This is a genomic window from Bradyrhizobium sp. Ai1a-2 (genome assembly GCF_000426245.1).
Lineage (GTDB): Bacteria > Pseudomonadota > Alphaproteobacteria > Rhizobiales > Xanthobacteraceae > Bradyrhizobium.
Genome location: NZ_AUEZ01000044.1, coordinates 1 through 55,799 on the forward strand (window position 1 = coordinate 1; position 55,799 = coordinate 55,799).

Consider the following 55,799-nt stretch of genomic DNA (forward strand, 5'->3'; position numbering starts at 1 on the left):
CGGTTGAACCTGTGGTCCTACCCCCGTGCTTTTTGTTGCACGGGACCCACGGGTGCAACCAGCACCCGGCTTTCCCTGCGCCCTCTGTTCAATGAGAGGGTGAAACGAGACGCAAAGCTCGGGCAATCCACGCCGCGAGAATACAGACTCATACCCGCTGTTTGAATCAGACGTAGGATGGGTAGAGCGAAGCGAAACCCATCATTCGCGCAGCCTGCTCCATCGCGATGGGTTTCGCTGCGCTCTACCCATCCTACGGGACCATAACGCGGCATCGTATTGACTCCGCCCGCGATCGTTATAAGATATAACTATTCTGGGAAGGAAACAATAAGACCATGGGAAACGCCGCCTCCGCCGCGACCGAGGATCGCGCGGCGCTGCTGACAATCGAACACAACGGCGCGGTCCTGACCGTGGGTCTCAACCGGCCGGCCAAGCGCAATGCGCTGAACGACGGCATCATGCTGGCGATCCAGGATTGCTTTTCCGACATCCCCGATGGCGTCGGCGCCATCGTCATCCACGGCATCGGCGACCATTTCTCCTCCGGCCTCGATCTCTCCGAACTCTCCGAGCGTGACGCGACCGAAGGCCTGCAGCATTCGCAGATGTGGCACCGGGTGTTCGACCGCATCCAGTACAGCCGCGTGCCCGTGATCGTCGCGCTGAAGGGCGCCGTGATCGGCGGCGGGCTGGAGCTTGCCTGCGCCGCGCATATCCGTGTCGCCGAGCCTTCGGCCTATTTCGCGCTGCCCGAGGGACAGCGCGGCATCTTCGTCGGCGGCGGTGGCTCGGTGCGGCTGCCGCGCCTGATCGGCGTACCCCGCATGATCGACATGATGCTGACGGGCAGAGTCTATTCCGCGACCGAAGGCGCGGCCTATGGCTTCGCACAATACCTGACCGACGCGGGCGGCGCGCTGCCGAAAGCGGTCGAGCTCGCCGAGCGCATCGCAGGGAATGCGCCGCTGACCAATTTTGCCGTGCTGCAGGCGCTGCCGATGATCGCCGAAGCCAATCCGCAGACCGGGCTGTTGATGGAATCACTGATGGCGACGGTGGCGCAGAGCGACAAGGAAGCGAAACGTCGAATCCGCGAATTCCTTGAGCACAAGACCGCGAAAGTGAAGCCGACCTGAGATGAGCGCCAGACCCGACATGTCAGCGCCAGTCAAAGATGCCACCCCGCGTCCGCTGCGCGCGATATCGTTCGGCAATCCCGAAGTCACTATCGAACGGCGCGACGATGGCACGATCTATCTTCGCCCACGCAGCAAGCTCCTCGACTATCCGCAGCGCATCACCGATCGGCTGCATCATTGGGCCGAGGTCGCCCCCCACCGCGTGTTCATGGCCGAGCGAGCGGCCGGCGGCGCGTGGCGCGAGCTCACCTACGCTGGGCTGCTCGATGCTGCCAGGCACATCGCCTCCGCACTGATCGCCCGCGGCCTGTCGGCGGAAAAGCCGCTCGTGATCCTCTCCGGCAATTCGATTGATCACGCGCTGCTCGCGTTCGGCGCGCTGTATGCCGGCGTGCCGTTCTGCCCGGTCTCGCCGGCCTATTCGCTGATATCGCGCGATTTCGGCAAGCTCGGCTTTGTGATGAAGCTCCTGACGCCCGGCCTGGTCTTTGCCGACGACGCCGACAAGTTCGCCGACGCCCTGTCTGCGAACGTTGCGCCAGAGATCGAGATCGTCGCCACGCGCGGCGACCTTCCCGGCCGCGTCGTGACGAGACTTTCCGACCTGCTGGCAACGCCCGAGCATCCGCTTCTCGACGCCACGCACGAAGCGGTTGCACCGGATACGATCGCGAAATTCCTATTAACCTCCGGCTCGACCGGCAATCCGAAGGCCGTGATCAACACCCAGCGCATGCTCTGCGCCAACCAGGTGATGCTGCGCGAGACGCTGGCGTTCCTCAAGGACGAGCCACCGGTGATTGTCGACTGGCTGCCCTGGAATCACACCTTTGGTGGCAACCACAATATCGGGCTGACGCTGTTCAACGGCGGCTCGATGTATCTCGACGAAGGCAAGCCGATGCCCGGCGGCATCGAGGCCACCGTGAGTAACCTTCGCGAGATTTCGCCGACGGTCTATTTCAACGTACCCAAGGGCTATGAATCGCTGCTGCCCTATCTGCGCGACGATGCCGGCCTGCGCGCGAAATTCTTCGGCCGCCTGCACGCGATGTTCTTCTCCGGCGCGGCGCTGTCGCCCTATGTCTGGAACAGCCTCGACGAGCTTGCGGTGCGCGAGACCGGCTTTCGCGTGCCGATGCTGACCGGGCTCGGCGCCACCGAGACTGCGCCGTTCTTCATGTCGGTACGGCCCGACACCAGCCGCTCCGGCCATGTCGGCCTTCCCGTATCAGGCAACGAAGCCAAGCTGCTGCCGAACAACGGCAAGCTGGAAGTGCGCGCCAGGGGACCGAACGTCACCCCTGGCTATTGGCGCCAGCCCGAATTGACCGCCGCGGCCTTCGACGAAGAAGGCTTCTACAAGTTCGGCGATGCGCTGAAGCCGGTCAAAGCGGATGATTTCGATGCCGGCTTCGATTTCGATGGCCGCATCGCCGAGGATTTCAAGCTCGCCAGTGGCACCTGGGTCAGTGTCGGCCCGCTCCGCGCGCGCTTTATCGCTGCCTGCGCACCGCTGGTGCGCGACGTCGTCATCGCCGGCATCAACCGCGATGAAATTGCCGCGATCGTGATCCTGGATCTCGACGGGTGCCGTATCATCAACCCGGTGCTGTCGACCAACGACATCGCGGCCGCCGCGGCCGATCCGCTGGTCCGCGCCGCTTTCCGGGAGCGCTTCGCCCGCTTCCTCACGAGCGCCACCGGATCGTCGACCCGGATCACCCGCGCGATCCTGCTCGATGCGCCACTCTCGATCGATCGCGGCGAGGTCACCGACAAGGGCTCGATCAACCAGCGCGCTGTGCTGGAGCATCGCGCAGCGCTGATCGAGGCGCTTTATGCCGACGTTCCGCCGGCACACGTCATCACATTGAGCTGAGTTCTATAAAGGAGAGGACCATGCAGTTGAAGGATCAGGCCGCCATCGTCACCGGCGGCGCATCGGGACTGGGCGCCGCGACCGCGCGCCGGCTCGCCGCGCAGGGCGCCAAGGTCGCTGTATGCGACCTCAACGCAAAGCTGGCCGAGAGCGTTGCGGCCGAGATCGGCGGCGTCGCCGTGATCTGCGACGTGTCGGACGCGGCCTCCGCCGAAGCCGCCGTCGCCGATGCCGCCAAGGCGCACGGCCCGGCGCGCATCCTGGTCAACTGCGCTGGCATCGGCGTGGCGAAGCGCGTAATCGGACGCGATGGCCCGATGCCGCTCGGCGATTTCGACAAGGTGATCAAGGTCAACCTGCTCGGCTCCTTCAACATGCTGCGGCTTGCGACTGCGGCGATGGTGAAGCTCGAGCCGCTGTCGACTGGCGAGCGCGGCGTGGTGATCTCGACCGCGTCGATTGCCGCCTATGACGGCCAGATCGGCCAGGCCGCCTATTCGGCTTCCAAGGGCGGCATCGTCGGCATGACATTGCCGATCGCGCGCGAGCTCGCGCAGTTCGGCATTCGTGTACTGGCGATCGCACCCGGCCTGTTCCTGACGCCGCTGCTCGCGGGTTTGCCGCAGGAGGCGCAAGACTCGCTGGCCGCCTCGATCCCGTTCCCGCACCGGCTCGGCGACGCTAACGAGTTCGCCTCGCTGGCGCTGCACATGATCGACAATCCCTACCTCAACGGCGAGGTGGTGCGGCTCGATGCCGCGCTTCGCATGGCGCCGCGCTGAGGCTTTGTAATGTTCGTGCACCGGCGCGATGTGCAAATCCAGTGGGGCGACTGCGACCCCGCCAACATCGTCTATTACCCGCGCTATTTCGCTATGTTCGACGATTCGACCTCCATCATGTTCGAAGCGGCCTGCTTCTCGAAACAGGACATCATCAACAACTACGGACTGGTCGGCATTCCCATGGTCGACACGCGGGCGAAATTCTACATCCCGTCGACGCATGGCGACTGGATTACGATTGAAACCCGGGTGGAAAGCATCAAGCGCTCGAGCTTCGAAGTGACACACAAGGTGTTCAAGGGCGAGGCGCTGGCGATCGAAGCTTTCGAGACCCGCGTCCTCGTCGGCCGCGATCCGAACGATCCCTCAAAATTGAAGTCGGCGCCGTTTCCGCAGGAGATCATCGACCGTTTCATGAAAGGCTGATTTGAGTGCGCTGTCCCATTGACCTAAAGAAGGGGCTGGATTGGCCTCGTTAGTTGCTTACACCGACAAGAATAATTCCAAGGGAGGACTGAATGAAGAAAGCTTATCTCGCCGCGGCTGCGCTGGCTGCGGCGCTGGCGCTGCCGGGCTCGTCGGCATCCGCGCAGAGTAACGAGATCGTCATCGGCATCTCGATCTCGACCACGGGGCCTGCGGCAGCGCTCGGCATTCCCGAACGCAATTCGCTCGATTTCGTGCCGAAGGAGATCGGCGGCGTACCGCTCAAGGTGATCGTGCTCGATGACGGCGGCGACCCGACCGCCGCCACCACCAACGCGCGGCGCTTCGTCACGGAATCGAAGGCCGACATCATCATGGGCTCCTCCACCACCCCACCCTCGATCGCAGTCTCCACCGTCGCCAACGAGGCCAGCATCCCGCATTTCGGGCTGGCGCCATTTCCGATCAACGAAGCGCGCGCGAAATGGTCGGTCGACATGCCGCAGTCGATCCCGATCATGGGCAAGGTGCTGTACGAGCACATGAAGGCGCATGGCATCAAGACCGTCGGCTATATCGGCTATTCCGATTCCTACGGCGATCTCTGGGTCAACGACTTCAAGGCGCAGGCGGTGCCGATGGGCCTGCAGATGATCGACGAAGAGCGCTTTGCCCGGCCCGACACTTCGGTCGCGGGCCAGGTGTTGAAGCTCGTCGCCGCCAATCCCGACGCGATCCTGGTCGGTGCCTCCGGCACCGCGGCGGCCCTGCCGCAGAGCGCATTGCGCGAGCGCGGCTACAAGGGCTTGATCTACCAGACCCATGGCGCTGCCAGCATGGATTTCATCCGCATCGCCGGCGCCGCGGCGGAGGGCGTCATCATGGCGTCGGGCCCAGTGATGTCGCCGGAGAGCCAGCCGGACAGCGCACTGACCAAGAAGCCGGGGCTCACGCTCAACACCGCCTACGAAGCCAAATATGGCGCCAACAGCCGCAGCCAGTTCGCCGGCCACTCCTACGACGCCTTCGAAGTGCTGAAGCGCGTGATCCCAGTCGCGCTGAAGGCCGGCAAGCCCGGCACGCCGGAGTTCCGCGAAGGCATCCGCCAGGCGCTGATGAGCGAGAAGGAAATTGTCGCCACGCAAGGCGTCTATAACTGGACTGAAAAGGATCGCTACGGCCTCGACGATCGCTCGCGGATCCTGCTGACGGTGAAGGACGGCAAATACGTCCCGGCGATGTGACGATGCGTGGCGGGAGCGCGGATCAAACCGCGCTCTCGCCTTCATGCTGGAAGCCGAGATAGCTCGCGGCGACGCGCTGGTTCCTCGCGATGTCCCTGGCCGCTCCGCTGAGCACGAATTCGCCGAGCTCCATCACATAGGCGCGGTCGGCGATCTGCAGCGCGGCCTGGGCGTTCTGCTCCACCAGCAGCACCGATACGCCGGCGGCGCGAAGCTCGCCGATGGTGCGGAAGATGTCGGCGACGATGATCGGCGCAAGTCCGAGGCTCGGCTCGTCCAGCATCAGGAGCTTCGGCGCCCCCATCAGCGCGCGCCCCATCGCCAGCATCTGCTGCTCGCCGCCGGACAGCGTGCCGGCGAGCTGTTTGCGCCGCTCCTGCAGCCGCGGAAACAGGCTGTAGACGCGCTCGAACGACCGTGCCGCAGTCGCCTTGGCGATCCGGAATGCGCCGAGCTGCAGATTGTCCTCGACATTCATGGTCGCAAACAATTCGCGGTGCTCGGGCACGAGGCTCAGGCCCGCCGCGACGCGGTCCTCGATGTCGAGCGTGGCCATGTCCTTGCCTGCGAACATCGTGCGGCCCTTGAGCGGCAGGATGCCCATGACGGCGTTGAGCAGCGTGGTCTTGCCGGCCCCGTTGGCGCCGATGATGGTGACGATCTCGTTCTCGCCAACTTCGAGCGAGACGCCGCGTACGGCTTCGACCTTGCCATAGGCGATATGCACGTCGGAGACCGACAACAATGCGCTCATGCCGCCGCTCCGAGATAGGCCTTGATGACCTCGGGATTCTTCTTGATCGCCTCCGGCGTACCTTCCGCGATCTTGGTGCCGAAATCGAGCACGACGATGCGGTCGGCGAGGTCCATCACAAAACCCATGTCGTGTTCGACCAGGAGCACCGACATGCCGCCGTCGCGGAGTTGCCGGAGCAGCGCCGCAAGCCGCTGCTTCTCCATATGCCGCAGCCCCGCGGCGGGCTCGTCGAGCAGAAGCAGCATCGGGTCGACGCAGAGTGCGCGGGCGATCTCGACGATGCGCTGCTGGCCGAGCGAGAGCGAGCCTGCGAGCTGGTCGATCTGGTCGGTGAGCCCGACGCGCTCGATCTGCCGCGCGGCTTCCGCGAGCAGCCTTGCTTCATCCGCGCGGTCGAGCCGGAACATGCTGGCGACAGCGCCAGAGGCCCCGCGCAGATGAGCGCCGATCGCGACATTCTCCAGCACGGTCATGTCTGGCACCAGCTTGACGTGCTGAAAGGTGCGGGCAACGCCGAGCTTCACCACTTCCTGCGGCGGCGCGTTCTCGACCTTCCTGCCAAGCACGGAGATGGCGCCGCTTGTTGCAGTCAAGACGCCCGTGATCAGGTTGAAGGTCGTGCTCTTGCCGGCGCCGTTGGGACCGATCAGCGCCACGATCTCGCGGGCCTTGACGTCGAAGCTGACGTCGTTGACCGCGGTGACGCCGCCGAATTGCTTGCGCGCCTTGTCGAGCTGCAGGAGCACTGCAGACGTCGTCGGTGCACGCTCGCGGGCAGGCAGCGTCAACGAGGTGTCCGGCGTCTTGCGGGCCGCCTTGAGCGGCAGCCGCGCCATCAGCCATGGCCAGACGCCGGATGGCGCGAGCTGCAGCAGCATCACCAGGAGGATGCCGAATACGATGGTCTCGAGCTGGCTCTGGCCGCCGAAGATGTAAGGCAAATAACTCTGCAGCACTTCCTTCAAGATCACGACGATGCCGGCGCCAAGCACCGCGCCCCAGACATAGCCGGCGCCGCCGACGACGGCGATGAAGAGATATTCGATGCCGGCCTGCGGACCGAACGGGGTGGGGTTCGCCGCACGCTGGAAATGCGCATAGAGCCAGCCGGAGAGGCCCGCCAGCACCGCGGCGTAGATGAACACCAGAAGCTTGGCGCGCGGCGTCTGCACGCCGAAGGCTTCGGCCGCGATATGACCGCGCCGCAGCGCGCGGATGGCGCGGCCGGTGCGCGAGTCCAGGAGGTTCAACGTCAGCACCGCCGATATCAAGACCGCGATCCAGATCGCATAGTAGATCGCGCCGGGGCTCAGCATCTTGAAGGAGCCGATCGCAAGCGGCGGGATACCGGAGATACCGTCATTGCGCCCGAGGAATTCGAGCTTGCTGAAGAGATAAAACAGCGCGATGCCCCAGGCGATGGTGCCGAGCGGCAGATAGTGACCGGACAGTCGCACCGTGACGATGCCGAGCAGCACCGCGGCGATGCCGCTGACCAGGAGCGAGAGCGGCAGCGTCAGCCAGGGCGAGACGCCATAAGCAGTCGTCAGCACTGCCGTCGTGTAGGCGCCGAAACCGCAGAACGCCGCCTGCCCGAACGAGGTGAGCCCGCCGACGCCGGTGAGCAGCACCAATCCCATCGCCACCAATGCGGCGAGACCGATATTGTCGAGCAGCACGATCCAGAATGGCGGGATGCCCGGCACCAGCGGGATCAGCGCCATCACGAGAGCGAAGATGATGAGAGGCAATCGCTGCGTCATCACCGCTCAATCCTTCTCTTCTTCCACCGCAGGAGCCGCGAGCGAACGCAGCACCAGGACGGGCAGGATCAGCGTGAAGACGATGACTTCCTTGAAGTTGCTGGCATAGAACGAGGAGAACGCCTCGACGACGCCGACGAGAATGGCAGCGACGGCCGTCAAGGGATAGCTGACCAGACCGCCGATGATCGCCGCGATGAAACCTTTCAGGCCGATCAGGAAGCCGGTGTCGTAATAGAGCGTCGTGATCGGCACGATCAGGATCCCCGAGATCGCGCCGATCAGCGACGCCAGCAGGAACGCGATCTGGCCGGACAATGTGGTGCGGATGCCGACAAGTCGGGCCCCGAGGCGATTGACGGCGGTGGCGCGCAGCGCCTTGCCGGTCAGCGAGTAGCCGAAGAACAGCCAGAGCGCGATGATGAAGGCGACGGTGAGGCCGTAGACCGCGAGGCTCTGGCCGGTGAAGCGGAGCGAGCCCGCCGCCAGCGCGACGTTGGAGAGCGCCGGTCCGCGCAGGCCCTCGGCGCCGAAAAAAACGAGGCCAAGGCCCTGCAGCGCGAGGTGGCAGCCGACGGAGGCGATCAACAGCACCAGCACCGACGTGTGCGCGATCGGCTGGAACGCGATGCGGTAGAGGAACAGCCCGATCGCCGCCACGATCAGAAGCGCAAGCGCGATGTTGACGGCGATCGGCGTCTTCGGCCCCGCCAGCGCATAGGTCAGCAGGCAGACGGCCAGCGGAAAGACGATGTCGACGGCGACAGCGCGCGCGACCAGGCGCGCATGCAGCGACTTCCGCGCAAAGAACAGGTCGAGGCCGAACGCCACCAGGCCCATCGCGACCGCGAGCTTCGCGGTGCCCGGCACCTGGCCGGTCGCAAGCATCGCATAGCTCAGCGCGCCATAGGTGACGAACTCGCCCTGCGGGATCAGGATCACGCGCGTGACCGCGAACACCAGGACCAGAGCCAGCCCCAGCAAGGCGTAGATGGCGCCGTTGGTGATGCCGTCCTGCAGCAGGAACAGCATGATCGTCGTGTTCAAAGCCGAGCGCTCCCCCCTCACGCGGCGGGCCGGTCGACGCTTCGCAGCGTTCGATCGTCCGGTGTCGGCTGTTGAAAGCTGCCGACGTTTGATATATCGGATAACAATTATCGAGTATAATCTCAAGAGGCCGACCTTCGGCCACACCTTTCTATCGGGATTGCGAGCCTCGAGCGATGACCGTTTCCAAGACCGCCGCCGATGCCGCCAAGGTATCCCGCCCCGTGGCCGGGCAGGATCTTGACGCTTCGAGCGACGATGGCCTGCTGCAGCTTGGGGAACTGTCGGGGCTGCTCGGCTATTCGCTGAAACGCGCGCAGCTCAGGGTGTTCGAGGATTTTCTGCGCTGCGTCGCGCCCTTGCAACTCACGCCGGCACAATTCTCGGTGCTGCTGCTGCTTGACCAGAATCCCGGCCGCAATCAGACCGAGATCGCCAATACGCTCGGCATCCTGCGGCCGAATTTCGTGGCGATGCTCGACGCCCTGGAGAGCCGCGAACTCTGCGCGCGCATGCGCTCCGCAAGCGACCGTCGCTCCCACATTCTCGTGTTGACCGACAAGGGCCGCGCGGTGCTGGCGCGCGCCAAGAAGCTGGTCGCCAACAAGCATGAGGCGCGGCTGATCGAATTGCTGGGACCCGAGAGCCACGCGGCGCTGCTCGAGATGCTGGCGAAGATCGCGCGCGAGTTTTGAGGGTGGAGCTACGTAGGATGGGAAGAGCGAAGCGAAACATCAGCTTCGCGACAACCTGCCCGAATGATGGGTTTCGCTTCGCTCTACCCATCCTACGATGTCGTCCCGGCTCAAGGCCGGGACGACGACGGACTTACGGCGAGAATGACGGCTGCGAGCGTCAGTCCACCAAAATGACGCGGACGTCGTTGACGTTGGTCAGCGTCGGGCCGGTCAGGAGCAGATCACCAGTCTTTTCGAAGAAGCCGCTGGCGTCGTTGTTCTGGAGATAGGCCCTGGGATCGAGGCCCTGCGATTTCATCTTGGCGAACGTGCTGTGATCGATGACGGCGCCGGCTGGGTCGCTGGCGCTGCCGGCGCCGCCGTCGGCGCCGTCCGTGTCTGCTGCCAGCGCCGAGATATCGGTCATGCCCTTGAGCAGGTCGGCGAGCGCGAGCGCGTATTCCTGATTGGGGCCGCCGCGGCCATTGCCGCGCACGGTGACAGTGAGTTCGCCGCCGGACAGGATGGCGACGCGCCTGCCCTCGCTGCGGGCCGCCAGCGCGAGCTGCGCATGCGCGGCGGCAACGTCGCGCGCTTCGCCTTCGAGATCGGCGCCGAGTTCGATGGTCGCATAGCCCGCCTCGCGCGCGACCTTGACCGCGGCCTCGATCGAGGCCTTCGGCTTCGCGATCAATTCGAACGTCGCGCGCGCAAAAGCGGGATCGCCCGGTTTGCAGCTTTCATTGCCGAGATCGTCGAGCGCACGGCGAACGGCGTCGTCGACGGCAAGGTTGTATTTGGCAACGATGGCACGTGCATCCGCAAGCGTGGTCGGATCGGGCACCGTGGGGCCGGACGCGATCGCGGAAGGATCGTCATGCGGCACGTCGGAAATCGCGAGCGTCACGATCTCGGCCAGCTTGCCTGCCCGTGCCAGGCGGCCGCCCTTGATCCGCGACAGGTGTTTCCGCACGACATTCATTTCGCCGATCGGCGCGCCCGAACGGAGCAGCGCGCGGTTCACCTGCTGCTTCTGCGCAAAGCTGACGCCGTCGACCGGCGCGATCCAGTTGGCGGAGCCGCCGCCGGACAGCAACACCAGCAAAAGATCATCAGCGGTCGCCGTCGCCGCAAGGCGCAGCGTATCGTCGGCGGCCTTCAGCCCGGCCTCGTCTGGTACCGGATGGCCAGCCTCGACCACCGTGATCCGGCGGGTCGGCACGCCATGGCCGTGGCGGGTGGTCGCGATCCCCGTCAAGAGCGCCGGATCGAGTTCCAGCGCGTCGAGATAGTGCCGCTCGGCTGCCGCCGCCATGGCGGCGGCGCCCTTGCCCGCGGCAAGCACAATCACCCTCCCCTTCGGCACCGGACGCAAATGCGGTGCCAACACGACATCAGGATGGGCGGCAGCTACCGCCGCATCGAAAATCGCGCGCAGGAGAGGGCGTCGGTCTGTCATCAGTTACCAGAGATCTCGCCGCTGATGACTTCGCCGAACAGCTGCCAGCGTTCACCCTTGAACTGCATCAATTGCAACTGCTCGATCGGCATGTAATCAGTCGCGCTCGTGGTCAGCGTCACGCCCGGTAACAGTCCGCCCTGCGCGAATTGCTTCAGGCTTTGCGCCTGCTTCATGACATTCTCCCGGGTCAGGTTGTCGCCGCAGCGACGGAGCACCTCTACCATGGTAGTCGCAAGGTTGTAACCGGTCATCGCAGAAGAGTCGATGCGGTTCATCTCGGGAAGATATTTCGCGAGCAGATCGTCGAACGCCTTGATGCCGGGATCGCTGGCCCACTGGGGATCGCTGACGTCCTTGGCATAAGCCGCCGAAATCACGCCCTGCGAGTTCTCAACCCCCGCCGGCTTCATCACGGCCGCGGTCGAGGCGCTGACGTTGGAGATGATCGTGACCGGCTTCCAGTTCATCTCGCCGAGCTTCTTGATCGCCTGCGCGCCGAACTTCGGCGTGGTGTAAAGCACCAGAACGTCGGGATTGACCGATTTCATCTTCACAACGTGCGAATCGACAGTCGGCTCCGAGACCTCGTAGCTCTCCTCCGCGACGATCCGCGAGGCGTCTGCGCCGAACCCGTCCTTCAGGCCCTTCAGATAATCTTTGCCCATATCGTCGTTCTGATAGAGCACGGCCACTTTCGCGCCAGGCTTCTCCTTGCTCAGGTATTTCGCGTAGATGCGCGCTTCGCTCTGGTAGCTCGGCAGCCAGCCCATGGTCCAGGGGAAGGTCTTCGGCTCGTTCCACTTGGTCGCGCCGGTGGCGACGAAGAGCTGCGGCACCTTCTTGCTGTTGAGATATTTCTGGATCGCGGTGTTGGGCGCGGTGCCCAGCGTGCCGACCAGCAGCAGAACCTCGTCGCTTTCCACCAGCTTGCGTGCCTGCTCCACCGTCTTCGGCGGGCTATAGGCATCGTCATAGGAGATGAAGTTGATCTTGCGGCCGTTGATGCCGCCCTCGTCGTTGACCTTCTTGAACACCGCAGCGATTGCCTTGCCGACGCTACCGTAAGCGGAAGCCGGCCCGCTATAGGGCACGATGTTGCCGATCTTGATCTCGGTGTCCGTCGCACCGGTGTCATATTGCTTCTGCGCAAGCGCGGCAGAGGCAGTCGTAGCGGCTACGGCAAGGCCGAGGAATGCGGTCGCAAGGCGGCGTCGGGTCAACATGGGTATAGGACTCCTTCGGAGCAGAAGCTCCCCGTTCTGGTGCACTGCATTCATAGCGCGGAAAAGAATGTTCGCAACAAAAAGCCCCTGCGATCCTGTCGCAGGGGCTTTGCGTGCTTAACTTCGGGTAACTGCTGGAAGAATCTAGCCGCCGACGTCAGCGCTGATGACGTCGCCGAACAATTCCCACTTATCGCCTTTGAACTTCATGAGCTGAAGCGAGCTGATCGGAGCAAAGTCATTTGATCCGGTGTTGATCTTGATGCCGGGCAGCAGGACTTCGGTACGGAAATCCTTCAGGCTCGCCGCCTGCTTCATGACGTTCTCGCGCGTCAGGTTGTCGCCACACTGCTTCAACACCTGAACCAGCGTCTGCGCCACGCCGTAGCCGACCACGGTACCGCCGTCGAGCTTGTCGCCTTCCGGAAAATCCTTAGCCATGAAGGCATAGAATTCCTTCATGCCGGGATCGTTGTCCCACTGCTTGTCGGAGGCGTCCTTGAGGTAGGCGGCGGAGACGATGTCCTGGGCGTTCTCGAAGCCGGCGGGCTTGAGCACGCTGCCCACGGAAGCCGAGACGTTATTGAGGAAATGCAGCGGCTTCCAGCCGATCTCGGCGTTCTTCTTGATCGCCTGCGCGGCAAACTTCGGCGTCGTGATATTGATGAAGATGTCGGCGCCGGTCGACTTGAGCTTGACCATATGGGAATCGATGGTCGGCTCGGAGGTCTCGTAGCTTTCCTCGGCAACGATCATGCTGGAGGCCTTGGGGCCGAGCCCGTCCTTCAGGCCTTTCAGATAGTCCTTGCCGTAGTCGTCGTTCTGATAGAGCACCGCGATCTTGGCGTTCGGGTAGTTCTTCAGAATGTATTTGGCGTAGATCTGGGTTTCGCTCTGGTAGCTCGGCTGCCAGCCCATGGTCCATGGGAAGTTCTGCGGATCGTTCCACTTGGTGGCCCCGGTGGCGACGAACAGCTGCGGCACCTTCTTCGAGTTCATGTATTTCTGGATCGCGGTATTCGGCGGCGTGCCGAGCGAATTGAAGATGAACAGCACCTCATCGCTTTCGACCAGCTTGCGCGCCTGCTCCACCGTCTTCGGCGGAGAATAGGCGTCGTCGTAGGAGACGAAATTGATCTTGCGGCCATTGATGCCGCCGGCGTCGTTGATCTTCTTGAAGTAGGCGGCCTCGGTGCGACCGATCACGCCATAGGCGGAGGCCGGCCCGCTGTAGGGCATGATATTGCCGATCTTGATCTCGGTATCCGTTGCGCCTGAATCGTATTTCTTCTGTGCCAAGGCACCGCCGGCGGACGAAGCAAGCAGGCCGAACGCAGCCGAAAGAATCGCGAGTTTTTTGATAACGGACATTCCGTCTCTCTCCCTTTTGGATGACATTGATGCTGTGTCATGGCTTTCTTGATCCGAAAGCTCTTGGTGTTAGCGGTAGTGCTTACCACCTTGCCGACATTGCCTCAACAAAAAGCCCCTGCGGCAAAGCCGCAGGGGCTGCATCTTTAGTAGTCATGTACTCGCAAGCCGCCGCGGCGCGATGAGCTCGGGTCGAATTGCGTCCGCGACGAACACTGCGCCCTCTCCCGCCTGCGGGAGAGGGGTTGGGGTGAGGGTGTCTCCGCGATGGGACTCTTCGTGGGGAGAGAGCCCCCACCCGCTGCGCAAGGGCGCAGCGACCTCCCCCGCAAGCGGGAGAGGTGAACAAGCTCGCGTATAGACTGATTCAACCAAATGACATCAGGATCAGCCGCCGACGTCGCCGCTCAGGATGTCGCCGAAGCGCTCCCAGGTGTCACCCTTGAATCTCATGAGCTGCAGTTGTGCGAGCGGCGCGAAGTCGGTCGGCGACGTATTCACCTTGATGCCGGGCAACAGCCCGCCGAGCTCGAGGTCGCGGATGCTGGCGGCCTGCTTCATGATGTTCTCGTGGGTCAGGTTGTCGCCGCAGGCCTTCAGCACATGCACCATGCCCTGCGCCACCGTGTAGCCGTACATGACCGCGGCGTCGGAGCGGTTGGCCTCGGGATAGTATTTATCGAGGAATTCGTTCCAGGCGATCATGCCGGGATCGTTCTTCCACTGCGGATCGGTCGGATCCTTCAGGTAGTTCGACGAGATGATGTCCTGCGCATTCTCAAGGCCGGCCGGCTTGAGCACGCTGCCTACGGAGGACGAGACGTTGTTGAGGAAGTGCAGCGGCTTCCAGCCGATCTCGGCGTTCTTCTTGATCGCCTGCGCCGCAAATTTCGGCGTAGTGATGTTGAAGAAGACGTCGGCACCCGACGACCAGAGCTTCACAATGTGGGAGTCGATGGAGGGTTCGGAGACTTCGTAGCTTTCCTCGATCATGATCATCGAGGCCGCCTTGCTGCCGAGGCCGTCCTTGAAGCCCTTCAGGTAATCCTTGCCGTAATCATCGTTCTGGTAGAGCACCGCGATCCTGGCGTTCGGATGGTTCTTCAGGATGTACCTTGCGTAGATGATCGACTCGCTCTGGTAGTTAGGCTGCCAGCCCATGGTCCAGGGGAAATCTTTCGGGTCGTTCCACTTGGTGGCGCCGGTGGCGACGAAGAGCTGCGGCACCTTCTTCTGGTTCATGTATTTCTGGATCGCCGTGTTCGGCGGCGTGCCCAGCGAATTGAAGATGAGGAGCACCTCGTCGCTCTCGACCAGCTTGCGCGCCTGCTCCACAGTCTTCGGCGGAGAGTAGGCGTCGTCATAGGAGATGAAGTTGATCTTGCGGCCGTTGATGCCGCCCTCGGCATTGATCTTGTTGAAGTAGGCCGCCTCCGTCTTGCCGATCACACCATAGGCGGAAGCCGGTCCGCTGTAGGGCATGATGTTGCCGATCTTGATCTCGGTGTCGGTGGCGCCGACGTCATATCTCTTCTGGGCGAGCGCGTGGCCGCTGCTCACGGCCAGCAATGCGACGGCGGCCGCAAGGGCCCCCAGCCGCAAATGGATGGCAGACATTGGGATCTCCTTGGGATCATGGTGGATGTGTCATGTTTTTTGGATTGGGAGCACTTTCCGGCTCCTGCCGGCATTGAATACCTTTCACCTGGTCCCGGCAACAAAAAGCCCCCGCGATGCGCGGGGGCTGCGAGCGGCGGATGCCGCCGCGACACCATCAATGACCGAGGGCGCCGCTCATGATGCCGCCGAACAACTCCCACTTGTCTTTCTTAAACCGCATCATCTGGAGTTGCTTGATCGGCGCGAAGTCGGTCGGCGATGTGTTGATGGTGATGCCGGGCAGCAGCGTATCGGGCGCAAACTCCTTCAGGCTCGCGGCCTGCTTCATGATGTTGGCGCGGGTGAGATCGTCGCCGCACATCTGCAGCACCTTCACCATCGTTTGCGCCGCGCCGTAGCCATAGACCACCGCGTCGTCGCGACGATCGGCTTCCGGATAATATTTGTCCAGGAAGGCAAAGAGCCGCTTCATGCCGGGATCGTTGTCCCATTGCGGGTCGGCGCCATCCTTGGCATAGGCCGCCGACAGGACGCCCTGCACATTCTCGAAGCCGGCGGGCTTCATGGCACCGCCGACGGAAGCGGAGACGTTGGATACGATCTGCAGCGGCTTCCAGTTGAGCTCCGCGACATTCTTCATCGCCTGAGCCGCGAATTTCGGCATGGCGATGTTGATGAAGACGTCGGCGCCCGCCGCCTTCAGCTTGGCGATGTGGCCTTCCATCGACGGCTCGGACGTCTCGTAGCTTTCTTCGGCAACGATCATCGCCGCCCTCTCGCCGAATCCGTCCCTCAGGCCTCTCAGGTAATCCTTGCCGAAATCGTCGTTCTGATAGAGCACGCCGACCTTGGCATTTGGCTTCTCCTTCAGGATGTACTTGGCATAGATGCGCGCCTCGCTCTGGTAGCTCGGCTGCCAGCCCATGGTCCACGGAAACTCTTTTGGCTGGTCCCACTTGCTGGCGCCGGAGGCGACGAAGACCTGCGGCACTCCCTTGCCGTTCATGTATTTCCGGATCGCGAGGTTGGTGACCGTGCCGAGCGAGTTGAAGATCAGGAGCACTTCATCGCTCTCCACGAGCTTGCGCGCCTGCTCCACCGTCTTCGACGGGTTGTAGCCGTCGTCATAGCTGATGAATTTGATCTTGCGACCGTTGATGCCGCCCTCGGCGTTGATCTTGTTGAAATAAGCCGCCTGGGTCTTGCCGATCACGGCATAGCCGGAAGCCGGTCCGCTATAGGGCATGATGTTGCCTATTCTGATCTCGGTGTCGCTGGCGCCGCTATCGTACTTCTTCTGAGCAAGCGCATCGCCGGTGGTGGCGGTGATCAGGGCGAGCACGGCTGAAAGGGCAGTCAATCGCAAGCGCACGGCAGTCATTCGTTTCATTCAGCCTCGAGTGGATGCGTTTCTTGGAACTCCCATGGAGGGCATTCAATGCGGTTGTCGCATCGTCAGTCAACAAAAAGCCTCGCGGCTTGCGCCACGAGGCTCGTTATGCGTCTCTTGCACTGCAACCTTAGAGCATGATCCGGAAAAGTGGATACCGGTTTTCCCTCGCGACAAACGCGAAGCGTTTGCGCGGAGATCACGCTCTAGTCGGTGGGGATGTCGCCGCTGATGATCTCGCCGAACAGTTCCCACTTCTGTCCCTTGAACCGCATCATCTGAAGCTGGCTGACCGGGGCGAAGTCGGTGACAGAGGTGTTGATCTTGACACCCGGCAGCAACGTGTCGGGCACAAAATCCTTCAGGCTCGCGGCCTGCTTCATCACGTTGGCGCGGGTCAGATCGTCGCCGCACGTCTGCAACACTTTCGCCAGGGTTTGTGCAGCGCCGTAGCCGTAGACCAGGGCGCTATCGGTCTTGTCGGCGCCCGGCATGTATTTGTCGAGGAACTCGTTCCACTTTTTCATGCCGGGATCGTTGGCCCATTGCGGGTCTGAGCCGTCCTTGGCGTAGGCCGCCGACAGCACGCCCTGGCCGTTCTCAAATCCTGCCGGCTGCATCACGCTGCCGACCGAGATCGAGACGTTGGTGACGATCTGCAGCGGCTTCCAGCCGAGTTCGGCGGTCTTCTTGATGGTTTGCGCTGCGAATTTCGGCGTGGCGTAGATCAACAGCACGTCCGGATTGGCGGCCTTGATCTTGACGATGTGCCCGTCGATCGACGGCTCGGAGACCTCGTAGCTCTCTTCCAGGGTGATCATCGAGGACGCCTTGGCGCCAAGGCCATCCTTGGTGCCCTTGAGATAGTCCTTACCGAAATCGTCGTTCTGGTAGAGGATCGCGACCTTGGCGTCCGGCTTCTCCTTCATCAGCCATTTCGCGTAGATATGCGCTTCGCTCTGGTAGCTCGGCTGCCAGCCCATGGTCCACGGGAAGTTCTTCGGGTCGTTCCACTTGGTCGCGCCGGTGGCCACGAACAATTGCGGGATCTTCTTGGAGTTCAGGTATTTCTGGATCGCGGTGTTCGAGGGCGTGCCGAGCGGGTTGAAGACAACAAGGACTTCGTCGCTCTCGACCAGCTTGCGCACCTGCTCGACCGCCTTCGGCGGCGAATAGGCGTCGTCATAGGTGATGAAATTGATCTTGCGGCCGTTGATGCCGCCCTGATCGTTGATCATCCGGAAATAGGCTTCCTCGGTCTTGCCGATCGCGCCATAGGCGGACGCAGGTCCACTATAGGGGATGATGTTGCCGATCTTGATCTCGGTGTCGGAGGCGCCGGTATCGTATTTTTTCTGGGCGAAGGCGCTGCCGGAAGTGGCAGCAAAAGCGATGACCGCCGCCGAAAGCACGGCGGTCCGTAGTTTGAAGGGCATTGTCTCTCCTAAAGTCTCTCTTCTTGGTTCTTCAGTTCTTCTTGAGTTTCGCCGCCAGTTGCTGGGCAATGAGGGCGACCTGCCGGGCGCCATGCGGCACCAGGAAGATGACGAGGAACAGGAGCACGCCGAACACGGCGCCGGAGAGACCCTTGGAAATGCCTTCAGCAATATTCGGCACGAAGATGATGAAGGCGGAACCGACGATCGAACCCGGCAGCCAGCCGACGCCGCCGACCACCATGCCGAGGAACAGCGAGATCGCGAGCGTGATGGTGTAGCCGTCCGGCGCCACGAACTGCACCGCGATGGCGCCTAAGCCGCCGGCGACGCCGGTGATGCCGGCGCTGACGCCGAAGGCCAGCGTCTTGTACAGCGAGACGTCGACGCCCATGGCGGAGGCCGCGATCTCGTTGTCCCGGATCGCCATGAAGGCGCGGCCCGAGCGCGAGCGCAGCAGATTGACCGAGGCGATGTAGATCCCGATCGTGATCGCCAGCGTGAAGTAGTAGAGCCACATGTCCTGCGACAGCGGCAGGCCGAACGGCGCATCCGGCTTGGTCACCACCAGGCCCTGCACGCCGCCGGTCCAGTGCTCGAAGAAGCCGAGCTTCAGGAGCTGCGGCATTGCCGTCGCCAGGGCAAACGTGGCCAGCGCGAGATAGACGCCGGAAAGCCGCAGCGCCGGCTGGCCGAACAGGAAGCCTGCCGCGAAGCAGATCACGCCCGCGACCGGCAGGGTCAGCGCGTAGTTGACGTTGAAGTGCTCCATCAGGATCGCCGTGGTGTAGGCGCCGATGGCGTAGAACGCGCTCTGGCCGAGCGAGAACTGCCCACTGCCGCCGGTCAGGATGTTCAGCGCCAGCACCGCGAGCCCGTAGATCAGGAGCATCGTCATCTGGAAGATGATGAAGTTCTTGACGAACAGGGGCGTCAGGATCAGGGCCGCCAGCACCACCAGCGAGGTGCCGTAGCCGAGTGTCATCGCACGCTTCGGAACCGCCTCGACGGCCGGGGCTTCGGTTACAACTTCTTCAGCCGCGCTCATGATCAGACTCGCTTCACGATGGGCCGGCCAAACAGCCCAGCCGGTTTGACGACCAAGACGGTGATGATCAGCGCAAGGGCGATCGGGAGCTTGAGCTCGTTGCCGACCCCGGGAATGTAGGTGCCGGCGAGGTTCTCGAAGATGCCGACCAGGAAGCCGCCGATCACGGCACCGAGCGGCGAGCTCAATCCGCCGAGCACCGCGGAAGCGAAACCGTAGATCAGGACGCCGCCCATCATGTTCGGCTCCAGGAACACCACCGGCGCGATCAGCATGCCTGCGATGGCGCCGATCGCCGAGGCCATGCCCCAGCCGAGCGCGATCATCCAGCTCGTGTTGATGCCGACCAGCCGCGCCGATTCAGGCAGCGAGGCGGCCGCTCGCATCGCAAGGCCGATGCGGGTGAACTGGAAGAAGAAATAGAGGGCGGCCAGGAGCAGCAGGGTGACGCCGATCATGCCGGCCTGGTGGGTCGAGATAAGCTGGCTGCCGAGGAAGGGCGAGGAGCCGAACGGCGTCGGATATTGCTTGATGGTGAAATCCCAGATCAGGCCGGCGACCGAGTTGACGATCGCAAACAGCGCGATGAAGCCGGCGACGTTGGTGAGCACCGGCGCCTTCGCCAAGGGCTTGAACAGCAGTCGCTCGATCAGGATGCCACCGGCGAAGGAAAGGATGACGGTGAGGATGAACGCCCACCAATAGGGCACGCCCCATTGCATCATCTGCCAGGACATGAAGGTGGAGAACATCGCCATTTCGCCTTGGGCGAAATTGAGATGGTCGATCGCCTGGTAGATCATCACGACGGCGAGCGCCATGCAGGCGTAGATCGCGCCCGTGGCGATGCCGGCCAGGACTTGGTTGGCAAAAAGCTCCATGGTCCTCGCTCCCGTTAGTAACCCAGATAGGATTTACGGACGTCTTCGTTGTTGGCGACGTCCTTGGCGTTGCCGGACATCACGATGCGCCCGGTTTCGATCACATAGGCATGGTCGGCAAGCTCAAGCGCGAGCTGCGCGTTCTGCTCGACCACGAGGATGGTGACCTTGTCCTCGCGGTTGATCTTGCTGAAAATGCGGAACAGGTCGCGCACCACCAGTGGCGCAAGGCCGAACGACGGCTCGTCCAGGAGCATCAGCCGCGGCCGCAGCATCAGCGCACGCGCGACCGCGAGCATCTGCTGCTCGCCGCCCGACAGCGTCCCGGCCTGCTGGGTATAGCGCTGCTTGAGCACCGGGAAGTGGTCGTACATGCGCTCGATATCGGCGACGATGTTCTTCTTGTCGCCGCGCGTGATGGCGCCAAGCTGCAGATTCTCCTCCACCGTCATGTTGGTGAAGGTGCCGCGGCCCTGCGGCACATGGGCAATGCCGAGGCGGACGACATTTTCAGTCGAACGGCTGCCGATCGGCTTGCCCTGGAACTCGATCACGCCGGTTGAGCGCACCATGTTGCAGATCGCCCGCAGCGTCGTGGTCTTGCCGGCGCCGTTGGCCCCGAGCAGCGTAGTGAGCGAACCTTCGTTCAGGGAGAAGCTGAGGCCGTGAAGCGCCTGGACCTGGCCGTAATAGGCGCGCAGGTCCTTGACGTTGAGCATCGTCGTCATTGGTCCTTGCTCCCGAGATAGGCCTTGATGACGTCGGGATCGGCCTGGACCTGGGCCGGCGTCCCTTCGGCGAGCTTGCGGCCGAAATTGAGCGCGACGACGTGGTCGGCTGTCGACATCACCATGCCCATGTGGTGCTCGACCAGGAGCACGGTGATCCTGCGCTCGTCGCGGATCTTGCGGACGAGATCGCCGAGCACATAGACCTCTTCATGGTTGAGGCCGCCGGCCGGCTCGTCGAGCAGGAGGATCTTCGGATCGGCCGCAAGTGCGCGGGCCAATTCGACGCGCTTCTGGGTGCCGAAGGGCAGGCCCGAAACGATGCTGTGGGCGACATCCTCGAGATCGAGATAGGCCAGGATATCGTGGACCTTCTTGTTGACCGAAGCCTCGGTGCGCCTGATCCAGGCGAGCTTGAGGGAGTCGCTGATGATGTCGCTGGAGGTGCGCGCATGGGTGCCGACGCGCACATTGTCCATCACCGAGAGATTGGGAAACAGCGCGACGTTCTGGAAGGTGCGGCCGATGCCGATCTCGGCGATCTTGTGCGGCGGGCGGCTCAGGATGCTGACGCCTTCCATCAGGATGTCGCCGGAGCTCGGCTGATAGAGCCGGGAGAGGCAATTGAAGAGCGTCGTCTTGCCGGCGCCGTTCGGCCCGATCAGCCCCAGGATCTGGCCCTGATGCATGTCGAACGAGACGCCGTTCAACGCGACGATGCCGCCGAACACGACGCTGACGTCGCGAACCGCGAGCAGTGGCGCATGACCCTGCGCGAGTTGTGCCTGCGTCATCTCGTCTCGCCCGCCCGCTTGAGAGGGCGAAGAGCGCCGCGCGAGCGAACGCGTCGGCGATGAAGAAGGCTGTCAGATGCCCTCGGCCACACGTGCAACTTTCCCTCCTGATCTCGACTTTTTGCTTTCAGCTTTTCTGGATTGCGGCGCCACCCCACCGAGCGCCTGCTCGATGTTCCTTACCATCGCGACAAGGCGAGGTCCAATATCGTTGAGCAACCGGTCTTCCGTAAAGCGGAATGCCGGTGCGCCACAATTGAAGGCATACGGACCGGTTCCGTCATTCAGCTGTAATGCCACGCCGACGGCATGAACATCGTCCTGCCATTCGCCAGCAGAAATTGTAAAACCACGCTTCGCCACCAATTCGCCCGAGCGTTCGATGCCGTCGCGCATCTTCGGCCAGCGGCTGCCGTAATGGTCGCGAAGCTCGCGCAGCAAGGCAGTGCGCTCGTCGTCCGGCAACGCCCAGATATAGGCGCGCCCCATCGCAGTGGTCGCTATTGGTATTCGCGAACCGACATCGAGCTGAACGCCGAGCGTAAGGCCGTTCCGGCACTGTCCGAAATAAATCATGCTGAGCCGGTCGCGACCGCCAACCGCGACCGCGCCACCCGTCGCGCGCATCACTTCCTCACGATACGGCTCGGACAAATGCCGGACGCCGAGATTGGCAAGCGCGGCATAACCCAGCGCCATGGCTGAGGGCGCAAGCTGGTACTTCTCGAAACGCGGGACGGGTGTAAGGTAGCCGAGTTTGGTCAACGTGTAGGTCAACCGTGAAATGGTTGGCTTCGGCAAATTGGTGCGGGCCGCAATCTCCTGATTGCCAAGAAGCCCGTCATTGGGACGGAATGCGCGCAGGACTTCCAATCCACGGGAAAGCGCGACCACAAAATTGCGATCGGTCGCCGCCTTCTTTCCTGAACGCTTCATTCCCTGTCACTTTGTCGATCTCGTTGACAAGGGACGTGCTTCAAAATAACCCTCCCTGTCAAGATGTGGAATTTAATTTCGCAGTGCGAAATTAGCCACTAAACGCAAGAACCGCAACAACGCCTTGCAAAAGAACACACCGCAAAAGAACACAGCATCCAAGGAGAGTCTCGTGAGCGAAGTCGTAAAACTCGAGCGGCATGACATCATTGGCATCGTCACGGTTAACAATCCTCCGGTCAATGCGCTCAGTGCCGCGGTGCGCGGCGGCATCCTGGAATGCATCAAGAGTGCGATCGCCGATGCCGAAGTGAAGGCGATCGTGCTGACCTGCGCCGGCCGAACTTTCATCGCCGGCGCCGACATCACCGAATTCGGCAAGCCGCCGAAGCCGCCCGGCCTCAACGAGGTGCTGGAGGTGATGGAGAATTCACCAAAGCCGATCGTTGCCGCGATTCACGGCACCGCGCTCGGCGGCGGACTCGAAGTCGCTCTGGCATGCCACTATCGGGTGGCGACCAAGGATGCGCGGCTCGGCCTGCCCGAGGTCAAGCTCGGCCTGTTGCCAGGCGCCGGCGGCACGCAGCGGCTGCCGCGCGCGGTCGGACCCGAGCTTGCGGTCAAGATGATCGTCGGCGGCGATCCGATCGGAGCCCCGGAAGCGCTCAAGAGCGGCTTGATCGAAGAGATCGTCGAGGGACCGGCCGCCGGCGGCGAAGCTTTCGCGCGCAAGGTGCTGGCGGAGAAGCGCCCATTGCGCAAGTTGCGCGATGACGACTCCAAGCTCGCCGCAGCCAAGGCCGATCGCTCGATCTTCACCAATGCAGTCGCCGCACTGACCAAGCGCGCACGCGGCCTGGAAGCGCCGTTTGCCGCCGCCGACGCAGTCGGCGCCGCGATCGACCTGCCGTTCGATGAAGGTCTGAAGAAGGAGCGCGAGACCTTCCTGAAGTTGGTCGCGAGCGACCAGTCCAAGGCGCAGCGCTACGCCTTCTTCGCGGAACGCGAGGCCGCGAAGATCGCTGGTGTACCAGATGGCACGAAGTCGCGGCCGGTCGAGCGTGTCGCGATCATCGGCGCCGGCACCATGGGCGGCGGCATTGCGATGTCCTTTGCCAATGCTGGCATCCCAGTCACCCTCGTCGAGACCGGCGAGGAGCAGCTCAAGCGCGGCCTGGGCGTGATGCAGAAGAACTACGAGGCGACAGCCGCCCGCGGTGGTATCCCAGCAGATGCGCCCGCCAAGCGGATGGCGCTGATATCGGGCGTCGTCGGCCTGGAAAACGTCAAGGATGCCGACCTCGTCATCGAGGCGGTGTTCGAGACCATGGCGGTGAAGAAGGAAGTATTCGGCAAGCTCGATCAATATGCCAAGCCGGGCGCCGTGCTGGCCTCCAATACCTCCTACCTGAACATCGACGAGATCGCGAAGGAGACGAAGCGGCCGCAGGACGTGCTTGGCATGCACTTCTTCTCGCCGGCCAACGTCATGAAACTGTGCGAGATCGTGCGTGCGGACAAGACCGCGCCCGATGCGCTGGTGACGGCGGTATCGATCGCGCGCAAGATCGCCAAGGTGCCGGCGGTGGTCGGCGTCTGCGATGGCTTCGTCGGCAATCGCATGCTGGCGCAGCGTGGCAAGCAGTCTGAAAAGCTGCTGTTCGAAGGCGCCCTGCCGCAGCAGGTCGACGCTGTCGTTACAAAATTCGGCATGCCCATGGGTCCGTTTGCGATGGGCGACCTCGCCGGCCTCGACATCGGCTGGCGTTCGCGCAAGGACCGCGGCATCAAGTCGGAGATCGCTGACGCTCTGTGCGAAGCCGGCCGCTTTGGCCAGAAGACCGGCAAGGGCTATTACAAGTACGAGGCCGGCTCTCGCGCGGCACTGCCCGATCCGGAAGTCGAGAAGCTGATCGACGAGACGCTCGCGCGCCTCGGCCGCAAGAAGCGCGTCGTCAGCGATGACGAGATCCTCGAGCGCATGATGTACCCGATGATCAACGAGGGTGCACGCATCCTGGAGGAGGGCATCGCGGCGCGGCCTTCCGACATCGACGTGGTCTGGCTCTATGGCTATGGCTGGCCGATCTACCGCGGCGGCCCGATGTTCTGGGCCGACACGGTGGGCCTGAAGCACATCGCCGATCGCCTCTCCTTCTATGCCAAGGAGACCAACGATCCCTCGCTCGAGCCGGCGCCGCTGCTCAAGCGCCTCGCCGACGAAGGCAAGACCTTCGCCTCGCTCGCCACGCCGTCGAAGGCGGCTTGATGGGCTCGACACGAACTCGGTCTCTCCGTTCCCTCCCCCCTTGCGGGGGAGGGGCAGGGAGGGGGGTAGCCCCGAGCGCCGGCGTTCGTGGCTACCCCCTTCCCCCAACCCTCCCCACAAGGGGGAGGGGTGTCCGGGCAGCACCGCTCACCTCACATCAGTTCGAACCTAGATGACCCATCCCGGCGAACAGTTTTATCCGAAGGGCGTGCATTGGGACGACCCGATCGCGCGCGGCACATTGCCTGATTTGCTGTCGACGGCGGCCGCTGACTACGGCCCGCGGACGGTGATCGAATTCCGCGACCGACCGATCAGCTATGCGGAGCTGGAAGCACTGGTCGAAACCGCGGCTTCCGCGTTCCTGCGGGCCGGCTACGGCAAGAACACGTCGGTGGCGCTGTTCCTTGGCAACACGCCCGACCATCCTATCAACTTCTTCGGCGCATTGAAGGCGGGTGCCCGCGTCGTGCACCTCTCGCCGCTCGACGGTGAGATCGCGCTCTCGCACAAGCTCTCCGATTCCGGCGCGCGTATCCTCATCACCAGCAACCTCTCGGCGCTGTTGCCGACCGCGCTGAAATTCCTCGACAAGGGGCTGCTCGACCGGCTGATCGTCTGCGAGGACGATCATTGGGGCAAGATGGGCACGCCGCAAACAGCCCTCCCCGACAATCCCGCCATCATCACCTATCGCCGGTTCGTCGACGGCGCGACCAAGCCCGCCAAATGGCCTGAGGGCAGCGCCGACGATGTCGCGCTGCTGCAGTATACCGGCGGCACCACGGGATTGCCGAAGGGCGCGATGTTGAGCCACGGCAATTTGACCGCGGCGGTATCGATCTATGAGGTCTGGGGCAAGGCCGCCCGCGCGGAGCGCGATGCCGTCGAGCGCGTGATCTGCGTGCTGCCGCTGTTCCACATCTATGCGCTGACGGTCGTCCTGCTGTCCTCGATCCGGCACGGCCATCTGATCTCGCTGCACCAGCGCTTCGACGTCCAGGCGGTGATGCGCGATATCGAGATCAAGCGCGCCACCGTCTTCCCGGGCGTGCCCACGATGTGGATCGCGATCGCCGCCCTGCCCGATCTCGACAAGCGCGACCTGTCTTCGCTCGTGAGCTGCGGCTCCGGCGGCGCGCCGCTGCCGGTGGAAGTCGCCAAGATCTTCGAGCGCCGGGTCGGCATGAAGCTGCGCAGCGGCTGGGGCATGACCGAGACCTGCTCGCCCGGCACCGGCCACGTCAAGGAAGGGCCGGACAAGCCCGGCTCGATCGGGCTGATGCTGCCGGGCATCGAGCTCGATGTGGTCTCGCTGGATGATCCGAAGCAGGTCCTGCCCGTCGGCGAAGTCGGCGAGATCCGGATTCGCGGGCCGAACGTCACGAAAGGCTACTGGAACCGGCCGAACGAAACCGCGGAGGCTTTTGTCGGCGACCGCTTCCTCACCGGCGACATCGGCTACATGGATGCGGACGGCTATTTCTATCTGGTCGACCGCAAGAAGGACATGATCATCTCCGGTGGCTTCAACGTCTATCCGCAGATGATCGAGCAGGCGATCTATACGCATCCGTCGGTTCAGGAAGTGATCGTGATCGGCATCCCCGACGACTACCGGGGCGAAGCCGCAAAGGCCTTCATCAAGCTGCGCGACGGCGCCACGCCGTTCACGATCGACGATCTGCGCGCCTTCCTCACCGGCAAGCTCGGCAAGCATGAATTGCCGGCCGCGCTCGAATTCGTCGAGGAATTGCCGCGCACGCCGGTCGGAAAACTCTCGCGCCACGAATTGCGCCAGCAGCAACCAAAGGCCTCGGAGACCAAGCCGCAAGTTATGACGGGAGGCGGTTCATGATCGGCGCTTTGCCGACCACGAAAGCCGGTGGTTATGGGTCCCAGCTTTCGCAGGGACGACGGGTCGGATTTGTGTCACGACGATCAAAATAGAAGTTCATTCGCTCACAGGGAGGATCCGATGGATCTCGCTTTCACCAAGGAAGAAGTGGCGTTTCGCGAGGAAGTGCGAGCTTTCTTCAAGGACAATGTGCCGCCGGACACGCGGCGGAAGATGCAGGAGGGCCGCCATCTCTCCAAGGACGAGATGGTCACCTGGTGGCGCATCCTGAACAAGAAGGGCTGGGGCGTATCGCACTGGCCGAAGGAATATGGCGGCACCGGCTGGACCTCCGTACAGCACTACATCTTCAATGAGGAGCTGCAGGCCTATCCAGCGCCGCAGCCGCTCGCCTTCGGCGTCAGCATGGTCGGCCCGGTCATCTACACCTTCGGCAACGAGGCGCAGAAGAAGCAGTATCTGCCGCGCATCGCCAATGTCGACGACTGGTGGTGCCAAGGCTTCTCTGAGCCCGGCTCGGGTTCGGACCTCGCCTCGCTCCGGACCAAGGCCGAGCGCAAGGGCGACAAGTGGATCATCAACGGCCAGAAGACCTGGACCACGCTGGCACAGCATGCCGACATGATCTTCTGCCTGTGCCGCACCGATCCCAGCGCCAAGAAGCAGATGGGCATCTCCTTCATCGTCTTCAGCATGAAGTCGAAGGGCGTCACGGTGCGTCCGATCCAGACCATCGATGGCGGCCATGAGGTCAACGAAGTCTTCTTCGACAATGTCGAGGTCCCGATCGAGAACCTGATCGGCGAGGAGAACAAGGGCTGGGATTACGCGAAATTCCTGCTCGGCAACGAGCGCACCGGCATTGCGCGGGTCGGCGTCTCCAAGGAACGGCTGCGCCGCATCAAGGAGCTAGCTTCCAAGGTCGAGTCCGGTGGCCGGCCGGTGATCCAGGACCCCACCTTCCGCGAGAAGCTCTCGGCCTGCGAGATCGAGCTGAAGGCGCTGGAATTGACCCAGCTTCGCGTCGTCGCCGATGAAGGCAAGCATGGCAAGGGCAAGCCCAACCCGGCATCGTCCGTGCTCAAGATCAAGGGCTCGGAGATTCAGCAGACCACCACCGAACTCCTGATGGAAGTGATCGGCCCGTTCGCCGCGCCCTACGACGTGCATGGCGACGACGGTTCGAACGAGGCGATGGATTGGACCGCCCAGATCGCGCCGAGCTACTTCAACAACCGCAAGGTCTCGATCTACGGCGGCTCCAACGAGATCCAGCGCAACATCATCGCCAAGGCGGTGCTGGGGCTTTGAGGCCGCAAACTCAACTGTCGTCCCCCGCGCAGGCGGGGGACCCAGTACGCCGCGGCAATCGTGGTTCGCGATGACCGCCGGTGGGTACTGGATCCCCGCCTTCGCGGGGATGACGACGGGAGATCAGGGCAGGAATGTGCCCGCGTGATTTTGGAGAAACGGGAACATGGATTTTGATTTGTCCGAGGAGCAGCGGCTTCTCAAGGAAAGCATCGACGGCCTGCTGACGGATTCCTACGATTTCGAGCAGCGCAAGAAATACATGCAGGAGAAGGGCGGCTGGAGCAAAGCCGTCTGGAGCAAGCTCGCCGAGCAGGGCCTGCTCGGCCTGCCCTTCACTGAGGCCGACGGCGGGTTCGGCGCGGGCGGCGTCGAGACCATGATCGTGATGGAAGCGCTCGGCAAGGCGCTCGTGCTCGAGCCCTATCTCGCAACAGTCGTGATCGGCGGCGGCTTTCTGCGTCATGGCGGCTCGGCCGAGCAGAAGGCCGCGCACATTCCCGGCATCATCGACGGCAGCAAGACGCTTGCATTCGCGCAGCTCGAGAAGAACTCGCGCTACGACCTGTTCGACGTCACCACGACCGCCAAGAAGAAGGGCGCCGGCTGGGTCATCGACGGCGAGAAGTTCGTCGTCCTCAACGGCGAGAACGCCGACACGCTAATCGTGACCGCGCGCACCAAGGGCGAGCGGCGCGACCGAAACGGCATCGGCGTGTTCCTGGTGCCGGCCAATGCCAAAGGCATCAGCAAGAAGGGCTATCCGACCCAGGACGGCCTGCATGCCGCCGACATCAGCTTCACCAGCGTGGAAGTCGGCAGCGATGCAGCGATCGGCAACCCGGAGGATGCGCTTCCGCTGATCGAGCGCGTGGTCGACGAAGCCCGCGTCGCGCTGTGCGCGGAGGCGGTCGGCGCGATGGATGAATCGCTCAAGGAAACCGTCGAGTACATCAAGACGCGCAAGCAGTTCGGCGTGGCCATCGGCTCGTTCCAGAGCCTGCAACACCGGGCCTCCGACATGTTCGTCGCGGCCGAGCAGGCGCGCTCGATGTCGATGTTCGCGACCATGGCTGGTGACTTCGAGGATGCCAAGGAGCGCGCGAGCGCGATCGCGGCGGCGAAGGTGCAGATCGGCAAGTCGCTGAAGTTCGTCGGCCAACAGTCGATCCAGCTCCATGGCGGCATCGGCATGACGATGGAGGCCAAGATCGGCCACTACTTCAAGCGCCTGACCATGATCGAGAACACCTTCGGCGACACCGAGTATCACCTGCGCCGCGTCGCTGACGCGGGCGGGTTGATCTGATCCACGACGTCTGGTCATTCCCCGCGAAAGCGGGGAATCCAGTGCGCCGCGGCCCCTCGGGCACAAACACTGCTGCCTGTCGAATACTGGATCGCCCGGTCAAGCCGGGCGATGACGACTGAACAAGTGGAAAGAGGGAGAAAACAACAATGAAGAACACCCCGTTCGATCTCACCGGAAAGGTCGCCGTCGTCACCGGCTCGAGCCGCGGCATCGGCCGTGCCTCCGCCGAATTGCTGGCAAAGCTCGGCGCCAAGGTGGTGATCTCCTCGCGCAAGGCAGACGCCTGCAAGGAAGTGGCCGACGGTATCAACAGTAACGGCGGCGACGCGCATGTGATCCCCTGCAACATCTCGCGACGCGAAGAGGTCGAAGCGCTGATCTCGGGCGCGACCAAACATTACGGCAAGATCGACATCCTGGTCTGCAACGCCGCGGTGAATCCCTATTACGGCCCGTTGCTCGACATTAAGGACGAGGCGTTCGACAAGATCATGGGCTCCAACGTCAAGAGCAATATCTGGCTCTGCGCGCTGGCGATCCGGCAGATGGCCGAGCGCGGCAATGGCTCGGTCGTGATCATCTCCTCGATCGGCGGATTGCGCGGCTCGACCGTGATCGGCGCCTACGGCATCTCGAAGGCCGCCGACTTCGCACTTTGCCGCAGCCTTGCCGGCGAATGGGGACCGAAGGGCGTGCGCGTCAATTGCGTCGCGCCGGGACTGGTCAAGACCGATTTCGCCCGCGCGCTCTGGGAGGACGCGGAGCTCCTGAAGCGGCGCACAGCAACCACACCCCTTCGCCGCATCGGCGAGCCCGACGAGATCGCCGGCGCAGTCGCCTATCTCGCCTCCGACGCCTCCACCTTCATGACAGGCCAGACCATCGTCATCGACGGTGGCGTCACGACGGCAGCGGTGTAGCCTTGTCTGAACAACGACCGTAGCCCGGGTGGAGCGCAGCGCAACCCGGGTCCGCTCAGAGATGTTCATTCAGAAGTCCCGGGTTACGCTACGCTCCACCCGGGCTACGAAGCTGAACGCGGAGCCGGAGAGGATATTGACCTTCCCCGCTCAATCCGCTCCCTTGGCGCAGCAAGCAATCACGTCCGGGAAGGAGCGCCATGTCCTTTGTGCTGGCCATCGATCAGGGCACCACGTCCTCACGCGCCATCGTGTTCCGCAGCGATATCTCCATCGCGGCGGTGGCGCAGCAGGAGTTCCCGCAGCATTTCCCGGCCTCCGGCTGGGTCGAGCATGAGCCGGAGGACATCTGGACCTCGACCATTAGCACCTGCCGCAGCGCGCTGGAGAAGGCGGGTCTGAAAGCGAAAGACATCGCCGCGATCGGCATCACCAACCAGCGCGAGACCACGGTGGTGTGGGATCGCGCCACGGGCAACGCGGTGCATCGCGCCATCGTCTGGCAGGATCGCCGCACCGCCGATTTCTGCGCCAGACTGAAAGCCGAAGGCCATGAGCCCGTGATCTCGGCCAAGACCGGCTTGATCATCGATCCCTATTTCTCGGGGACAAAGGTCGCCTGGATCCTCGACGGCGTGCCCGGCGCGCGCGAGCGCGCCGAGCGCGGCGAACTCCTGTTCGGCACCGTCGATTGCTATCTGCTGTGGCGGCTCACCGGCGGCAAGGTGCACGCGACCGACGCCACCAACGCTTCCCGCACCCTGCTGTTCAACATCCACACCGGCGAGTGGGATGACGAGCTGTTGAATATCCTCGGCGTACCGCGCTCGATGCTTCCCGAGGTGAAGGACTCCTCGGCGAAATTCGGCGACAGCATCCCCGACCTGTTCGGCGGCACTATCGCCATCTCAGGCATCGCCGGCGACCAGCAGGCCGCGACTATCGGCCAGGCCTGTTTCGAGCCCGGCATGATCAAATCGACCTATGGCACCGGCTGCTTTGCGCTGCTCAACACCGGCACCACGCCGGTGAAGTCAAAGAACAAGTTGCTGACCACGATCGCCTACCAGTTCGGCGGAAAGCGCACCTACGCGCTCGAAGGCTCGATCTTCGTCGCCGGAAGCGCGGTGCAATGGCTGCGCGACGGGCTCGGCATCATCAAGCAGGCCGCCGAGACTGGTCCGCTCGCCGACAAATCCGACTCGATGCAGAGCGTCTACCTGGTGCCGGCCTTCGTCGGCATGGGCGCGCCCTACTGGAATCCACGTGTGCGTGGCGCGCTGTTCGGCCTCACCCGCAACACCGGCCCGGCCGAGCTCGCGCATGCTGCGCTGGAAAGCGTCTGCTACCAGACCTACGACCTCTGGGCTGCGATGCGTGCCGACTGGCCTGACGCAACCGCGGCCAACATCGTGCTCCGCGTCGACGGCGGCATGACTGCTTCCGACTGGACCATGCAACGATTGGCCGATCTGCTCGACGCCCCGGTCGACCGCCCGATGATCCAGGAGACCACGGCGTTAGGAGCCGCCTATCTCGCCGGCCTGCAGGCGGGCGTCTATCCCGAACCGACAAAATTCGCCGACAACTGGCGATTGGAGCACCGCTTCAAGCCCGCGATGAGCGAGGCCACGCGCGAGCGCAAGCTCGCGGGCTGGGCACGCGCGGTAAAGGGCGTGCTGGCGAGTGATGAGGGGGAGTAGGCGGTTCTCATCGACCGGCGACCGTTGGGCGGAGCTTGCTCCTGCGTAAATCTTTGGCAAGCTGCGGCAGGGCTACCAACTGCGAGCACCGGAATTGCCATGATCCTGATCGGCCAATACGACTCCCCGTTCGTCCGCCGCACCGCGATCGCGCTGCGGCTTTATGGCCTGCCGTTCGAGCATCGGCCATGGTCGACGTTTGGCGATGGCGACAAGATCGCGGCCTATAATCCACTCCGACGGGTGCCGACGCTGGTGCTCGACGACGGCGAGGCGCTCATCGAGAGCGCGGCGATCCTCGACTATCTTGACGAACTGGTCGGGCCGGAAAAGGCGATGATGCCAGCGAACGGGATCGAGCGGCGTAGGCATTTGCATATCTGCGCGCTTGCCACCGGGCTTGGCGACAAGGCGGTGAGCCTGGTCTACGAGCGCGTGCTGCGCAAGGATCAGCTCAAGCTCTGGGTCGAGCGCTGCGAGGCGCAGATCGGCGGCGTACTCGATGTGTTGGAAAAGGAACGCGCCGCCGTCCGTTCGCCCTGGTGGTTCGGCGAGCGCATCGCGCATGCCGATATCGCGGTCGCCTGCGTGCTGCGCTTTACCGGCGAGGCGCACCCTGCCCTGTTCAGCGAGCGCTATCCGGCGCTGAAGGCGCATGCGGCCGCCTGCGAGGCGCTGCCGCCATTTCAGGAGATCGTGCAGCCGCTGGCGCCGCCGAGCGGTTAGGCGTTCGCTTACAGCACCTGATGCACGTCGATCACCACGCGGTCGGTGTGGCGGGCGGCGGAGGCCACGAAGATGTGCTCCATCAGCCAACGGTATTTCTTGGCACCGGTTTCGAACTTCGGCGCCGTCCGGAAATAGATCAGCTTGGGATCGACCGGCTCGCCGCGCTTGAGCTTCTGCAGGAGCTCGACTGGCCCGAAGCGGATGCCGCGGTTTTCGACATAGACCACCGCGCCATCGTCGGTCTCGAAGGCATATTTGGCCTCCAGCTCAATCAGCTCGTTCGGGCGGATGATCTGGAAATCGGCGCCGAACGGCAGAACCTTGCCATTGACGCCCTCTCCCCTCACCTCGCCGCCGATGATCGGGATGATGCGGCGCACACCGGTGCCGATGTCGCCGGCCGAGGTTACCTCGCCGATGCGGGCGGTGATGGTGAAGACATATCTGGTTTCGATCACGGGCGGCATCAATTCGCCATCATGCGTTGCGGCAGCCAGGTGGCGAGCAGTGGGAAGGCGATCAGGATCACGAGCCGGATCAGGTCGGTGACGACGAAGGGGATCACGCCCTTGAAGATCGTGGAGAAGGAGACGTCCTTCACCACGCTCTTGATCACGAACACGTTCATGCCGACCGGCGGATGGATCAGGCCGAGTTCGACCGTCATCACGATGATGACGCCGAACCAGATCGGATCAAAACCAAGATGCATGATGACCGGGAAGATGATCGGCACGGTCAGGATGATCATCGCCATGGCGTCCATCAGGCAGCCGAGCACGAGATACATCACCATGATGACGGCAAGGATGCCGTAGCTGCCGAGCCCGAGGCTGGTGAGGAACTCCGTGACCTTTTGCGGGGTCTGCGTCACCGTCAGGAAATAGCCGAAGATCAATGCGCCGATCAGTACCGTGAACACCGCAGCCGCGGTGCGCGTCGCCTGCAACAGCGAATTGAGGATCTTCTCCTTGTCCAGCCGCCCGGTGAGAATGCCGATCAGGAACGCGCCGGTGGCCCCGACGCCGCCGGCTTCCGTCGGGGTGAAGCGCGGCAGGAACGGCAGGCCGTAAAGGCCACCGATCACGAAGATAAAGAGCAGCACCGGCGCCCAGATGTCGCGCAGGCCGGCGAAGCGCTCGCGCCAGGGAATCCGTTTGCCCATCGGCAGGAAGCCGGGCCTGAAATAGCCGATCAGCGTGATGGTGATCATGTACATGGTCATCGCCAGCAGGCCCGGGATGATGCCGGCGATGAAGAGTTTGCCGATGTCCTGCTCGGTGATGATGCCGTAGACCGCAAGCACGGTCGACGGCGGCAGCATCGCGCCCAGCGTGCCGCCTGCCGCGATCACGCCGGTGGCAAAGGATTGCGGATAGCCGAAGCGGCGCATCTCCGGATACGCCACGGCCGAGAACGTCGCGGCGGTCGCGACCGAGGAGCCGGAGATCGCGGCGAAGCCGCCGCAGGCGGCGACGGTGGCGATCCCGAGCCCGCCGCGAAGATGGCCGACAAAGCCATTGGCGGCGCGGAATAATTCGCGGCTCATGCCGGAATTGCTGACGAAGGTCCCCATCAACAGGAACATCGGGATCACGCCGAAAGTGTAATCGGTCACCGTGCGCATCGAGGTCTGGCCGACCAGTTTCAGCGCCGGCGTGGCGCCGACCAGATAGCTGAAGCCGCAGACGCCGACGAGGCCCATCGCCATGCCGACCGGCACGCGGAGCAGCATCAGCGCGAACAGCGCGACAAAGCCGATGATGGCGACGGCATCGGTGCTCATCGGCGCTTACTCCGTCGCCTTGATCTTGGGATCGTGCATCTCCTCCGGGTGGAAGATCAGCCGGTAAGTCCGGATCGCGATCAAGATCACCGCGGAGACGTCGCCGATCCAGGCGAGCGCGAAGAACGGCCAGGTCGGCATGTGCAGGTCAAACGTCAGGACATTGTCGTTATAGGTACCGCGCACCTTGTCGAACAACGTCCAGGTCTGCACGGTGACCACGAACAGCAGCACCAGCGTCGCGAACACGTCGATGAGGCGCTGATATCTCGGCCCGACATTGGCCCAGACCAGGTCGACGGTGATGTGGGTGCCGCGATATGACGTCGCGGCGATGCCCCAGAAGATCAGGATGCCGAGCAACATCCGCCCGATATCGAAGGAATCGGGAATCGAGTAGTTCAGCGTGTTCCGCAGGAGCACCGCAAGGAAGATGTTGGCGGCGACGATGCCGACGAATCCGGCCGCGATCCATTCGATCGTGTCGATGAAACGATCCATGTAAGCGCGTTTCATATGCGGGGCGTCCTGTGGCTTGATATCGATTGGCTATCCGCGAGCTCGGTTCACCTCTCCCGCTTGCGGGAGAGGTCGGCGTTAACGCCGGGTGAGGGTTCTCTACACACAGACGGTCCCATCGCGGAGGCAGCCTCACCCCGACTCTCTCCCGCAAGCGGGAGAGGGAGAACTACTGCGCGAGCGCGTTGTACTTCGTGAGCGAGGCCTTCAGGTCGGCCATCGCGGCATCCGCATCGACGCCGGTCTTCTTGACGCCGTCGGACCAGGTCTTGACCAGCGGCTCGGCCGCCTTCTTCCACAGCGCGGTCTGCTCCGGTGTCAGCTTGTAGACCTCGTGGCCGGACTCGGCTTTTATCTTGTCGATGCCGGCATCCTCGAACTTGCCCCAGTGTTCGCCTACGACGCCCGCCATTTCGGTCGAGCAGTTCTTGTCGATGGCGGCCTTCTGGCGGTCGGACATCGCGTTGTATTTGTCCTTGTTGATCACGAAGACGAAGGTCGTGACATAGAGCGGCGCCTCCATGTCGTATTTCGTCACCTTGTCGATGCCGAACAGCACCAGCGAGCCCCAGGGGAAAGTGACGCCGTCGGCAACGCCGCGCTCGATGATATCGCGCACTTCGGGCGCGGAGGACTGCACATTGGTGCCGCCGAGCGAGGTGACGAAATTGGCCATGGTGGCATGCGCGGGGCGGATCTTCAGGCCCTTGACGTCCTCAGGGACGACGATCTTCTTGGTGCGCGAATGGAACGAAGACGGCGAATGGACGAACGCCAGGCAGTATTTGACGTCCTTCATCTCCTTCTCGGCATATTTGCGGTACCAGGCATCCAGTCCCATCGAGCCGCCCTTGGCATCCGAGATCAGGAACGGTAGCTCGCCGGCGCCGACGATCGGGAAGCGGCCGGGCTGATAGCCCGGATTGACGTAGGTGACGTCGGCGATGCCGTCGCGCGCCATGTCGTAATGGTCGAAGGCCTTGCCGAGTTGCTGCGCCGGGAACACCTTGCCCTTGATGGTGCCGCCGGAATCCTTTTCCACGGCCGCGGCCCAATCTTCCAGGGATTTCTGCAGCGGATGGGACGCGGGCACCCAATGCGAGATCTTCAGGTCGAAAGTCTTCTCCTGCCCAAACGCAGGCGTCACGCTGGCGGCCAAAAGCAACGCCAGAACCGTCTTCCTCATCGGTATTCTCTCCCTCTTGCAGGCCTTTGGTGGCCCTTTGCGATTATTGTTATATGATATAATTACCATTGCAAGCTGACGACAGCGGCCGGCCCGCCGGTATAAGCTGCAGCCTACAATATCGGGAGGAGCAAGTATTGCGGTCAAAGGTAGCAATCATAGGCGCAGGTCCGGCAGGATTGTTGCTTGGGCAACTACTTCACGCTTACGGGATCGACAACGTCATCCTGGAACGGCAGACGGCGGACTACGTGCTGGCGCGGATCCGCGCCGGTCTCCTGGAAGAGGGCACGGTCAGCCTGCTCGACGAAGTCGGCGCAGGGATGCGCGCCCATCACGAGGGGCTGGTCCATCACGGGTTGGAACTCGCGTTCGGCGGAGCTCGCCATCGCATCGACATGCACGCAGCGACCGGCAAGACGGTCATGATCTACGGCCAGACCGAGGTGACGCTCGACCTGATGAACGCGCGGCAGAAGGCCGGGCTCACCACCATCTACCGGGCCGCCGACGTCCAGCCGCATGATTTCGACACCGACCATCCGCGCGTCTCCTACGTGAAGGACGGCAAAGCAGGCGAGATCGCCTGCGACTTCATTGCAGGCTGCGACGGTTTCCACGGAATCAGCCGCGCCAGTGTGCCGGCTTCCGCGATCAAGACGTATGAGCGGGTGTACCCGTTCGGCTGGCTCGGCATCCTCTCGGATACCCCTCCGGTCTCACCCGAGCTGATCTACAACAACCATGAGCGCGGCTTTGCGCTGTGCACGATGCGTTCGATGCACCGCAGCCGCTATTACGTGCAGTGTCCGCTCGACGATCACATCGACCAATGGCCCGATGAGCGTTTCTGGGACGAGCTGAAGCGCCGCGTCGACCAGAAGGCGGCGGACGAGCTCGTCACCGGTCCCTCGATCGAGAAGAGCATCGCGCCGCTGCGCAGCTTCGTCGCCGAGCCGATGCGCTTCGGCAGGATGTTCCTCGCCGGCGACGCCTCGCATATCGTGCCACCGACCGGCGCCAAGGGACTGAACCTCGCCGCCAGCGACGTGCATTACCTGTCGCAGGCGCTGCGTGAATATTACGACGAGAAATCCTCCGCCGGCATCGACGGCTATTCCGCCAGGGCGCTGGCGCGGGTCTGGAAGGCGGTGCGCTTCTCCTGGTGGATGACCTCGATGCTGCACAAATTCCCCGACCAAGGCGAATTCGGTGCAAGGATCCAGCTCGCGGAGCTGGACTATCTCGTCAGTTCCAGGGCGGCATCGACGTCGTTGTCGGAGAATTACGTCGGCCTGCCGTTGTAGAATCGTAGGGTGGGTAGAGCGAAGCGAAACCCACCACCCTCGAGACATTGGCTGCGATTTGATGGGTTTCGCTTCGCTCTACCCATCCTACGGGCCACATCGTCATTGCAGGGAGCGAAGCGACGAAGCAATCCATGACGCCACGCGGGAAGGAATGGATTGCTTCGCTTCGCTCGCAATGACGGCGGAGCGCGTTTCAAACATCCGCGCAGATGCCGTTTAAAACTTTGTATGCGGTGAAACTGTCATCGACATCGCGTTCAATGGTGCCGAGATCACCAGACATACGGGCCGACCATGAACAGCGATACTTCCGTCATTGCCGACATTCCCGAAGGCTTTGAGCCTCACTTCCGCAAGAGCCCGCTCACCGATCCCTGGGAGCCGCTTTATTCGAAGCGCACCGACAGCGCTGTGATCATGGGACTCAGGCTCGCAAAGGCGCATACCAACGCGCGCGGTCTGATCCATGGCGGATTGATCGCGGCGCTCTCCGACAACGCGATGGGCTATAGCTGCGCCCATGTGATGGGCTGGACATCGTCGCTGGTGACGGTTTCGCTTGCGGTCGATTTCATCGGCACCGCGGAGATCGGACAATGGCTCGCGGTCGAGACCGAGGTGATCAAGACCGGCAGCACGATCTGCTTCGCCCAGAGCCTGGTGAAGGCCGACGACGTCGTGATCGCGCGGGCGAATGGGACGTTTCGCGTGGTGCCCAAAAGGGAATGACGGCGATAGAGCGTTTTCGAGCGAAGTGGACACCGGTTCGCGTGAAGAAAACGCGTCAAAAACAAGAATCTAGAGCTTCCGTTCTGATTCAATCAGAACCGAAGCTCTAGGTAAACTTCCAGTCCGCGGTCTCGGTGACGAGATCGATGAAGCTGCGCACCTTGGCCGAAAGCAGGCGCGAGGTCGGATAGACGATGTGGATCGGCAGCGACGGTTGCTCGAATTTCGCCAACACGATCCTGAGCCGCCCTGCCTTCAGCGAGGCTGCCGCCTGGTAGGCGAGCACCCGCGTCAAGCCGCCGCCGGCTTCGGCATATTGGATCGCGGCGTCGGCGCTGTTGGATGAGAAGCGCGGGCTCGGAGAAACTCGAACCTCGTGCCCGTCGTCGACGAAGCGCCAGTCCGGCGCCGCCGACATGGCGCCGAACTGAATGGTGTCGTGCGCTGATATATCCGAGGGCCGCTTCGGCTCGCCGCGGGCGTTCAGATACTCCTTCGACGCCACCACGACGCGCCGCATCTCGCCGACATGGCGTGCAACGAGTGTCGAGTCCGGCAGGTGCCCGATCCTGACGGCAAGGTCGACGCCCTCCTCCACCAGGTTGATCATGCGGTCTGAGAGCCTGAGGTCCGCGCCGACGTCGGAATAGCGCTTCAGGTAGGCGGTCACCATCGGACTGACATGCAGGCGGCCGAAACCGACCGGCGCCGAGATCACCAATCGCCCGGCCGGGCGCGTGCGTTCGCCCTCGACCGCCTCCTCGGCCTCTTCGAGATCGGCAAGAATGCGCCTGATACGCTCGAGATAGCGCGAGCCGGCATCGGTCAGGGTCACCGATCGCGTGGTCCGCTGCAACAGCCGTGCGCCGAGCCGTTCCTCCAGCGCCGCGATCATCCGGGTTACGGCCGATGGCGACAGTCCGAGCCTTCGAGCCGCGGGGGCGAAGCCCTGCAGATCGGCCACGGCAACGAACGCCTGCATGGCATCAATGCGGTCCATCGCACTATTGCATAATCTGCAACAGTGAAGTGTCAATCACCTTGATTGTTCAAATCTGAGAACGATCCCATTTTTAGCGGTGAAACGACGCTTTGGTGTTCCATACAGGGAGGCTTGAATGTCCGACACCCAGACCTATCCCAGCGACGTCGCGTTCACGCCGGCGGTGAAGACGATCCAGGCGCGCAAAGGCTCGCGCGAGGCCTATGCCCAGGCCGAACGGCGTGGTTGGCGCACGGAGATCGACGAGAACCTCTCGGCATTCCTCGCCAACGCCAACAGCTTGTATTTCGCGACGGCGTCTGCCGACGGCCAGCCCTACATCCAGCACCGCGGGGGACCGAAGGGATTCATCCACGTCCTGGACGCCAGTACCATCGCGTTCGCTGACTTCAGCGGCAACCGGCAGTACATCACCCAAGGTAACCTTACGGAGAATCCGAAGGCCTACATCTTCGTGATGGACTACGCGCATCGCAGACGGGTCAAGCTCTGGGGCGAAGCGCGCGTGGTCGACGATGACCCCGCGCTGACGCAATCGCTGATGCCCAGAGGTTACAGGGCGCGGCCCGAGCAGGTGATCCTGTTCAAGATATCCGCCTGGGACACCAACTGCCCGCAGCACATTCCGCAGAAGTTCGATGCTGCGGATGTCGCGGCGGCGTTGGCCGCACGCAACGCACGCATCGCCGAGCTCGAGGCAGAGCTGGCCGCATTGAAAGCCGAGCCCCAGCCCGCGCCCTCGTCGTAGCTAAGCCGCTTCGCGCACGGGCGACCAGGCGAACTCGGGATAATATTGCCCCATCATCCGATCGGCATAGTCGATGAGATTCCTGAACTTCTCGGTGCGCGCGCGTAGCGGCGAATCGAAGAACGGTGTCAGGATTCCCGCGAGCGCTCCGAACGCGGTGGCGTCGGTGCCGCACGGTGCGTCGCCCATCAAATACGGCTTGTCGCCAAGCTGTACGGAAAGCGCAAACAGCGAGCGGATGGCGAGGTCGATGTCCTCATCGGGCGCATGGCGGCCGAGGCCAGACAAGAGATAGTTTTCGGCGACACGGAACTGCGCATCCTCGCGCAGTTTCTCGCGCAGATGCTCGGGCGCGCCGTCAAAGAAATGCGCGGGCCCCTTGGCGAAATTGGTTTCATCGACCCAGCGTGCGCCGACCAGGGCCCAATAGACGTGATGCTCGATCATCCGTTCGAATGCCCAGGCCTGCGCGCGCGCCTGCAAGCTCAAGGGCGCATCGAAATCGAAACCGTATTTGCCTTCGATATGCGCGCGGATGAAGGTCGAATCGGCGATTGTCTCCGCTTCGTCCCGGATATAGGGCAATTGCCCCTTAGGCGAACTCGGCGGCACTGCCTTTTCCTTGCAATAGGCAAGCCCGGCCATTTTCAATTGGACCTCGGTCTTGGTCACGAACGGGCTGATTTCCGGCAAGCCGAACCCCGGACCGAAGCCATGGAGAATGATCATCTGGAGCCTCCCATTACCAAAAACGATGCCAAAACTAGCGACCCCCTGCTGCCACCATGGTGTCAGCAGGGGTAAAATGGGTGGCCAAACGAACCCGTTTCACGAGGCGGCGGCTCCGGAAAACCAGGTGCCTCCCGCCGGCCGTCAACAGGGCGACGATCGAACGCAGGGCCAGTTCGATCAGCGCCCAACGCAGATCAGAGGAGACGGTGTGGATCGTGACGAGCTGTTCCAGGGCAAAGGTTTGGGCTCGCCTGAACCTTTCGAGACGGCTATGGAGGCCGCCCTTACTAAGATGACTCAGCATGGACAAATTCCCTTCAGTTGAGGTGTTGTCCTGTTATAGCGACCCCCTGCTGCCAACATCCTGTCAGCAGCGGCAAGGCCGACCTTGGGAAAAATCGACGCCCGGAACAGGCGGGCCAAAGAGGCCAGGTAAAGAGACCGACCAAAGAGAGCTGCCATGAGACGCGCCGACCGGCTGTTTCAGATCATCCAGGTGCTTCGGCGCACCCGCAAACCGCTGACCGCGGATGCGATCGCCGCCGAACTCGAGACATCCAAGCGCACGATCTATCGCGACATCGCGACCCTGATCGAACAGCGCGTGCCGATCCGCGGCGAAGCCGGCATGGGCTACATCCTGGAAAAGGGATTCGACCTGCCGCCCTTGATGCTGACGCCCGACGAGATCGAGGCCTGCGTGCTCGGCGCGAGCTGGGTCACGGGCCACGCCGATCCGGCGCTGGCGCGCGCCGCGGAGGACTTGATGGCGAAGATCGCCGATACCGTGCCGGAGCGCTTGCGGCCGTTCGTGCTCGAGCCCGCAAGCCGCGCCCGTTCAGCCTGGAACCGGGAGCCTGACCGCATCGACATGGTGAGGACACGCGCGCAGATCCACGACGGCAAGAAGATCACGCTGAACTATCGCGATGAACGTGGCCGCGACACCGAACGCACGATCTGGCCGATCGCGGTCGGCTATCACGAAGCGGTGCGGATCCTGGCGGCATGGTGCGAGCTGCGGAAGGATTTCCGCAGTTTCCGTACCGACCGCGTGGTCAACGCGATCTATCATGACGAGAAATATCCTGAGAGGCGCGACCTGTTGCGGGCGCGCTGGCGCCGCAGCCTGGTCTGGGAAGCGCCGAAGGACATCTGATGACGATCGAAAATGCGACCGAGAATCCCTGCCAGGCTTGCGGCGCGTGCTGCTTTTATTCGGAGAACTGGCCCCGCTTCACCACCGAGGACGATGCGGAGCTCGACCTGATCCCGCAGCAATATGTCAATGCAAGGCAATCCGGCATGCGCTGCGATGGTGACCGCTGCTCGGCACTGTCAGGCAAGATCGGCGTCGCCACGAGCTGCGCGATCTACGCGATACGGCCGGAGGTCTGCCGCACCTGCATGCCCGGCGATGCCGAATGCGCAATGGCGCGACGCCGGCACGGACTGCCGGTGTTGGCAGTTGAATCGTAGCCCGGATGGAGCGAAGCGCAATCCGGGGCGCTCTCGCAGACGGATAGAGCTACCCGGATTTCGCTTCGCTCCATCCGGGCTACAAGGCTATGTGGTCGTGGTGCGTTCAGACCGTGACCGCTTCAGCAACCTCTTCCTCGTCGAGGTCGTCGACGATCGGCACAAAGGTCGCGAGCGGCTTGGTCGACAGCGTGATCGGCTTGCGGCTGCCATGCGATGGCGTTGCTGTGCGGGCCGGTTGTCGGGACAGTTTATAAAGGTTGCTGCCGACGTGGCCGCCGAAATAAACGAGCTCGCGTTCGCTGCAGCTTGCGGCGATCGCCAGCGCCAGCGAATGCAGATGATGGCGGCGATAGCAGAACAGCGCCAGCATTGCCCTGACATCGGACGAGACGCTCTCGACCAGGGCCTGAAGGCCGGCAGGGTTGGCACGGTACATCTGTCCGAGCAGTTCCTCGCGGACCGGGCAAACGTCGTTCTCGAAGGCATTGCGGCTTGAAAACATTGCAGTTCTCCCTGATCCGGAAGATGCCGTGCAATTCTCTAACGAAGGGTTAACCACGGGCTCCGGTAGTCATCCGGGGTAGTTGCCATTCTTGAGCGAATCAGAGCGCGCCGCGTCGTTCCGGGGCGATGCGAAGCGTCGAGCCCGGAATCACGAGGCTCCAAAGGACGCAATTCAGTTCGCCGCCATGAAGATCGCAAGGCCGAAGCCGGTCAGGTGATGCAGCGCTTGATCGACGCCGATCAGTGACCAGAACCAGGGGTGCTCGGTGGTGACGCCGAAGGTCGAGGTGGTGATTCCCTTGGCGCGATCCACCGCAAGGTGGATGAAGAAATCGATGAAGGCGACGAACCAGAATCTTGGCGCGATCGCCAGGATCAGGAGCAGCGAGGTCGCAAGATGCACGAGACAATGCGCAAGCAGGGGCAGCGCCCAGCCGATCTTCTGATCCTTGCCGATCGCCATCCAGGAATTCTGCAGAAAGAAATCCGCCACGATGTGTTTGGCGGTTAACAGCAGCATCCATCCTACCAGCGCTGCAACCGGGATCGACGACGACATGGATGGAAACGACAAAGCTAACGCCCTTCGCTGCGACTAATGGAAAACGATGGAGAAAAACCGGACCTGGGCGTCAGCGCAACTTCTTCTTAAACCCGCAATATTCAAAACTTGCGGCCATTTATGACATCTCCCGCGCCCGAATGCACCTCTCGGTCTTCCGAAATTCATATGGTGTGGCCCCATGGCGATAGTACATCGCCGCACGGGCCATAATGGTTAACGGTCAACAGGCGAGTCGTGGTCGGGACAAAGGACATCGTTCTGCCGCGCAGCATCGCTCGCCCAATACTGTCGCGATCTCCTGAATGCGGCGGAAATCACCATCGCTAAAAACATCTTAAAAACAAATAGATAAAGCCGCAAGACGGAGCTAACGGAACGGGCGCCTCAAGATGACTTTGCGAGCTCTGCTTCGCGGCGCAGCGACGTGCGCTCTGACCGCCGCTACTCTCGCGATCGTCAATCAATTACACCACCTTCAGGTGTATGCGACACCAAGCGTCAGGCGATCTTAGACCGAGCGGCATCACTCGGTGGCATCAAGCTGACGGCCTTCGCGCTCCATGTGCAGATAGTTGGAGTTGAACAGGCCGGCATCCATCAGGCGTCGAAGGTCCGGCACAACGAGCGTCTTGCCCTTTAACACGATCAGGTTCGCCGAGCGCAATTCCTGCAGGGTACGGTTGACATGCACCTTGGAGAGCCCGCTGGCGTCGGCAAGATCGGCCTGCGTCAAGGGGAAGTCGCAGCTTTCGCCGTTGGTGAGACCGGCGAGGCGCAGGCGAAAGAACAGTTCGCACAGCAGATGCGCCATGCGCTCCAGCGCCGTGCGCTGGCCGAGGTTCAGCGTCCACTCGCGCTGGATCGCGGCATCGACCAGGCTCTCCCACCAGAGCGCCGTCACGATGCGCGGATAGCCGGCGCTGATCTCCTCGAAGAATTCGCGCGACAGGTCGGCGACGGTGACGTCCGTGATCGAGCCGATCGAATGGTCCATCTCGCGCAGGATGAAGACGTTGAGGTCGCAGCTGTCGCCCGGCAGGAAGATGGACACCACCTGCCGCCGTCCATCCTCCAACTGCTTGTAGCGGCATGCCCAGCCGGCAACGACCAATTGCACGTCCTTGGGTCTCTCGCCTTCACGCACGATATCAACCCGCGGACCGAACTTGCGCAGCCGTTCCGATGCCGCGCGGGTAAGGTACGCGCGGTCGGTCGACGACAGCCGCACAAATTGCTCAAGCTTACGAACGAGTGGACTCAAGGAATAGTCTCCCCGCCAATAAGTCGAGTACGGATAGGACCAATTTCAATAACGTATGTTATTCACTCTCAAGTAGCTAGTGATATATCATACTCTATCAGGTTGCGAGACCTAGCGCCAAAAATGCAAGTTTCTTCAATCGCCCGACCACATGTTAATGCACGGCCGGAACCCTGTCTGTGATGATCTGCAATGGTGCAGTCGGGGAAATGTGATGGATGAATACCGGGCCTATCTGTTGGGAAGCGACGGCCACATTCGCGAGCGGATGGAACTGGAAAGCGAGACGGACGAAGAGGCGGTCGCCAAGGCACGCCAGCACTTCAATGGCGGCACGATCGAAGTCTGGCAGGGAGTGCGCATCGTCACCAAACCGGACGATGGCTCCGAATGAGTGGGACGCCTTCGCATCGAGCCGTTGTGACGCGCTGCGCCGCAAGAAGCCCAACGCGCGTTCGCTGCTATCCCGTCGGCGCATCGCCGCTATCGTCGGGGCCCATGCCTGAACCCGGCGTCTTGTCGTCGTCGGTGAGCTTGGGATCGCGCGTCGCTTCCTTCGAAACCGAATGCTTCGGATCCGTCTTGTGAACGGTCTGGGCGCGACGCTTGTCGGCAGGCTGGTCCTCGCCCTTGTTGTCCCTGACGATGCCCTGGCTGGAACGTGTCATCGGCTATTTCCCTGGGCTGCTTCCCTGATACCTCGACGGCCCCGGCGACCTCTTTCGCCGGGGCCTATCATCGGAGTGCCGCCGCCATCCTCCGGGGACGAATAGCGGGAGCAACAGGCTTACGCCTGGCCGCAGCAAACGTTCCAGTCGCCGAAGATTTGCATCTTTGGTTTGATCGCCTTTCATAGGTTAAGGACGCTGTCGAGGCGGCAGATTAGCTTCGCTTCCAGATCGGAGGCGGCATGAAGAAGAAACGAAACAGATCGCGGCCGGCCGAACCATTCGAGGTCCGTTTGCAAAAATTCGCCCGCGATGCACGCGCCGCCGCACGGCGCCTGCCGCTCGGCCGCGAGCGCGATGCGTTAATGAAGAAGGCCAAGCAGACCGAGAATGTACTTGATGTCAGCGCAATGCTGAGCCTCCGCCATGTCGATGCGGCCAATGAAAGGTGAGATCAGGGAGGGGCAAATGATCGAGGGCAAATTTGATTCGAAAACCATGGCAATCATGAACGCCGCTTTGGATCGGATCTGTGAGCAAACGCAGCATGGCGAGCGGCACTCAGTTCGCAAGAGGATCGCCCGACAGATCATCAGATCCGCCGAGGGCGGCAAGACCACGCTGACGGAACTGATCGCCGCGGGCGAGCACGCGCTCAGCAATCTGGCTCCCGCCGCGAAATAACGTCTCTCGCAGGAACGCAACGCGCCTGCCGGTTCTTGTTATTTGAACAGGAAAAGGCAGCAACCATGCGAGTGGCGATCAGCCTTGTCTTGCTCGCGATTCTGGCGGCGGGCGGTGTCTTTGCCTATGAGGGATTGACGTTGCCGGGTCCCGCGATGTCCGGCCATGGCTATGCAGCCATGGCGATCGGCATCGTGTTTTCCGTTGTCATCGGCGTCGGCCTGATGGCGCTCCTGTTCTACTCGAGCCGCCACGGTTACGACGAACCGCCGAAGCTGACGTCGCGCGAAGACGGCCCGCGATAGGGCATGATCCGGAAAAGTGGATCAGGAGATGAGAGCGCACGATCAGTCGGCCGCGGCACTGGCTCCGGCAGGCAGGCGGGCGCGGATTTCCGCAATCTTGCGCTTCAGTGCCGCCTGCCGCGGATCGGGCATGGCTGCAGCCCGGGCCTCCGCGATGGCCCCGGCGAGGTCCGGCAGGGCAAGCACGCCATCAAAGGTCGGCTTGGCGAGGTCGTCGATGATCGTGTGCCAGTCCGCGAGCCCCTGGCGGTAGCTCGCGCCATAGCCTTCGATCATCGTCGCCGTCCGGATCACCTCGAGCGCTGCTGCGGGTTGCTTGGCCAGGCTGCGATTGATCATGTGCAGCCAGCGCTCGACCCAGACCCGTTCCTTGACGTAGCGAACCGAGAACAACCGCCAGCGCTTGAGGCCGGCCTCAAGCTTCAGGCGGCGGACACTGAAGCGGTTTCTGGTAGAGAATTTGACCTTGACCGTCCTTCGCGCCCAGCCCAGCCACTCCAGGATATCGAGCACCGGCTCGGCGATCGCGGCTGGCAGAGCATCAACCAGTTCGTCGAACCGAAATCTCCTGATATCCACCGATCCGGCCTGCGCACACTTCCCCTCGAGCTCGAGCAGCTTCAGTTGCGCGATCCGGATCGGGTCCTCGTAGGCCATGCGCTGCGCCATCAGCTGCGCGATCTCGGTGAGCATCGCCTCGTCGACCTCGCGCCTGCCGACGAAGCGCCGCAAGCGGTCGACATAGAGCTGGGCGTAGCCGGGACTCTGATACTCGATCAGGAGGTGGATGGCATCGCTCGTGATCGCCCCGACGCTCTCCGGCAGTCCCTCGGGCAGCACTGGCGGCGTGGCGTCATCGTCGCCGAGGAAATCGGCGAACAGATAACGCAACGAGGACAGGATGCCGTCGTCGTCCGCCACGGTTGCACTCTCGCTCGTCATGCCGGCTTCGGTTCTACGGCCGTCACCTGCTGGGCCAGCCGCTGCTCCAGCGTATCGATATTCTGGAACAGCCGCGCGCTGGCAAGCCTGAGGAAGTAGAAGCCGAAGGCCGGGTTCTGCACATAGAGCTGCTCGACCTGGTCGTAACTCACGGACAGGATGACGCCGCCCTCGACGCATTCAAGCGTTTGCGTGCGGACGTTGGACGGCGACAGCATGCCGAGCTCGCCGACAATGGCACCGACCGGCAGTTCGATGCCGGACTCGACCAGGCGGAAGCGGCCGCTGACGATGTAGAACATGCTGTCGGCCTTCTCGTCCTTGTAGAACAGGACTTCGCCGGCGCTGCATTTGCGCTCGGTCATGAACGGCTTCAGCCACTCCATCGAGAGATCGCTGTTGACGGATTTCCTGACGTCGCGGACGAGCTGCAGCATCTGGTGCAGGCGATAGGAATTGACCAGCAGCATGACCACCTGGACCAGAATGACCAGATAATTATGGATCGGGATTGCAATAATGATCAGGACGATGTTCGCGAGGATGCCGAAAACGCGCAATGGAATCATTGTCCGCATCGTGGTCGTGGCGATCACGAAGATCGACGCGAACAGGGTGCCGGCTGTCCCTGCGTGCTGAATAAGATGTGAGGTATCCATAGGAAACCAACCAATTTCCAAGCAGTGAATGGCGTCGCGATTTCTTTGATCCGGGGCTGCCCCGCACGGCAGCCTCTCCCTGATATACGGGAAATGTCGCTCTTTTGTTCGCGAATCTCACCACTTTGTCAGGCGTACCGGGCGCCGGCCAGGGCGCCTGACATGCCCAACAGGTGAGACCGAGGCGGAATGCAGCCATTTGCCAGCCGTCGTTGACGGGCTTGGCAGGGAAAGGCACCTTCCGGCAACGGACGTGGATTACCACGTCCGCGAAGCAGCCAACAGGCCCGGACTCGCCGCGGTGATCGACACCGAGACCGAGGTTGGTGGCGTGAGCTGGAGGACCAACAATGGAGAAAACCATGTCTGACGCGGCAGAGACCGCAACCCCGCCGCTGCTCGAGATTTCGGGCCCTCGCGCCACCATCCGCCTCAACCGTCCGAAGCACATGAACCGGCTGCAGGCGGAAGATCTCGTCGAATTGGTGAGACTGTTCGACCGCGTCGAGGCCGATCCCGCCGTCCGCGTGCTGGTGCTGACCGGCACCGGCCGCGCCTTTTCCGCCGGCTACGATCTCAATTCGGTGGCGTCGCGCGCCAGCGCTGCCGGCGAAGAGCCGAGCACCGGTTCAGCGTTCGAAGGCGTCGCCAACCGGCTCGAAGATCTGAACGTGCCCACGATCTGCCGCCTCAACGGCGGCGTCTATGGCGGCTCGACCGATCTGGCGCTCGCCTGCGACTTCCGCATCGGCGTCGACACCGCGGAGATGTTCATGCCGGCAGCAAAGCTCGGCCTGCATTATTACCCGAGCGGGATCAGGCGCTACGTGTCGCGGCTCGGCGTCAACAATGCCAAGATGCTGTTCCTGACCGGGCAGAAGATCGGCGCGCCGGAGATGCTGCGGATCGGCTATCTCACCACCATGGTGCCCGAGACTGAACTGGACCAGGAGGTCGACCGGCTCGCGAGCCTGCTCGCGGCCAACGCGCCGGTCGCGATGGCCGGCATGAAGCGCGCCATCAATGAATTCGCGCACGGTGAGTTCGACAAGGAAGCCGCCGACACCCGCCATCGCGAGAGCCTGCGCGGGGCGGAGATCAAGGAAGGCATCAAGGCACGCGCGGAGAAACGGCCGGCGAAGTTCTGACCGCCGGCTGGCCGATCTCAGGAGATACGTGGAAGTGCAACCGGATTTGCCGAACGAGCGTGCCGACCGCATCCTGCATTGGCTTGGACTGATTTACCCCGGCGACGTCAGCGGCACGATGAATGCCGCCAATCCACGCGTCGCGCTCCGGATCCTCGCCGAAAGCCCCGACCTCGCAGCCGGCGATCCCTATCTTGCCTGCGCGGTCGGCGATGAAAATGCGCTGCAACTCGCCACGCAAGCCGATCCCTCCTGGCTCAACCGGCCCGGCGGCCCTCTGCGATTGCCGCCGCTGTTCGCGCTCGTTCATTCGGCGCTGGTTCGAGTAGCTGAATTTCACGAACGGCTGCACCAAAGCGCGAAATTTCTGATCGCTGCCGGCGCGGACGTCAATCAGCGGATCTACAGCCGTTGGCCGCCGGGTTCTTTGAGCAGCCCGGACGAGCGCTGCCCCTTGTCAACTCTTTATGGCGCTGCCGGAACCAACCGCAATGCCGCGCTGACGAAGCTGCTGCTCGACGCTGGCGCCGACCCGAACGACGGCGAATCGCTCTACCACTCGCTGGAGAATCCCGATTGCACCCGCCTGCTGCTGGAGCGCGGCGCTCGCATCGAGCAGACGAACGCGATCTACAGATCGCTCGACCTTCACGATCCAGCGCCGCTCAAGCTGTTGCTGCAGCATGGCGGCGATCCAAACGAGCCGGCGCGAAATCCGCCGCTGAGTGATTGGGGATCGCCGCTGTTGTGGGCGATCAGACGCAGGCGGTCGACCCAGCACATCGAAGCGCTGCTCGAGGCCGGCGCCGATCCGTCAAAGGTGACCCCTGAAGGCGTCGATGCCTACAGACTGGCGCTGCAGTTTGGGCTTGTGGAGGTCGCCGAGCTGCTGCGCGACCGCATCGGCGCGCAGCAGATCTCGGACGAAGAACGTTTCGTGGCGGCTTGCGCGCGCGGCGACGAGCGCGAGGCCCGCGCGATCGGCGCGAGACGACCCGATCTGCCTGCATCACTGCCGGAAGCACAACTGCGACTGCTACCGGACATCGCGGCCGAAAGTGGAAGCGAGGGGGCAAGGCTGATGGTTCGGCTCGGCTGGCCAATCTCCGTGCGCGGCGGCGACTGGAATGCGTCCGCACTCAATCTCGCTGTCTTCCGCGGTGACGCCGGATTGACGCGCTTTTTGCTCGAGCACGGTGCGAAATGGACGGAAGAGCACGGCTTTGGCGATAATGTCTGTGGCACGCTGTCGTGGGCGTCCCGCAACCAGCCGGTCGAGGGCGGCGACTGGCTCGGCTGCGCCCGGGCGCTGCTTGAACATGGCCTGCCGCGCGCGACGCCAATTCCCGGAGATTCCGAGCATGTCCTGATCGCGGGGGTCAAGAAGACGTTCTCCGAGGAGGTGATCGAGGAGCTGCTTGGTCCCACGCCTGACATCCACTGGACAATTCTTTCACCGGACACGCCCGGAGAGCGAGATTAACCAAGTATTAGCGCTAGCCATGTCGATGATCCCGCTGGGGCATTTGTGAACCCCGAGGGAGAAGGTTCCTCCATGCTCAGAAACGGTACCTATGCGGCGTGGTTCAAGACCCCGCTGGGCGAAGGCACCGGCATTGCCCATGTCGAAGACGGCAGGATCTGGGGTCATGACAGCATCACGACCTATACCGGCTCCTGCGAAATCGACGGGGATCGGTTCACCGCCATCTTATCGGTCAAGCGACACACCGAAGGACATGCAACCGTCTTCGGCGCCGACGACCTTACGCTTCGGCTTGAAGGAACGTGCGCCGACAAGTTGGGTCGTTACACAGCGACCGCGGAGCAAGTGCCGGGCGTGCTCCTTGAAGGAACCCTGATTCTCAGCGAACCGCAGCCGCCCGCGCCGGAGCCGGTCGGGCCGATGCCAAAGTTCGACCCTGACAAACTGCCGAAAATTCCACCACGCACCCGCTGACCGGTCGCCAGGCCGATAAATGCGAGACTACTCGTCCAGGAACGTCACGGCGTCCGCGACGGTTGCCCTTGATGTCCGGTAGCTGTTCACCTTGTGGTCGTGATCGGCGTAGCCGAAGGAGATGCCGCAGACGACGCGGCGATCATCGGGCAGATTGAAGTGGCGGCGGATCAGGCCGGAATGGCGGGCGAGCGCCGCCTGCGGGATGGTGCCGAGCCCGAGCGCCTGGGCGGCCAGCATGAAATTGGAGACATAGCCACCGCAATCGATCGCACCATAGATGCCGAGCGGCTCGTTGGTGTGGATGATGGCGACATGCGGCGCGCCGAAGAAATTGTAGTTCTCCAGCGCCTGCTTTGCATACGCCGCCTTGTCCCCGCGTGCGATGCCCAGCGTATTGTAAAGCTGGAAGCCGCTCTCCCGGCGGCGCTGCAGATAGACCCCGACATATTCGCGCGGCGGCGCGAAGTCATGATCGTCCCCGGCGCCGGATGCGGCCTCGGCATAGATCGATTTGCGGAAACGTTCCTTGGCCTCGCCGCTCGCGATCAGGACCTGCCAGGGCTGGCTATTGCACCAGGACGCGGTGCGCTGCGCCACGTTGAGCACATGCTCTATGATCTCACGCGGCACTTCGCGCGGCAGGAAGGCGCGCACGGAGTAGCGCTCGTTCAAGAGCTCCTCGAGCACACCGATGCGATCTTCCGTGCTGTAACGCGGGCTCGGCGTTTTCGCATCCATGGTCAGCGTCCTTTGGTTGGGATCTTGTTGAACGGCACGTCCTTGTCGACGCGGATATCACCGGGGAGCCCCAGCACGCGTTCGGCGATGATGTTGCGCAAAATCTCATCCGTGCCGCCGGCGATCCGCATCGATGGGGCGGTGAGCAGCATCTGCTGGAACTGGCCATTCGCCACTTCTTCCGCAGCGCCAGCTAGCGCGCCGGCGGCGCCTTCCAGATCCATCGCGTAAGTCGCGATGTCCTGCAGCATGGTGCCGGCGACGAGCTTGCCGATCGAGTTCTCCGGCCCGGGCCGCTCGCCCTTGGAGAGCGATGAGATCGCGCGGTAGCTGGTGTATTTCAGCCCGCTTGCCTTCACGGCCCAATTCGCGAGCTTCGAACGCACTGCGGGATCGTCGATCGCGAGCCCGTCATCCGTCATCAAATTCGAGCAGAACTCGAACATTTCGGGGAAGCCGGTCGCAAGCCGCGCGCCGATCGACATGCGCTCGTTCATCAAGGTCGTCAGCGAGACATTCCAGCCGTCGCCGACTGCGCCAAGCCGCTGGCTGTCCGGGATCACCACATCGGTGAAATAGACCTCGTTGAACTCCTGCATGCCGTTGGCCTGCTTGATCGGGCGCACTTCCACGCCTTTGCTCTTCATGTCCAGGAAGAACATGGTGAGCCCCTTGTGCTTTGGCACGTTGGGATCGGTGCGCGTGATCAAAAGCCCGTAATCGGAATAATGCGCGCCCGAGGTCCAGATCTTCTGGCCGTTGATGATCCAGTTGTCGCCTTGCTTTTCTGCGCGCGTGCGAAGTCCTGCGACGTCGGAGCCGCCGGCCGGTTCGGAAAAGAGCTGGCACCAGATCTCCTCGCCCGAAGCGAGCTTCGGCAAATAGCGGCGCTTATGCTCCTCGCTGCCATAGGCCATCACGGTCGGGCCGCACATGCCTTCGCCGATCTGGAACGGCTGGGTCAATTTGCCGTAGATGCCCTCTTCCTGCTGCCAGATCACGCGCTCGATCGGGGTCGCGCCGCGGCCGCCATATTCCTTCGGCCAATGCAGGCAAGCCCAGCCGGCCTCCGCCTTCTTCTTCTGCCAGGCCTTGCCGACATCGACGATCTCGGCCCTCTCCAGCCGGATCCGGCCGAGCGAGGATTTCGACAGCTCCGCCTCGTATTCCTTGGGCGCGTTGGCCTCGACCCATTTGCGCGCCTCGGCGCGGAAGGCGGCTTCCTGCGGGGTGTCGTCGAAATTCATGGGCGGACCTTTGTTCTTACGTAGGGTGGGCAAAGCGAAGCGTGCCCACCATTGCGAGCGAAGTCTTGATGGTGGGCACGCTTCGCTTTGCCCACCATACGATTCAAGTTGCGCGGCCCTTGGTCGGTATCTGGTTGAAGGGCACGTCCTTGTCGACCCTGATGTCGCCGGGCAGTCCCAGCACGCGCTCGGCGATGATGTTGCGCATGATCTCGTCGGTGCCGCCTTCGACGCGGGTGCCGGGCGCACGCAGCAGCATCGCCTGGAACTTGCCGGCGAGTTCCGCATCCGGCCCGCTCAGCACGCCGGCGGCGCCCTGCAGGTCGAGCGCATACATCGCGACCTCCTGGATCATCGATCCCGCCACCAGCTTGCCGATGGAATTCTCCGGACCCGGCCGCTCGCCCTTCGACAGCGCCGAGATCGCGCGCATGCTGGTGTACTTCAGCCCGCTCGCCTTGACCGCATAGTTCGCAAGCCGCGAGCGAACGCTGCGGTCTTCGATCGCGGGGCCATCCTCCAGCATCAAATTGTTGCAGAACTCGAACAGTTCCGGAAAGCCGGTCGCGACACCGGCGCCGATCGACATCCGCTCGTTCATCAGCGTGGTCAGCGAGACGTTCCAGCCGTCATTGACCTCGCCGAGCCGCTGATGATCCGGAATCCTGACGTCGGTGAAATAGACCTCGTTGAAGTCGGACTGTCCGCTCGCCTGCTTGATCGGCCTGACTTCGACACCCGGACTCTTCATGTCCAGGAAGAACATAGTGAGGCCCTTGTGCTTGGGCACGGTCGGATCGGTGCGGGTCAGCAGGATGCCGTAGTCGGAATAGTGCGCACCTGAGGTCCAGATCTTCTGGCCATTGATGATCCAGTCGTCGCCCTTCTTTTCCGCGCGGGTACGAAGTCCCGCGACGTCGGAGCCGCCGGCGGGCTCGGAGAACAGCTGGCACCAGATCTTCTCGCCCGAGGCCAGTGGCGGCAGATAGTGGCGCTTATGCTCCTCGCGTGCGAACGCCATCATGGTCGGGCCGCACATGCCATGGCCGATGATGAACATCGCGGAGAGCTTGCCGAACGGCCCCTCCTCCTGCTGCCAGATCACGCGCTCGATCGGCGAGGCGCCGCGGCCGCCATAATCTTTCGGCCAGTGCAGGCAGGCCCAGCCGGCATCCGCCTTCTTCTTCTGCCAGGCCTTTGCGACCTCGAGAATGTTGGCATTCTTGAGCTGGGTGCGGCCGAGCGAGGATTTGCGAAGCTCTTCCTCGTATTGCTTCGGCGCGTTGGCCGCGATCCAGGCTCTCGCCTCGGCGCGGAACGCGGCTTCCTGCGGGGTGTCGTCGAAATTCATGTTCCAAAATCCTCGGCCGTGTTTCGTGGCGTCGCAGGATGGGTAGAGCGCAGCGAAACCCATCGTTTGTCGTCACCGGTTTGATGGGTTTCGCTGCGCTCTACCCATCCTACGGTCATTACGACTTACGCCGCGTTCTTCTTGCGCATGCGGTCGATCAGGGCATCCTCCCAATAAGAGAGGCTACCGAGGCCAAGCGCGGTGGCATTGGCGCGGCGATAGTACATGTGGCAGTCGAACTCCCAGGTGAATCCCATGCCGCCATGGACCTGGATGTTGTTCTTGGCGCAGTGCTGGAACGCCTGCGTCGCACTGATCCGCGCAGCGGCGGCCGCCTCCGGCAACTCCGCGGCATTGGTCGAGAGCGCCCAGGCGCCGTAGTAGCAATTCGAGCGCGCCAAGGTCGCCGAGACATACATATCGGCGAGGATGTGCTTGACTGCCTGGAACGAGCCGATAGGACGGCCGAAGGCAATGCGATCGAGCGCGTAATCGCGGCCCATCTCCAGCGCGCGGTCGGCGCCGCCGACCTGCTCGAACGCCAGCAGCACCGCGGCGCGGTCGAGCACTTGCGTGATGATGCCCCAGCCTTCGCCAGTGGCTCCAAGCGGCTCGGCCTTGGCATTGGTGAACGTGATCTCGGCCTGGCCGCGGGTTAGATCGATGCTGGTCAACTCCTTGACCTCGACGCCGCCGCCCTTGAGATCGACCAGGAACAGCGAGATATCAGCATCACGCCCGGTCGAGCCGGTGCGCGCGGCGACCACCGCGAAATCGGCGATGGCGCCGTCCGGCACCGGCTTCTTGGTGCCGTTGAGCGTGCCACCGGAAGCGGCGAGCTTGATCGCCTTCGGCGACGGATTGCCCTTGCCCTCGAACAGCGCCAGCGTGCCGATCGCTTCGCCCGCGGCGATCTTCGGCAGCCATGTCTGCTTCTGCGCGTCGCTGCCGGCGAGCATCAAGGCTTCGGCCGCGAGATACACGGTGGAGGAGAACGGCACCGGCGCCAGCGCCCGCCCCATTTCTTCTGCGATCACGCAAAGCTCGAGATGGCCCGCGCCCGCGCCGCCGAACTGTTCGGGGATCGCGACGCCGAGGAAACCCATCTCGGCGAGGCCCTTCCAGAGCGCCTTGTCGTAGGCGGCCTTGCCATCCAGCACAGTGCGCACCGCTTTCGGCGGGCATTGCTCGCTGAGGAATTTCCGCGCCTCGTCGCGCATCTGCTTCTGTTCGTCGGAGAAATCGAAATTCATGGCGTTTCACTCGGGTTGATGATGGCTTGCCTTGGAGGATGGGTGGAGCGAAGCGATACCCATCGCGATGTTCGTTCTGACCGATGGGTTTCGCTGCGCTCTACCCATCCTACGGTCAGTTCAGGATGATCACGTCCTCCCCGGGCCTGTCGGCATAGAGCTTCTCCACCAGCCCCGCGCGGCGCTCGAGGCCGGCGCGCTGGTTGATGTAGCCCTTGTCGGTGAGTTCGTTGCCGTCGATCGAGGGCGGCTCGACCATCAGCATCGCGCGCGAGATGCGCCGGCTGCTGGCGCCTTCG

57 protein-coding genes (1 of these 57 running past the window's edge) are annotated in these 55,799 nt (G+C 62.9%); 25 read left to right on the forward strand and 32 right to left on the reverse strand.

What is annotated here, in order from left to right:
- Window positions 1-338: 338 nt before the first annotated feature.
- From K288_RS0125250 to K288_RS0125270, 5 genes are all read left to right on the forward strand, one after another.
- Complete coding sequence (locus tag K288_RS0125250) at window positions 339-1,142, forward strand: crotonase/enoyl-CoA hydratase family protein (RefSeq protein ID WP_027582067.1); 804 nt, start codon at window positions 339-341, stop codon at window positions 1,140-1,142.
- A gap of 1 nt (window position 1,143) precedes the next feature.
- Entirely contained in the window at window positions 1,144-3,027 is a 1,884-nt protein-coding gene (locus K288_RS0125255; RefSeq protein ID WP_027582068.1) for a feruloyl-CoA synthase, read from the forward strand.
- A 20-nt stretch (window positions 3,028-3,047) separates the two neighbouring features.
- Window positions 3,048-3,809 carry an SDR family NAD(P)-dependent oxidoreductase gene (locus tag K288_RS0125260; RefSeq protein ID WP_027582069.1) on the forward strand — a complete coding sequence of 254 codons (762 nt, stop codon included), beginning with the start codon at window positions 3,048-3,050 and terminating at the stop codon, window positions 3,807-3,809.
- Window positions 3,810-3,818: 9 nt separating this feature from the next.
- A complete protein-coding gene (locus K288_RS0125265) occupies window positions 3,819-4,238 on the forward strand; it encodes a thioesterase family protein (protein WP_027582070.1) in 420 nt (139 codons plus the stop codon).
- Window positions 4,239-4,330: 92 nt separating this feature from the next.
- Entirely contained in the window at window positions 4,331-5,482 is a 1,152-nt protein-coding gene (locus K288_RS0125270) for an ABC transporter substrate-binding protein (RefSeq protein ID WP_027582071.1), read from the forward strand.
- Between the two features lie 22 nt (window positions 5,483-5,504).
- On the opposite strand, the gene K288_RS0125275 is transcribed toward K288_RS0125270, so the two are convergent.
- Genes K288_RS0125275 through K288_RS0125285 form a run of 3 tightly spaced genes read right to left on the reverse strand, consistent with a single transcriptional unit; the run spans window position 5,505 to window position 9,049 of the window.
- A complete protein-coding gene (locus tag K288_RS0125275) occupies window positions 5,505-6,236 on the reverse strand; it encodes an ABC transporter ATP-binding protein (protein WP_027582072.1) in 732 nt (243 codons plus the stop codon).
- Window positions 6,233-8,002 carry a branched-chain amino acid ABC transporter ATP-binding protein/permease gene (locus tag K288_RS0125280; RefSeq protein ID WP_051334716.1) on the reverse strand — a complete coding sequence of 590 codons (1,770 nt, stop codon included), beginning with the start codon at window positions 8,000-8,002 and terminating at the stop codon, window positions 6,233-6,235. The genes K288_RS0125275 and K288_RS0125280 overlap by 4 nt, the downstream gene beginning before the upstream one ends.
- A 6-nt stretch (window positions 8,003-8,008) precedes the next feature.
- Window positions 8,009-9,049 carry a branched-chain amino acid ABC transporter permease gene (locus K288_RS0125285; protein ID WP_027582074.1) on the reverse strand — a complete coding sequence of 347 codons (1,041 nt, stop codon included), beginning with the start codon at window positions 9,047-9,049 and terminating at the stop codon, window positions 8,009-8,011.
- Between the two features lie 176 nt (window positions 9,050-9,225).
- Between K288_RS0125285 and K288_RS0125290 the strand changes: the two genes are divergently transcribed.
- Window positions 9,226-9,744: a MarR family transcriptional regulator gene (locus K288_RS0125290; RefSeq protein WP_027582075.1), complete on the forward strand. Its 519-nt coding sequence runs from the start codon at window positions 9,226-9,228 to the stop codon at window positions 9,742-9,744.
- 160 nt (window positions 9,745-9,904) lie between these two features.
- Here the strand turns inward: K288_RS0125290 and K288_RS0125295 are convergent, their stop codons facing one another.
- The 11 genes from K288_RS0125295 to K288_RS0125345 all read right to left on the reverse strand — a co-directional run bounded on the left by K288_RS0125295 (window position 9,905) and on the right by K288_RS0125345 (window position 22,615).
- Complete coding sequence (locus K288_RS0125295; protein ID WP_027582076.1) at window positions 9,905-11,185, reverse strand: glycerate kinase; 1,281 nt, start codon at window positions 11,183-11,185, stop codon at window positions 9,905-9,907.
- Complete coding sequence (locus K288_RS0125300) at window positions 11,185-12,411, reverse strand: ABC transporter substrate-binding protein (RefSeq protein ID WP_027582077.1); 1,227 nt, start codon at window positions 12,409-12,411, stop codon at window positions 11,185-11,187. Before K288_RS0125300 ends, K288_RS0125295 begins: the two co-directional genes overlap by 1 nt.
- Window positions 12,412-12,555: 144 nt before the next feature.
- Window positions 12,556-13,782 (reverse strand): ABC transporter substrate-binding protein, encoded by a 1,227-nt coding sequence (locus K288_RS0125305; RefSeq protein WP_027582078.1) that lies wholly within the window; start codon window positions 13,780-13,782, stop codon window positions 12,556-12,558.
- Between the two features lie 387 nt (window positions 13,783-14,169).
- The gene (locus K288_RS0125310; RefSeq protein ID WP_027582079.1) at window positions 14,170-15,399 is read right to left on the reverse strand and encodes an ABC transporter substrate-binding protein; all 1,230 of its coding nucleotides are present in this window, start codon (window positions 15,397-15,399) and stop codon (window positions 14,170-14,172) included.
- A 157-nt stretch (window positions 15,400-15,556) separates the two neighbouring features.
- The gene (locus K288_RS0125315) at window positions 15,557-16,783 is read right to left on the reverse strand and encodes an ABC transporter substrate-binding protein (protein WP_027582080.1); all 1,227 of its coding nucleotides are present in this window, start codon (window positions 16,781-16,783) and stop codon (window positions 15,557-15,559) included.
- A 215-nt stretch (window positions 16,784-16,998) separates the two neighbouring features.
- Window positions 16,999-18,228 (reverse strand): ABC transporter substrate-binding protein, encoded by a 1,230-nt coding sequence (locus K288_RS0125320; protein ID WP_027582081.1) that lies wholly within the window; start codon window positions 18,226-18,228, stop codon window positions 16,999-17,001.
- A gap of 31 nt (window positions 18,229-18,259) precedes the next feature.
- Window positions 18,260-19,276, reverse strand: a complete 1,017-nt coding sequence (locus tag K288_RS0125325; RefSeq protein WP_027582082.1) for a branched-chain amino acid ABC transporter permease — start codon at window positions 19,274-19,276, stop codon at window positions 18,260-18,262.
- A gap of 2 nt (window positions 19,277-19,278) precedes the next feature.
- Window positions 19,279-20,157: a branched-chain amino acid ABC transporter permease gene (locus K288_RS0125330; RefSeq protein WP_027582083.1), complete on the reverse strand. Its 879-nt coding sequence runs from the start codon at window positions 20,155-20,157 to the stop codon at window positions 19,279-19,281.
- Between the two features lie 14 nt (window positions 20,158-20,171).
- Window positions 20,172-20,885 carry an ABC transporter ATP-binding protein gene (locus tag K288_RS0125335; RefSeq protein ID WP_027582084.1) on the reverse strand — a complete coding sequence of 238 codons (714 nt, stop codon included), beginning with the start codon at window positions 20,883-20,885 and terminating at the stop codon, window positions 20,172-20,174.
- The gene (locus K288_RS0125340) at window positions 20,882-21,679 is read right to left on the reverse strand and encodes an ABC transporter ATP-binding protein (RefSeq protein WP_027582085.1); all 798 of its coding nucleotides are present in this window, start codon (window positions 21,677-21,679) and stop codon (window positions 20,882-20,884) included. The genes K288_RS0125335 and K288_RS0125340 overlap by 4 nt, the downstream gene beginning before the upstream one ends.
- 72 nt (window positions 21,680-21,751) lie before the next feature.
- Window positions 21,752-22,615, reverse strand: coding sequence for an IclR family transcriptional regulator (locus K288_RS0125345; protein WP_027582086.1), 864 nt, complete (start codon window positions 22,613-22,615; stop codon window positions 21,752-21,754).
- 172 nt (window positions 22,616-22,787) lie between these two features.
- Here K288_RS0125345 and K288_RS0125350 point away from each other — a divergent pair, with 172 nt between their 5' ends.
- The 7 genes from K288_RS0125350 (at window position 22,788) to K288_RS0125380 (ending at window position 32,714) form a co-directional block, all read left to right on the forward strand.
- Entirely contained in the window at window positions 22,788-24,884 is a 2,097-nt protein-coding gene (locus K288_RS0125350) for a 3-hydroxyacyl-CoA dehydrogenase NAD-binding domain-containing protein (protein WP_027582087.1), read from the forward strand.
- A 172-nt stretch (window positions 24,885-25,056) separates the two neighbouring features.
- Window positions 25,057-26,742, forward strand: coding sequence for a dicarboxylate--CoA ligase PimA (gene pimA, locus K288_RS0125355; RefSeq protein ID WP_027582088.1), 1,686 nt, complete (start codon window positions 25,057-25,059; stop codon window positions 26,740-26,742).
- A 120-nt stretch (window positions 26,743-26,862) separates the two neighbouring features.
- Complete coding sequence (gene pimC / locus K288_RS0125360) at window positions 26,863-28,053, forward strand: pimeloyl-CoA dehydrogenase large subunit (RefSeq protein ID WP_027582089.1); 1,191 nt, start codon at window positions 26,863-26,865, stop codon at window positions 28,051-28,053.
- Between the two features lie 166 nt (window positions 28,054-28,219).
- A complete protein-coding gene (gene pimD / locus K288_RS0125365; protein ID WP_027582090.1) occupies window positions 28,220-29,362 on the forward strand; it encodes a pimeloyl-CoA dehydrogenase small subunit in 1,143 nt (380 codons plus the stop codon).
- A 149-nt stretch (window positions 29,363-29,511) separates the two neighbouring features.
- Entirely contained in the window at window positions 29,512-30,285 is a 774-nt protein-coding gene (locus K288_RS0125370) for an SDR family oxidoreductase (protein ID WP_027582091.1), read from the forward strand.
- Between the two features lie 200 nt (window positions 30,286-30,485).
- Window positions 30,486-31,988 carry a glycerol kinase GlpK gene (gene glpK / locus K288_RS0125375; protein ID WP_027582092.1) on the forward strand — a complete coding sequence of 501 codons (1,503 nt, stop codon included), beginning with the start codon at window positions 30,486-30,488 and terminating at the stop codon, window positions 31,986-31,988.
- 99 nt (window positions 31,989-32,087) lie between these two features.
- A complete protein-coding gene (locus K288_RS0125380) occupies window positions 32,088-32,714 on the forward strand; it encodes a glutathione S-transferase family protein (RefSeq protein WP_027582093.1) in 627 nt (208 codons plus the stop codon).
- 8 nt (window positions 32,715-32,722) lie between these two features.
- Here the strand turns inward: K288_RS0125380 and K288_RS0125385 are convergent, their stop codons facing one another.
- The 4 genes from K288_RS0125385 to K288_RS0125400 form a co-directional block, all read right to left on the reverse strand.
- The gene (locus K288_RS0125385) at window positions 32,723-33,184 is read right to left on the reverse strand and encodes a DUF3237 domain-containing protein (protein ID WP_027582094.1); all 462 of its coding nucleotides are present in this window, start codon (window positions 33,182-33,184) and stop codon (window positions 32,723-32,725) included.
- The gene (locus tag K288_RS0125390) at window positions 33,184-34,503 is read right to left on the reverse strand and encodes a TRAP transporter permease (protein ID WP_027582095.1); all 1,320 of its coding nucleotides are present in this window, start codon (window positions 34,501-34,503) and stop codon (window positions 33,184-33,186) included. Before K288_RS0125390 ends, K288_RS0125385 begins: the two co-directional genes overlap by 1 nt.
- A 6-nt stretch (window positions 34,504-34,509) precedes the next feature.
- Window positions 34,510-35,019, reverse strand: a complete 510-nt coding sequence (locus K288_RS0125395) for a TRAP transporter small permease (RefSeq protein ID WP_027582096.1) — start codon at window positions 35,017-35,019, stop codon at window positions 34,510-34,512.
- A 172-nt stretch (window positions 35,020-35,191) separates the two neighbouring features.
- Window positions 35,192-36,208: a TRAP transporter substrate-binding protein gene (locus tag K288_RS0125400; protein ID WP_027582097.1), complete on the reverse strand. Its 1,017-nt coding sequence runs from the start codon at window positions 36,206-36,208 to the stop codon at window positions 35,192-35,194.
- Window positions 36,209-36,345: 137 nt separating this feature from the next.
- Here K288_RS0125400 and pobA point away from each other — a divergent pair, with 137 nt between their 5' ends.
- Both pobA and K288_RS0125410 read left to right on the forward strand, forming a co-directional pair.
- Entirely contained in the window at window positions 36,346-37,515 is a 1,170-nt protein-coding gene (gene pobA / locus K288_RS0125405) for a 4-hydroxybenzoate 3-monooxygenase (RefSeq protein ID WP_027582098.1), read from the forward strand.
- Window positions 37,516-37,812: 297 nt separating this feature from the next.
- Complete coding sequence (locus K288_RS0125410) at window positions 37,813-38,247, forward strand: PaaI family thioesterase (protein ID WP_043160675.1); 435 nt, start codon at window positions 37,813-37,815, stop codon at window positions 38,245-38,247.
- Between the two features lie 106 nt (window positions 38,248-38,353).
- Here the strand turns inward: K288_RS0125410 and K288_RS0125415 are convergent, their stop codons facing one another.
- Entirely contained in the window at window positions 38,354-39,247 is an 894-nt protein-coding gene (locus K288_RS0125415; RefSeq protein ID WP_027582100.1) for a LysR family transcriptional regulator, read from the reverse strand.
- A gap of 118 nt (window positions 39,248-39,365) precedes the next feature.
- Between K288_RS0125415 and K288_RS0125420 the strand changes: the two genes are divergently transcribed.
- Complete coding sequence (locus K288_RS0125420; protein ID WP_027582101.1) at window positions 39,366-39,998, forward strand: pyridoxamine 5'-phosphate oxidase family protein; 633 nt, start codon at window positions 39,366-39,368, stop codon at window positions 39,996-39,998.
- On the opposite strand, the gene K288_RS0125425 is transcribed toward K288_RS0125420, so the two are convergent.
- Window positions 39,999-40,727, reverse strand: a complete 729-nt coding sequence (locus tag K288_RS0125425) for a glutathione S-transferase family protein (RefSeq protein WP_027582102.1) — start codon at window positions 40,725-40,727, stop codon at window positions 39,999-40,001.
- Between the two features lie 34 nt (window positions 40,728-40,761).
- Entirely contained in the window at window positions 40,762-41,034 is a 273-nt protein-coding gene (locus K288_RS54505; RefSeq protein WP_051334717.1) for a hypothetical protein, read from the reverse strand.
- A 156-nt stretch (window positions 41,035-41,190) separates the two neighbouring features.
- On the opposite strand from K288_RS54505, the gene K288_RS0125435 reads away from it, so the two are divergent.
- Both K288_RS0125435 and K288_RS0125440 read left to right on the forward strand, forming a co-directional pair.
- Entirely contained in the window at window positions 41,191-41,889 is a 699-nt protein-coding gene (locus K288_RS0125435; RefSeq protein ID WP_027582103.1) for a YafY family protein, read from the forward strand.
- Entirely contained in the window at window positions 41,889-42,209 is a 321-nt protein-coding gene (locus K288_RS0125440) for a YkgJ family cysteine cluster protein (protein WP_027582104.1), read from the forward strand. The genes K288_RS0125435 and K288_RS0125440 overlap by 1 nt, the downstream gene beginning before the upstream one ends.
- A 106-nt stretch (window positions 42,210-42,315) precedes the next feature.
- Here the strand turns inward: K288_RS0125440 and K288_RS0125445 are convergent, their stop codons facing one another.
- The 3 genes from K288_RS0125445 to K288_RS0125455 form a co-directional block, all read right to left on the reverse strand.
- Window positions 42,316-42,714 (reverse strand): hypothetical protein, encoded by a 399-nt coding sequence (locus tag K288_RS0125445; RefSeq protein WP_027582105.1) that lies wholly within the window; start codon window positions 42,712-42,714, stop codon window positions 42,316-42,318.
- Window positions 42,715-42,888: 174 nt separating this feature from the next.
- Entirely contained in the window at window positions 42,889-43,236 is a 348-nt protein-coding gene (locus tag K288_RS0125450) for a DUF3307 domain-containing protein (RefSeq protein WP_051334721.1), read from the reverse strand.
- Window positions 43,237-43,804: 568 nt separating this feature from the next.
- Complete coding sequence (locus K288_RS0125455; protein WP_027582107.1) at window positions 43,805-44,542, reverse strand: Crp/Fnr family transcriptional regulator; 738 nt, start codon at window positions 44,540-44,542, stop codon at window positions 43,805-43,807.
- A 214-nt stretch (window positions 44,543-44,756) separates the two neighbouring features.
- Here K288_RS0125455 and K288_RS46525 point away from each other — a divergent pair, with 214 nt between their 5' ends.
- Window positions 44,757-44,936: a hypothetical protein gene (locus K288_RS46525; protein ID WP_043160678.1), complete on the forward strand. Its 180-nt coding sequence runs from the start codon at window positions 44,757-44,759 to the stop codon at window positions 44,934-44,936.
- A 67-nt stretch (window positions 44,937-45,003) separates the two neighbouring features.
- Here K288_RS46525 and K288_RS0125465 read toward each other — a convergent pair whose 3' ends face one another.
- Entirely contained in the window at window positions 45,004-45,210 is a 207-nt protein-coding gene (locus K288_RS0125465; protein ID WP_027582108.1) for a hypothetical protein, read from the reverse strand.
- Between the two features lie 242 nt (window positions 45,211-45,452).
- Between K288_RS0125465 and K288_RS0125470 the strand changes: the two genes are divergently transcribed.
- From K288_RS0125470 to K288_RS0125480, 3 genes are all read left to right on the forward strand, one after another.
- Window positions 45,453-45,662 carry a hypothetical protein gene (locus tag K288_RS0125470; protein ID WP_027582109.1) on the forward strand — a complete coding sequence of 70 codons (210 nt, stop codon included), beginning with the start codon at window positions 45,453-45,455 and terminating at the stop codon, window positions 45,660-45,662.
- Between the two features lie 16 nt (window positions 45,663-45,678).
- On the forward strand, window positions 45,679-45,894 hold the full coding sequence (locus K288_RS0125475) for a hypothetical protein (protein ID WP_027582110.1): 216 nt from the start codon (window positions 45,679-45,681) through the stop codon (window positions 45,892-45,894).
- 65 nt (window positions 45,895-45,959) lie between these two features.
- Window positions 45,960-46,199, forward strand: a complete 240-nt coding sequence (locus tag K288_RS0125480; RefSeq protein WP_027582111.1) for a hypothetical protein — start codon at window positions 45,960-45,962, stop codon at window positions 46,197-46,199.
- 42 nt (window positions 46,200-46,241) lie between these two features.
- On the opposite strand, the gene K288_RS0125485 is transcribed toward K288_RS0125480, so the two are convergent.
- Together K288_RS0125485 and K288_RS0125490 are read right to left on the reverse strand one after the other, a co-directional pair.
- Entirely contained in the window at window positions 46,242-47,141 is a 900-nt protein-coding gene (locus K288_RS0125485) for a DUF6537 domain-containing protein (RefSeq protein ID WP_043160680.1), read from the reverse strand.
- Window positions 47,138-47,800: a cyclic nucleotide-binding domain-containing protein gene (locus K288_RS0125490; protein ID WP_027582113.1), complete on the reverse strand. Its 663-nt coding sequence runs from the start codon at window positions 47,798-47,800 to the stop codon at window positions 47,138-47,140. Before K288_RS0125490 ends, K288_RS0125485 begins: the two co-directional genes overlap by 4 nt.
- 362 nt (window positions 47,801-48,162) lie before the next feature.
- Between K288_RS0125490 and K288_RS0125495 the strand changes: the two genes are divergently transcribed.
- The 3 genes from K288_RS0125495 (at window position 48,163) to K288_RS0125505 (ending at window position 50,908) form a co-directional block, all read left to right on the forward strand.
- Window positions 48,163-48,948, forward strand: coding sequence for an enoyl-CoA hydratase/isomerase family protein (locus K288_RS0125495; protein WP_027582114.1), 786 nt, complete (start codon window positions 48,163-48,165; stop codon window positions 48,946-48,948).
- A gap of 34 nt (window positions 48,949-48,982) precedes the next feature.
- On the forward strand, window positions 48,983-50,431 hold the full coding sequence (locus K288_RS46530) for a hypothetical protein (RefSeq protein ID WP_152535669.1): 1,449 nt from the start codon (window positions 48,983-48,985) through the stop codon (window positions 50,429-50,431).
- 72 nt (window positions 50,432-50,503) lie between these two features.
- Window positions 50,504-50,908, forward strand: a complete 405-nt coding sequence (locus K288_RS0125505; protein WP_027582115.1) for a hypothetical protein — start codon at window positions 50,504-50,506, stop codon at window positions 50,906-50,908.
- A 27-nt stretch (window positions 50,909-50,935) separates the two neighbouring features.
- Here the strand turns inward: K288_RS0125505 and K288_RS0125510 are convergent, their stop codons facing one another.
- The 5 genes from K288_RS0125510 to K288_RS0125530 form a co-directional block, all read right to left on the reverse strand.
- Complete coding sequence (locus K288_RS0125510; RefSeq protein WP_027582116.1) at window positions 50,936-51,649, reverse strand: nitroreductase; 714 nt, start codon at window positions 51,647-51,649, stop codon at window positions 50,936-50,938.
- A gap of 2 nt (window positions 51,650-51,651) precedes the next feature.
- Window positions 51,652-52,896 (reverse strand): acyl-CoA dehydrogenase, encoded by a 1,245-nt coding sequence (locus K288_RS0125515; RefSeq protein ID WP_027582117.1) that lies wholly within the window; start codon window positions 52,894-52,896, stop codon window positions 51,652-51,654.
- Between the two features lie 103 nt (window positions 52,897-52,999).
- Complete coding sequence (locus tag K288_RS0125520; RefSeq protein ID WP_027582118.1) at window positions 53,000-54,247, reverse strand: acyl-CoA dehydrogenase; 1,248 nt, start codon at window positions 54,245-54,247, stop codon at window positions 53,000-53,002.
- 125 nt (window positions 54,248-54,372) lie between these two features.
- Window positions 54,373-55,500: an acyl-CoA dehydrogenase family protein gene (locus K288_RS0125525; RefSeq protein ID WP_027582119.1), complete on the reverse strand. Its 1,128-nt coding sequence runs from the start codon at window positions 55,498-55,500 to the stop codon at window positions 54,373-54,375.
- A gap of 115 nt (window positions 55,501-55,615) precedes the next feature.
- Window positions 55,616-55,799, reverse strand: the end of a protein-coding gene (locus K288_RS0125530) for an AMP-binding protein (RefSeq protein ID WP_027582120.1). Its footprint extends 1,691 nt past the window's final position; the window shows 184 of its 1,875 coding nt (coding positions 1,692-1,875); its start codon lies beyond the right edge, outside the window; the stop codon is at window positions 55,616-55,618.

Bases quoted from the DNA above. Each gene is read 5' to 3' on its own strand.
- K288_RS0125415 (WP_027582100.1), bottom strand. From the start codon at position 39,247: ATGGACCGCATTGATGCCATGCAGGCGTTCGTTGCCGTGGCCGATCTG.
- K288_RS0125425 (WP_027582102.1), bottom strand. From the start codon at position 40,727: ATGATCATTCTCCATGGCTTCGGTCCGGGGTTCGGCTTGCCGGAAATC.
- K288_RS0125270 (WP_027582071.1), top strand. From the start codon at position 4,331: ATGAAGAAAGCTTATCTCGCCGCGGCTGCGCTGGCTGCGGCGCTGGCG.
- K288_RS0125280 (WP_051334716.1), bottom strand. From the start codon at position 8,002: ATGACGCAGCGATTGCCTCTCATCATCTTCGCTCTCGTGATGGCGCTG.
- K288_RS0125520 (WP_027582118.1), bottom strand. From the start codon at position 54,247: ATGAATTTCGACGACACCCCGCAGGAAGCCGCGTTCCGCGCCGAGGCG.
- K288_RS0125395 (WP_027582096.1), bottom strand. From the start codon at position 35,019: ATGAAACGCGCTTACATGGATCGTTTCATCGACACGATCGAATGGATC.
- K288_RS0125275 (WP_027582072.1), bottom strand. From the start codon at position 6,236: ATGAGCGCATTGTTGTCGGTCTCCGACGTGCATATCGCCTATGGCAAG.
- K288_RS0125475 (WP_027582110.1), top strand. From the start codon at position 45,679: ATGATCGAGGGCAAATTTGATTCGAAAACCATGGCAATCATGAACGCC.
- K288_RS0125370 (WP_027582091.1), top strand. From the start codon at position 29,512: ATGAAGAACACCCCGTTCGATCTCACCGGAAAGGTCGCCGTCGTCACC.
- K288_RS46525 (WP_043160678.1), top strand. From the start codon at position 44,757: ATGGATGAATACCGGGCCTATCTGTTGGGAAGCGACGGCCACATTCGC.
- K288_RS0125525 (WP_027582119.1), bottom strand. From the start codon at position 55,500: ATGAATTTCGATTTCTCCGACGAACAGAAGCAGATGCGCGACGAGGCG.
- K288_RS0125435 (WP_027582103.1), top strand. From the start codon at position 41,191: ATGAGACGCGCCGACCGGCTGTTTCAGATCATCCAGGTGCTTCGGCGC.
- K288_RS0125510 (WP_027582116.1), bottom strand. From the start codon at position 51,649: ATGGATGCGAAAACGCCGAGCCCGCGTTACAGCACGGAAGATCGCATC.
- K288_RS0125290 (WP_027582075.1), top strand. From the start codon at position 9,226: ATGACCGTTTCCAAGACCGCCGCCGATGCCGCCAAGGTATCCCGCCCC.
- K288_RS0125345 (WP_027582086.1), bottom strand. From the start codon at position 22,615: ATGAAGCGTTCAGGAAAGAAGGCGGCGACCGATCGCAATTTTGTGGTC.
- K288_RS0125325 (WP_027582082.1), bottom strand. From the start codon at position 19,276: ATGAGCGCGGCTGAAGAAGTTGTAACCGAAGCCCCGGCCGTCGAGGCG.
- K288_RS0125490 (WP_027582113.1), bottom strand. From the start codon at position 47,800: ATGGATACCTCACATCTTATTCAGCACGCAGGGACAGCCGGCACCCTG.
- K288_RS0125340 (WP_027582085.1), bottom strand. From the start codon at position 21,679: ATGACGCAGGCACAACTCGCGCAGGGTCATGCGCCACTGCTCGCGGTT.
- K288_RS0125440 (WP_027582104.1), top strand. From the start codon at position 41,889: ATGACGATCGAAAATGCGACCGAGAATCCCTGCCAGGCTTGCGGCGCG.
- K288_RS0125480 (WP_027582111.1), top strand. From the start codon at position 45,960: ATGCGAGTGGCGATCAGCCTTGTCTTGCTCGCGATTCTGGCGGCGGGC.
- K288_RS0125255 (WP_027582068.1), top strand. From the start codon at position 1,144: ATGAGCGCCAGACCCGACATGTCAGCGCCAGTCAAAGATGCCACCCCG.
- K288_RS0125485 (WP_043160680.1), bottom strand. From the start codon at position 47,141: ATGACGAGCGAGAGTGCAACCGTGGCGGACGACGACGGCATCCTGTCC.
- K288_RS0125495 (WP_027582114.1), top strand. From the start codon at position 48,163: ATGTCTGACGCGGCAGAGACCGCAACCCCGCCGCTGCTCGAGATTTCG.
- K288_RS0125380 (WP_027582093.1), top strand. From the start codon at position 32,088: ATGATCCTGATCGGCCAATACGACTCCCCGTTCGTCCGCCGCACCGCG.
- K288_RS0125300 (WP_027582077.1), bottom strand. From the start codon at position 12,411: ATGTTGACCCGACGCCGCCTTGCGACCGCATTCCTCGGCCTTGCCGTA.
- K288_RS0125250 (WP_027582067.1), top strand. From the start codon at position 339: ATGGGAAACGCCGCCTCCGCCGCGACCGAGGATCGCGCGGCGCTGCTG.
- K288_RS0125450 (WP_051334721.1), bottom strand. From the start codon at position 43,236: ATGCTGCTGTTAACCGCCAAACACATCGTGGCGGATTTCTTTCTGCAG.
- K288_RS0125265 (WP_027582070.1), top strand. From the start codon at position 3,819: ATGTTCGTGCACCGGCGCGATGTGCAAATCCAGTGGGGCGACTGCGAC.
- K288_RS0125515 (WP_027582117.1), bottom strand. From the start codon at position 52,896: ATGAATTTCGACGACACCCCGCAGGAAGCCGCCTTCCGCGCCGAGGCG.
- K288_RS0125295 (WP_027582076.1), bottom strand. From the start codon at position 11,185: ATGACAGACCGACGCCCTCTCCTGCGCGCGATTTTCGATGCGGCGGTA.
- K288_RS0125410 (WP_043160675.1), top strand. From the start codon at position 37,813: ATGAACAGCGATACTTCCGTCATTGCCGACATTCCCGAAGGCTTTGAG.
- K288_RS0125470 (WP_027582109.1), top strand. From the start codon at position 45,453: ATGAAGAAGAAACGAAACAGATCGCGGCCGGCCGAACCATTCGAGGTC.
- glpK (WP_027582092.1), top strand. From the start codon at position 30,486: ATGTCCTTTGTGCTGGCCATCGATCAGGGCACCACGTCCTCACGCGCC.
- K288_RS0125445 (WP_027582105.1), bottom strand. From the start codon at position 42,714: ATGTTTTCAAGCCGCAATGCCTTCGAGAACGACGTTTGCCCGGTCCGC.
- K288_RS0125390 (WP_027582095.1), bottom strand. From the start codon at position 34,503: ATGAGCACCGATGCCGTCGCCATCATCGGCTTTGTCGCGCTGTTCGCG.
- K288_RS0125260 (WP_027582069.1), top strand. From the start codon at position 3,048: ATGCAGTTGAAGGATCAGGCCGCCATCGTCACCGGCGGCGCATCGGGA.
- K288_RS0125385 (WP_027582094.1), bottom strand. From the start codon at position 33,184: ATGCCGCCCGTGATCGAAACCAGATATGTCTTCACCATCACCGCCCGC.
- K288_RS0125305 (WP_027582078.1), bottom strand. From the start codon at position 13,782: ATGTCCGTTATCAAAAAACTCGCGATTCTTTCGGCTGCGTTCGGCCTG.
- K288_RS0125505 (WP_027582115.1), top strand. From the start codon at position 50,504: ATGCTCAGAAACGGTACCTATGCGGCGTGGTTCAAGACCCCGCTGGGC.
- K288_RS0125400 (WP_027582097.1), bottom strand. From the start codon at position 36,208: ATGAGGAAGACGGTTCTGGCGTTGCTTTTGGCCGCCAGCGTGACGCCT.
- pimD (WP_027582090.1), top strand. From the start codon at position 28,220: ATGGATTTTGATTTGTCCGAGGAGCAGCGGCTTCTCAAGGAAAGCATC.
- pimA (WP_027582088.1), top strand. From the start codon at position 25,057: ATGACCCATCCCGGCGAACAGTTTTATCCGAAGGGCGTGCATTGGGAC.
- K288_RS0125310 (WP_027582079.1), bottom strand. From the start codon at position 15,399: ATGTCTGCCATCCATTTGCGGCTGGGGGCCCTTGCGGCCGCCGTCGCA.
- K288_RS0125330 (WP_027582083.1), bottom strand. From the start codon at position 20,157: ATGGAGCTTTTTGCCAACCAAGTCCTGGCCGGCATCGCCACGGGCGCG.
- pimC (WP_027582089.1), top strand. From the start codon at position 26,863: ATGGATCTCGCTTTCACCAAGGAAGAAGTGGCGTTTCGCGAGGAAGTG.
- K288_RS0125320 (WP_027582081.1), bottom strand. From the start codon at position 18,228: ATGCCCTTCAAACTACGGACCGCCGTGCTTTCGGCGGCGGTCATCGCT.
- K288_RS0125315 (WP_027582080.1), bottom strand. From the start codon at position 16,783: ATGACTGCCGTGCGCTTGCGATTGACTGCCCTTTCAGCCGTGCTCGCC.
- K288_RS54505 (WP_051334717.1), bottom strand. From the start codon at position 41,034: ATGCTGAGTCATCTTAGTAAGGGCGGCCTCCATAGCCGTCTCGAAAGG.
- K288_RS0125420 (WP_027582101.1), top strand. From the start codon at position 39,366: ATGTCCGACACCCAGACCTATCCCAGCGACGTCGCGTTCACGCCGGCG.
- K288_RS0125335 (WP_027582084.1), bottom strand. From the start codon at position 20,885: ATGACGACGATGCTCAACGTCAAGGACCTGCGCGCCTATTACGGCCAG.
- K288_RS0125465 (WP_027582108.1), bottom strand. From the start codon at position 45,210: ATGACACGTTCCAGCCAGGGCATCGTCAGGGACAACAAGGGCGAGGAC.